Genomic DNA, 56,308 nt, shown 5'->3' on the forward strand with positions numbered 1-56,308 from the left:
TCATCAACCCCAGAGCCAAACCGTAAACCCGGCCCCATCAGCATTCCAGCCAACTTCTCAGAGATTTTCAAGAACGAAGAACTTCGTCGCTAGCAGCGCCGCCGCCCTCGTCAGTGAGGCGGTTTATAGATCCACGCCTTTGGAGCGTCAACAGAAAAAATCGGGACCTCATCAAAAAGGATTCAAATCATTGTTCTTGTTGATGCTTTTCCGCCAACATGCTTCCCGGAGCCATTTCGCGACGCTCCGAGGCCGCCAATGCACCGGCGACAGAGCGACCGTCAGGGATGTTTATGGATCGGGTCCACCCAATAGACCGTTTCCGGTTTCTCGACGGGGTCCACATTGTCGATATTGACAACGACAGCCTCGTTGTCAGAGCGCACCAGAACGCACTGCAGCGGTTCATCGGGATCTGCATTAATCTCCTGATGCGGAACATAAGGCGGCACGAAGATGAAGTCGCCCGGACCTGCCTCGGCAACATATTCGAGTTTGTTGCCCCAGCGCATCCGGGCCTTGCCACTCACGACATAGATCACACTTTCCAACTCACCGTGGTGATGCACGCCCGTCTTTGCATCGGGATGAATGGTCACAGTGCCGGCCCAGATCTTCTGCGCACCCACACGCGCATGGTTGATGGCGGCCTGGCGAAACATACCCGGCGTCTGCGCCGTGTTACTGTCGAGGGAATCCCCCTTGATGACGCGCACACCATTGTGCTTCCAATCGGGTTCGCCGGAATGTTCGTGGTGATGACCATCGGCACCATGATGGTCTTGGTCTGAACGGCTCATGCGATTTCCTCCCAAGCATTCGTTTGCCACTGGCCAGCAATGTGAGCAGCGCGGCATCGCTCCATCCTGATCCAGATGGGCGGCCGGGGCAACCTTCAGAAGAGAATGGCGCGGCCGCGCGCCATTCCTCCGTCAACCGCTACTTTGTGGTCTTGGCAGGTTCAGCCTGTCACTCCGCCGCCTGGCTCTGGGCCATGCCTTTGTTGGGCAACTTGCCCGTCAGGACCTCCTCAGCCGAGGCCTTGTAGTTCTTCACCGAGCTCGTCCATTGGCCCCAGACCGTCGGATCGATCGTGTCGCCATTGTTGCCAAGGTTCTGGAGGCGACGCTGGTCTTCGTCGGTCAGCACCTGCTTCGGCAACGGGCCGAGCTTCCTCACTTCGTCAGCCGTTATTCCCAGCTTTTCGCCGACACGCCTGCCGTAGTCGTCATGAATGAGGAAGAAGTGCCAGACCATACGCTCCTGCACATCCCGCTCACATTGACCAAGGAGGTCACCCATGTTGAAGACGAGATCATCGCGCTCCCAATCCATCATGGTGCAATACCGGCCGCGTGCCTGGATGTAGTCGTTGCGGCGCTCGATGACGCTGCGTGTCAGGCGTCCGTGGATCTCCGGCGGGTTGTTCGGCTGTTCGGCGGCGCTTTCCTGCAACCCGTTGTGGATCGACGGCTCAAAGTTCACATGCGGATTCTGCCCCGGGGCCATCTCGCGCCGGTAGCTCATCTGTCCACCGGACAGATTGGTTGCGACTGTCGCATTCTTCGCCTGGTTAACCGGCAGTTGCAGGTAGTTGGTGCCGACGCGGTAACGCTGGGTGTCCGAGTAGGAGAAGGTGCGGCCGACAAGCATTTTGTCGTCGGAGAAGTCGAGACCGTCGACCAACACGCCGGTACCCATGGCGATCTGCTCATTTTCGTTGAAGAAGTCCTCGACGTTGCGGTTCAGCGTCATGGTGCCGATATGGCGCAGCGGAAAATCCTTTTCCGGCCAGATCTTGGTGTCGTCCAGAGGATCCCATTCGAGTTCCGGATGGTCGTGGTCTTCCATGATCTGCACATACATATCCCACTGCGGATACTCGCCGCGCTCGATCGAGGTAAAAAGGTCCTTCGATGCCGACCCGAAATCCTGCCCCTGAACCTTGGCCGCCTCCTCCGCAGTGAGGCTGGCGATGCCGCAGCGCGGGTGGAAATGGTACTTCACGAGCACCGTGTCGCCCTGTGCATTCACCATCTTGTAGGTGTTGACTCCAAAACCTTCCATGTGACGGTAACTCGCCGGAATGCCGCGCGGCGAGAACAGGTGGGTCAGCATATGCATGGATTCCGGGGTCTGCGACATGAAGTCGAAGATGCGGTTCGGCTCCTGCCGGAAGGTCACCGGGTCAGGCTTCAGGGAATGAATGACATCCGGGAACTTGATGGCATCACGGATAAAGAAGATCGCCAGGTTGTTGCCGACCAAGTCCCAATTTCCGTCTTGGGTATAAAACTTGACGGCAAAACCGCGGGGATCGCGAGCGACTTCAGAGGAGTCGCGACCGCCGATCACGGTCGAGAACCGAATTGCGAGCGGCGTCCTTTTGCCCGCCTGCTGGAACAGCTTGGCGCGAGTATACCTAGAGGCCGGCTCGTCGCCGATCTTGCCGGTCGCCTCGAACTCACCGTAACAGACGAAACCGCGCGCATGCACGACGCGCTCGGGAATGCGTTCGCGGTCGAAGTGGGTGATCTTTTCGAGGAACTGGTAGTTCTCCAACGTAGCCGGGCCGCGGGAACCCACGGTGCGCTGCGACTGGTTGTTGGTGATCGGGTGGCCCTGTCGGTTGGTCAGGATGCGGTCGCTGGTGCTTTCATGCATACCATTGCCGCCATGTGACATGTTCTTGTCGTCCATCGTCTTCCGTCCTCTGTGTGTTCCGGATATGAGGCGCGGTGCGTGCGCGCAAACTACCCCGGCAGTGAACTTTTCGCGGCCTAATAGGTTCCCTCTTCTGTCGTCTGGCGATCATGTGGGGTCCGACGAAGAAGAGCACATTGCCCTGGCCACTGGTCATGGCCATGTACGCATCCCGCCCATGTATGACCGCTTCGACCGTCACTCCAGAGATCGTATGACCGATACCATTGCCGTTTCCACCGCTGCCCGTCGCCATCCTCTTCTCTGGCCGCTGCTCGCTACGCTCATGATCATCGGATGGAGCTCCGGCTTCGTCGGGATCCGGTACGCCAACCAGCAAACGAGCGTTATGCTGCTGCTTTTCTGGCGAACCTTGATCTCGGGCCTGATCCTGCTCCCGTTCGCATTGACGATCGGGCCAAGGATTTCACTGCGGGCAATCCGCGACCAGGCACTGTTCGGCGTCATGGCCGTCTTCATCTATCTCGGCGGGTTCGCACTTGCGATCGAGCAACGGGTGCCGACAGGGCTTGTGGCGCTGATCGCAGACCTTCTGCCACTCGCAATCGTGGCGCTTTCGCAACCGGTGCTGGGCGAGACGCTTTCTGCGAAACAGTGGCTGGGCACATTGATCGCCGTGATCGGCGTCCTGATCGTGTCGTTCGACAGCCTCGCGGTCGGTACCGCTCCGCTTTGGGCTTACGGGTTGACCGTCGTGTCGATGCTGGTTTTCGCCGTGGCTTCGGTTCTGCACAGGAAGCGTCGGGCGACGAGCATGCCGGTGCACCAAGGCTTGTGCATCCATTCGCTGACCGGGTCCGTTCTGTTTGGAATATGTGCGTGGACGCAAGGAACGCTCGCGCCACCGATGACGCGCGAGTTCCTGATCGGCATGATGTGGCTGGTACTGATCGCGACCTTCCTTGCCTATGCCGTTTATTACACGAGCCTGCGGCTGTTCCCGGTGGCGAAGGTCAGTGCCGCGATTTACCTGAGTCCGCCGGTGACAATGCTGTGGGCCTGGATGCTGTTTTCCGAGCCGCTGACGGTGGCGATGTTCGTAGGGCTTGGTGTGACACTGGTCGGCGTCTGGATGACGTCACGCAACTGATCCCGAAGGGCTTGTGTGCGCATTAAAGTGCGAGAGGAGCACAGGACTCCCCTCACCGTTTGGGCTAGGCGCCGAACGCACCATCGATCGTATGCATCGCGCCGGTGACGAAGCCTGCTTCGGGTCCGGCAAGCCAGGCCACCATTCCGGCCACTTCTTCCGGGCGACCGTGGCGCTTGATTGCCATGAAGCTGTGCATCAGATCCTTCATCGGGCCATTTTCGGGATTGGCATCCGTATCGATCGGGCCGGGCTGCACGACATTGATGGTGATTCCGCGCGGCCCGAAGTCGCGCCCGAGCCCTCGCGCCAAGCCTTGCAGCGCCGACTTGCTGACGGCATAGGACGCCATGCCTGGAACCGGCATCCGGTCACCGTTGACGGAGCCGATGACGATGATACGGCCACCTTCCGGCATCTGCTTCGCAGCTTCAACGGAGGCATGATAGGGCGTTTGGATGTTGATCTGGAAAAGCCGGTCGATCGTATCCGGATCCTGCTCAAGTGCGTCACCGAAGATGGCGATCCCCGAATTGACGACGAGGATGTCGAGCGGTCCAACCTCACGTACAAGATTGAGCACCGCGTTGCGATCCGCACTATCAGCGCGGACCGCGGTGCTGCCCGTGTCACGTGCCAGCTGTTCTGCAGCTTCCTGCGATGCGCCGTAGGTGAAGGTTACCTTTGCGCCCTCGGCCGTAAACCTTTTGACAATGGCCGCTCCAATGCCGCGGCTGCCACCGAGCACCAATACCGATTTTCCTTGATAAGATGTCATTGTGCTTTTCCTTGAAAATTAACTTAGCGAACGATACATAAATATCGCCCCATCCATTCGTCAAGGCTTTATGTAATGTCGACTACAAAAAATGTGCGTACGCGTGGCCGCCCCCGCCGTTTCGATCCTGATGAAGCGGTGGCAACGGCAAAGCATCTGTTTCATGCGCGCGGATTTGATGCTCTGGGTGTTGCTGAAATCACGTCGGCTCTCGGGATCAACCCACCGAGCTTCTATGCCGCATTCGGCAGCAAGATGGGCCTCTATAACCGGGTTCTGGACCGGTATGCTCAGACGGATGCCATTCCGCTTGCCGAGATCATGCGGCCGGACCGCCCCGTGGCCGACGTGCTTACAGCCGTTCTCGAAGACGCTGCCCGCCGTTATGCGGCTGACCCGGTAGCGACCGGATGCTTGGTCATCGAAGGCACGCGTTGCGATGACGAGGAGGCACGGGCAGCAGCCTGCGCTTTCCACGATGCTGCCGGTGAAATGATCCGCGCCTATGTCGCCGAACGATACCCTGACGATGCCCAACGCATTGCAGACTTTGTATGCTCAACGACGGCTGGTCTGTCAGCCATGGCGCGCAACGGGCTTGACCTAGAGAGGCTCCTGGTTGTGGCACGACTTGCTGGAAAAACGCTGGCGCAAGAGCTCCCGTCGTAGACGTAGCAGACAGCAATCACAACACGGGCGGGTTCGTGCGGTGATTGAAGCCTGCAGGACCACCGCCGATGTCGTGGAGCAGGATGTCTCCCTGTTGCCGCAAGAGGGCTGCAAGCTCCTGTCAGGAGCCGCTGCGGCATTTCTGTCAGTGAAACGCTAGCCAATATCCTTTGCGCCGAGCTGTCGCAGATGCGAGCCAGAGACGGACAATGACAGCCGTCTTGGAAGCATGGAGACAGATTTGGCTAACCCGACGATCATCAGCTGCGCCGTGACCGGCAATATCACCAGCGTCGATTCAACGCCTTATCTGCCGATCACCCCGGAGCAGATTGCCAGTTCCTGCCTTGAGGCTGTGCGCGCCGGTGCAGCCATTGTTCACATCCACGTTCGGCATCCGGATGGCCGGCCAAGCATGGAATTGAAGCACTATCGCGAGGTGATGGATCGTCTGAGGGCGGCCGATGAGGATGTCATCATCAATCTCACCACCGGCCCCGGAGGTCGTTTTGTGCCGGGCGAGCACGAGCCGAGCGTTGCTGGGCCTGGTACTACCTTGTTGCCACCTGAGCGACGCGTCGAGCATATTGCAGCACTTCGTCCGGAAATCTGCAGCCTCGACTTCAACACGATGTATTCCGGCACCTCAGTGGTCATCAACACGCCCCGCAATCTCGGGATCATGGCCGACATCATCCGCGAAGCAGGCGTCCTACCGGAACTTGAAGTCTTCGATACCGGCGATATCCAGCTTGCAAACCAGTTCATCCATGAGGGCCGTCTCGACGCTCCGGCTCTTTTCCAGATCGTGCTCGGTGTACGATATGGCGCGATCGCGACGCCTGAAACCCTCGCCTACATGAAGTCCCTGCTGCCGGCCGGATCACATTGGGCAGCCTTCGGCATCGGCCGGTGGGAGTTCCCAATGCTGGCGCAGGCCTGGCTTCTGGGCGGGCATGTGCGCGTGGGGCTGGAGGATAACATCTACCTGGAAAAAGGCGTGCTTGCCAAAAGCAATGCCGAGCTTGTCCAGAAGGCCGCGCGGATCATCCGGGAGCTCGGCGGCACAATCGCTACGCCTGGGCAAGCGCGCGAAATCCTGAAGCTGAAGAAGCAGTTGCCTCAGTGAGCGCGGCGCTGCCGGCTGCAATTCCAAACTGAAGGGGAGGATCCTATGTACGACCAGAGTGACCCGAGAGCCAGCCTGGCGCAGCCAGCTGCGCCAAAGCAGTCATCCCACGTCCACGAAAGCTATTTCGGCTCGCAGCTCAGCCTTTATTACGGGACTGAGCCACAGGTCTCAGACGAGAACGGCAAGACATGGATCAGCCGCGGCCAGAACTTCGTGATCGTCTATAGCGAGGCACAGCAGGGCGGCGTTTTCTCCCGCAGTGCCCAATCGGATGAATATGCTCTCATCATTCCCGACGTTGATACCCAGGTCGCGATCACCACGAAGGATGGCACCACGATCGTCCCCGGCTACTCCGTCGCGTTTATCCCGCCCGGTGACACCAGCATCCGCATGCTGACCGACGGCAACATCGTCAGGCTGTTCACACCGAAGTCCGAGGACTTGGCGAGTGCGGCCTCAAATGCGGACGCATTCGCGGAACCGCATCCCAATGTGCCACCGTTTGAGCCGTGGCCGGAGCCGCCAGGCGGATTGAGGCTCAAGTGGTACACGCTGGATGTGCCTGACGATCCATCACGGTTTGGCAGAATCTATCGCTGCACGACCTTCATGATCAACTACCTGACGCCGCGCGTCGGACCGCGCGCACGTGACAAGGTCTCGCCGCATCATCATGACGATTTCGAGCAGTGTTCGCTGGCTCTCAGCGGCGCCTTCACGCACCACCTGCGTTGGCCGTGGACGACGAACATGCACATCTGGCGGGAGGACGAACACCTTTATTGCGGGTCACCTTCGGTCTGCGTGATCCCGCCGCCGTCGATCCATACAACCACGGCTGAATCGGCCGGCGTGAACCAGCTTGTCGACATCTTCGCGCCGCCGCGCATGGATTTCTCATCAAAGCCGGGTTGGGTTCTCAACGAGGGTGACTACCCGATGCCGAAGATCTAGGGCTGCAGATCACGTGCACATGAAAAAGCCCCCGGTCACCTGGGGGCTTTTGCCATTCAAGTTGAAGGCTGCTCTACTCAGGTCGGCTGGACGAGGCCCGCTTCAACGAGGGGACGGATGGACTCGATTTCCTGCTGGATGCTCGCCCGCATCTCATCCGGCGTATTGGCAACCGGCGACAAACCGAGCGACTTCAACTTCTCCTTCGTCGCCGGCATGTCGGTCCACTCCTTAATGGCTCCGTGGATCGCCTCGACGATCTCCGCCGGCATGTCCTTCGGGCCGACCGCGCCGAACCATAGCGTCTGGTTGTAGTCCTTGAACCCCTGCTCCGCGACGGTCGGGACATCAGGCATTTCGCTTGCACGCGTGAGCGAGGTCACGGCGAGACCGCGGATCTTTGCGTCGCGCACATGCGGCAAATAATTCGACGGCGCGTCGAGCGCGTAGTGGATATGGCCGCCCAGCAGATCCGTGAGCAGCGGTGGCGAACCCTTGTAGGGAATGTGGTTGATTTCGACGCCCGCCATCTGGCCGATGATCGCGGCCGCGATGTGGCCCTTCGTGCCTGCGCCGGGGTTGCCGATATTTACCTTGCCCGGATTTTCCTTGGCATAGGCAATGAGTTCCGGAAGCGACTGGGCCGGCGCATTGGCGCTTGCCGTCATCAGGGCGGGACTCTCCGCGACGATGGTGATTGGCGTGAAATCCACCTGGGGATCGTAGGCGAGGTTCTTCTGGACAACCTTGTTTGCAGCAATCGGCGCGCTGCCACTCACCATGATGGTGTAGCCATCGGGCGCGGCGCGCGCCAGCCGACCGCCTGCCAGTGCTCCGGCCGCGCCAGCATGGTTCTCGACGACGAACTGCTGGCCGAACTTTGCGGACAGCACATCCGCCACCAGCCGCGTGATGATGTCGCTTGTGCCACCTGGTGGGTAGGCAGATATCACCACGCCGGATTTACTTGGCCATTTGTCGGCCGCCCAACTTGTGCCGCTGGCTACCAGCAAGGATGCCGTGCCGCCAAGCACCATGAACTCGCGTCTCTTCATGTCTTCCTCCCACTCATGATCGAGCCTGGATCTGACGTTACGGCACCGCACCCAGTTACAAAACAAGGCGCTGCTGACGTTTCGTCCGATGGAACGTCACGGCCGTATGCTTTTCACTCGGCACCTGCCAACCAGCGTTCCTCATCGGCGTGAAAGGCGGCAAGTTCATCCGGACGATCGTCACCCAGAAGATCAGGGTTCACCTTCACCCCGCGAACACTCTGGATATAGGTAAGGAACTTGTAGGACGGCCGCATTGCCGAAAGCCTCTCCCAATCGATCGGAAGCGTTTCGGACGGGTTCACCAGTTTCATGACGTCCCGCTCGAAGAAGACATGGAAGGACAGGAGCTTCCAAACGCCCTCCTCCCTTACCGCGCGGGAAAAGAAGCGGCAGAAGACATGGAAGTCCACCTCAACGTCCCCTAGCTTGGCGCGGTTGAAGATCATCGCGGGGCTTTCCACCGTCGCCCGGCCTCGCATGACCTGGGCAAAGGCCGGAAACACCCAGTGTTTGCTGTTACCGGTGTTGCCCATCCATTTGCGCGTCGCCTCCACATATGCATCCCCGCCATGGCCGTCATACCAACTGGTTCGCACATAGGCATCACGATGGAAACACTGCGCCATCACGTCGAAGCGGCGCTGATCACGTGCGAAACGCTCGCGGCGCACGAGGTCGAAAAGCTCTTCCCGGTCGAGATGTTCCCGCAGGCGAGCGTCGAGTTCCTGTGCCATGTTTCCTCCTGATCTATTGGCTGTTGATGGTGCGAATTGCAGGAAGCAGACGGTTCTCAATCCGCTTCCTGCAGCCCTTCCTCGCGCACCTTGCGGAAACGGGGCGATATGATCGACAGAAGCAGCAGTGCTGCCACGATCAACGTCATGAGGCTGAGCGGGCTTGTGAAGAACACGCTGGCGTCACCATGCGAGATCAAAAGTGCCCGCCGCAGGTATTCCTCCGCCATCGGTCCGAGGATCATCGCCAGGATGAGCGGCGCAGGTTCGGCACCAACCTTGCGGAAAAAATACCCGAGCACACCGAACAGAGCCATCATGTAGACGTCGAAGACGCTGTTGTTGATGCTGTAGACGCCGATCGCCACGAAGACGCAGATCATCGGGAACAGGTAATGATACGGCACCGAGATAAGCTTCGCCCACATGCCGACGAGCGGCAGGTTCAGGAACAGCAGCATCAGGTTGCCAAGCCACATGGAGACCACGAGGCCCCAGAACAGCGACGGCTGCTGTGTCAGTATTTCGGGCCCCGGCTGGACTCCCTGGACAACGAGCGCGCCGATCATCAAGGCCATCGTGGCGGTACCCGGCAGTCCAAGCGTCAGCATGGGGATGAAGCAGGTCTGTGCCGCGGCGTTGTTGGCCGCCTCTGGCGCCGCGACGCCCTCGATTGCACCCTTGCCGAACTCTTCGGGATGTCTCGAAACCTTCTTTTCCAATGCGTAGGCTGAGAATGATGCAAGCAGGACACCCGCTCCCGGCAGAACCCCAAGCAACACCCCAATGCCTGTGCCGCGCAGCACCGGCGCGGTCATGCGTTTCCAGTCCTCGCGGGTGGGAAAAAGGCTGCTGACCTTTGCGACACCGGCCGCGCGGCTACGTTCGTCCTCAAGGTTTGCAAGGACATCGCCCAGACCGAAGATGCCCGTTGCAACCACGACAAAATCCAGGCCATCCAGCAGATGCGGTGTGCCGAAGGTGAAGCGCGCGGCACCGGAGTTAACATCGGTGCCGATCATTCCGAGGAGGACGCCAAATAATGCCATGCCGAAGGCTGTGAGTAATGAGCCGCTCGCAAGCACCATGGAGGTGATGAGGCCAAGCACGATTAGCGAAAAATATTCGGCGGGACCGAATGTGAGCGCAAGGCTCGCGAGCAACGGGGCTGAGACGACGATGAAAAGCGTACCAACCGTGCCGGCAAAGAAGCTCCCCAGGGCCGCTGCCGCCAACGCCCGGCCAGCCTTCCCTTGCTTGGCCATCGCGTGGCCATCCAGCGTCGTCACGACCGACGAAGCCTCGCCCGGTAGGTTCATCAGGATGGCGGTTGTGGATCCGCCATATTGCGAGCCGTAGAAGATGCCGGCAAGCATGATCAGCGCGGTGTCCACCGGCAGCCCGAAGGTGAAGGGCAAGAGCATCGAGATCGTCGCGATCGGCCCCAGTCCAGGCAGGACGCCAACGGCGGTGCCAAGAAGCACCCCGAGGAAGCAATAGACGAAGTTGGTGAACGTCGTAGCGGTCGAGAAGCCCAGCAGAAGTCCGTCAAAAATATCCATTTCGAGAACCACCAAGCCTTATTTGAACAGGGTGCCAAGCACCGGGATCGGCAAGCCAATCAACTGAATGAAAAGCGCCGTACAGAGCGTGGCAAATACGAGGGCGCCGAGCGCCGACTTCCATTCCCGGCGGAACTTGACGCTGGTCGCGGCGCAGAGGACGAGAAGCAGCAGCACTGCTAGGAAGAACCCAAGGGGCTCGATCGCCAGGCCGAAGGCCACTGCAGCGGCCGGTACCATGACCACCGCCTTCCACTTGACGGCTGATAGGAGTTCACCGGGTGACGAGATCGAGCGGACGAGGACGCCAATGCCCGTCAGCACCAAAAGGCCGGATACGCCGACCGGGAAAAAACCCGGACCCATGCGTCCGGCCGTGCCGAGCGGATACTGGATAGAGATCCAGAGCGCGACGATGCCGGTGATGGCGAAGAATAGCCCAAGTATGCTGTCTTGACCGATCTTCATCGGTTGTCCTCCCGAAACTGCAGATCCGTCTCGCCGCGACGGCGAAGGTGATCCGAGATAGTTCGTCCGGCTCCTCCGCCGGGGCCGCCGGCAGCCGCCTTAGGCGGGGTAGCCGAGAATGGCCTTCACCTCGAGATATTCCTCGAAGCCGAACAGGCCGAATTCGCGCCCGTTGCCGGACTGCTTGTAGCCGCCGAAAGGCAGGCTCCGATCGAAACCCGCGCCATTGAGATAAACCCGTCCGGCACGTATGCGGTTGGCGACCTGGCGCGCCCGGTCAGGATCCCTCGACTGCACAAACCCTGCCAAACCGAAAGGCGTATCATTGGCTATCGCGACCGCCTCCTCTTCCGTGTCGTAGTTCAGGATGGACAGGACGGGACCGAAGATCTCTTCGCGGGCAATCGTCATCTCAGGCGTCACATCGCCGAACACCGTCGGACGCACATAATAGCCGAGGTTGAGTTCTGCGGGACGACCCGGACCGCCAGCAACGAGCGTTGCGCCCTCTTTGATCCCAGTTTGAATCAGGTTCTGGACCTTGTCGAACTGCTGCTGGCTGACCAACGGCCCCATCATCGATTTCGGATCCAACGGATCACCGAGCCGAATTGTCTCGACCGCCTTGCGGGCTGCCTCGAAAGCCTGTTCGCGCTTCGAGCGATGAACCAGCATGCGCGTCGGTGATTGGCAATTCTGCCCGGCATTGGTGTAGCAGGCATGCACGCCAGCCTGGACCGACGCCTCAAGATCTGCATCCATGAGGATGATGTTGGCAGACTTTCCGCCAAGCTCCTGCGCCACCCTCTTGACCGTATCGGCTGCCAGCTTGGCAACCCTTACACCTGCGGCTGTCGAACCAGTAAAGGAAACCATGTCGATCTCCGGGTGGCCTGCAATCGCTTCGCCAACCGTCGGTCCGTCGCCATTGACGAGGTTAAAGACGCCAGGCGGAAGCCCCGCATCATCAATGATCTCGGCAAGCAGCATCGAACTCAACGGCGCAATCTCGCTTGGCTTCAGGACCACGGTGCACCCTGCGGCAAGCGCTGGCGCAACTTTCGAGGCAACCTGGTTCAGGGGCCAGTTCCAGGGCGTGATGAAGCCACAAACGCCAATCGGCTCACGGCGCACGATGCCGACGCCCATGCGGTGCTCGAACTCGTAACTCGACAGCACGCGAACCACTTCTTCAAAGTGAAACAGAGCGACGGTCGCCTGTCGTTCGGTGGAGAAGGTAATGGGTGAACCCATTTCCAGCGTCATGAGCCTCGCCAGTTCCGGCAGATGCGCTCGGAACCCGCGGATGATCTTGTCGAGGTACCCCAGCCGCTCATCGACGCTGCTTTCGCTATATGTTGCGAAGGCACGGCGCGCTGCCCTTGCTGCCCGGTCGACATCCTCACGTGTTCCGAGGCTGATGCGCGCGAAGCTTTCCTCGGTCGCGGGATTGGTAACGCCGATCGTTAAAGGCACTGCCGGATCGACCCACTGCCCATCGATGTAAAATTGCAGCTTGTCCATGGTCCGTCCATCAAACATGGTCGCAAAGAATAGAGTGGCTCAAAGCATTGCCGGACAAGAAGCCGCTGGCAACGGCTTGTCGCGGTCGTTTCGCCAGACGACGATGGGCTTGGCGAGCAGCATTGCTCACAGATGCCTGCCTTCATCCACAGGGACGATGAGACCGGTTGAACTGGTCAAATTGACGATACATGCGATCACCGCCCGCGCCACGTCATCCGGCGTTGTCACCCGTTGCAGCGGCAGCTTCTCAGCTGTTCTTTCCAACTGTTCACGCGTGCGGTTTGGCACGAAGTCCGTATCGACGCCCGCCGGAGAAACCGCAAAAACCCGCACTTTCGGCGCCAGCACCTTTGCAAGCGCTATCGTTAGCGAGTCTAGTCCACCCTTGGCTGCGAGGTAGGCGAGGCTGCTGCCCATCCCTGTTCGAGCCGCGATGGAGGAGAGGTTCACGATCGCGGCGTTCTCTCCCTGTTCGAGCAGCGGACGGAAGGCACGGATCACTGCGAACGGTCCGCGAAGGTTCAGCGTAACGGTGCGGTCGAAAATCTCGTCGGTGAGCCCATCGAGATCTCCCGCCGGAACCGGCGTTGTAGCCCCGCCGCAATTGATAAGTGCATCAACGCGGCCGAAACGCTCTTTCACGGTAATGGCTGCCTCGGCAATCGAGGCCGGATCATCGAGCGAGATGCGCAGGGCGACATGACCGCTGCCCGCCAAGCCGCGCACCACATCGTTGGCGGAATCAAGCCGGCTGTTGTAGCCTACGATAACCGTTGCCCCGATCTGGGCGAGACGCGCCGCAGTCGCTCGGCCGATCCCACTGCTTCCTCCGGTCACAACGGCAACCTTCGGGACAGGGAGCACGGGGATATCTATCGCAATCAATGTCTTCTCCGATCGTCTCTCGAGCCCCAGGGTCTCCGTCAGTCCGAGAAATCGTTGATGGTTTTCGCCGCAGCCGATCGGATGAAGCCGTGGTCGCTCGACAACAGCATCGCGCTCGCACCGATCTCCTTGACGAACTCCAAATCGTCCTTGCTTGTCGGCAGCATCAGGAGCGGAACACCAGCGTCGCGGGCTGCGGCCGCCACCGTCCTGCTGATCTCGGCGACCTTGCTCGCGGCGTCCGGATCATTGCCGAACGACGCAGTCAGATCGCCTCGGCCGATGAACAGCGCGTCGACGCCATCGACACGCGCAATGTCAGCGGCATGCTCAACCGCGTCCTGGTCCTCGATCATCACGATACAAGCAATATGGCTGTCCTGCGCTGCCATGTGTTGCGTCCCGCCAACACTGCCCCAGGAACTGGCGCGGGTAAGGCCCGCGAACCCACGCTGACCGCCTAGATAGCGGCAGCTTTGAGCAACCGCCTTTGCCTTCTCAACCGAATTGACATGCGGCACCATGATGCCCATCGCCCCGCAATCAAGTGCAGACAGAATCGCCGATGGGCTGAACTCGGGAATGCGGACAAGAGGCGCGATGTTCGAGGCACGCGCCGCAAGTATCATCAGATCGGTGATCCCCCGGTCGAGCGGCGCATGCTCCTGGTCGATCACCACGAAATCGTAACCAAGCGGGCCGAGCATCTCGACCACCTGAGTGGTTGGCAGCTTGAGGAAGGTGCCAAGCATCCGCTCCCGCGCAAAAAGACGGTCTCGGAACCTGGTAAAACTTGGGCGTTCGTTCGTCATCAGTGTCTCACGTCAACTGGAGGGCCGGCAGAGGTTCGGGCACGGTGGCTGCCATGGTCGGATCGACGACCAGCACAACCTTGCCGATCTGCCGGTTGTCATCGAGAATGGCGTGCGCGTCCCTCACCTGATGGAAATCGACGGCTTGGTGGATATACGTCTTGATGCGGCCATCCTCGATCAGCGGCCAGACCTGAGCGACAAGTTCACGCGCGAGCCGACCCTTGTATTCCGCAGGCCGAGGTCGAAGCGTCGAACCCGTGATCGTGAGCCTACGACGGACCAGTGATCTGATATTGACCTCGGCCGTCTCACCATCATGGCTGGCGATGAAGACCAAGCGGCCATCCGGCTTCAGTAGGTCGAGCTGACGCTGCGTTCTCGGACCCGCCTGCCCGTCCAGGACAACGTCGACTCCCAAACCGTGGGTCTGGTCGCGTATCTCGTCGTCCCAGGCGCCTCGGTAATCGAAAGCTGCCGTTGCTCCAACAGAAAGGCAGATCTCGCGCTTCTGCGGCGTGCCTGCGGTTGCGAACACGGTCGCGCGCCGCAGATGCCGGGCGATCTGAATGCCGGCCATTCCGACGCCGCTCGCGCCCCCCTGGATCAGCAGCGTTTCGCCTTCCGCCAGCCGGGCAAGCCAAATCAGGTTGTTCCAGGCGGTGAAGAAGACTTCGGGAAGCGATGCCCCTTCAATGAAGCTGAGGCCGCGTGGGATCGGCATGCATTGCACCGCCGGCGCAAGGCAGAGCTCGGCATACCCACCGCCGTTCACCAGGGCACAGATGGGAGTGCCGACCTGCAAGGTCTCTACGCCCTCTCCGACTTCCTCGACGATGCCTGCGACGTCGAGACCGGGTATGTCGGAGGCACCCGGCGGCGGCGGGTAAAGTCCACGCCGTTGCTGGACATCCGGCCGATTTACGCCCGACGCAATCACCCGTATCAGTACCTCTCCGGGGCCAGGACGACGCCGTTGCCGATCAACGACCTTAAGAACCTCCGGACCGCCCGGCTTTTCGATCTCAATGACTATCACCAGCTCACATCCGCCCCTGTATCACTCGGCCAAGCCTACCAGACGGGCAGGATTGTCAGCCACCATTGTGCGCACTTCTGCTTCGGTAAAGCCGAGCGCAAGGCAGAGCTTGATCGCCTGCCGCATGCCTTCAACCGGTGACGGATTATCCACCTGCCCAAGGTCAGACCCGATCGACGAATGTTCGACGCCGGCCGCCAGGATATGCTCCTTCAGTTCTTGGGGCGTGTAGACGTTGAAGCGGCTGTCGACATACATGCCAGCTGATTGCTCAACGAGTGCCCCCATGTTCGCCAGGTCGCGGATATCGTCATAGGTAAAATGCAGGCCGTACATCGGATGATTGATCAGCAGGCGCTTCACGCCGCGCTTTTTGGCTTCCTCAAACAGCCGCCAGATCTCCCAGACGTGTAGGTGGCCCGACGAAAGGATGGCATCGAATTCCGCGATCGAGTCGAGGATCTGCTTCACCTCGTCAAGGATGTTGCCATAGGCATCGACCGGGCTGAGCAGGGGCGAACTCTTCAGCGCAACGTTCGACGCGAGCCGCACCTTCCGATGGGCGCTCCTAACGTGGTTGGCAGCCTGGGCCGTCGGCATCCAGATGAGCTTTGCGCCCATCTTCAACTGCGCATCGACCACGAACGGGTTGAAACCGCCTGTCGAATTGTTGAGTACAAGGCCGCTATACATAGATACGCCGCGATCACCCAGCACCCGCTCCATCAGCGGGATGAACGGTGCCACCGAATAATGATGGTCCTTGAACAAGAGGCCGCGCATGCCCGCTGCGGCTGCTTCTTCCGCCGCCTGCAGGTGATCGATTTGTCGTGGCATGGTCGACGGGCCTGAATGCACATGGAGATCAAGCGCGCCGCGCAAGATGCTGGCGGCCAATGCTTCATCAACGCCAGCGATCAGCCTGCGCACCTCCTCCCGATTACGTTTGGTATCGTCTGCCGTCGCCATGAATCGTCCTCCCTGTATCTAAGGCAGCCGTAGACCTTGACTTGGTGCGCCGACAACTTATCGTCGGAAGCGTTTCGCGGGCCGAAATGTCCTGCGGGCGTCTGGGAGGAGGACCCATGACCATTCGAGCCATTGAGCGCGCTATGAACGTGCTCCAAGAATTGAACCAGCAACCGATCAACACGATTGCGCAACTTCACGCGCGCACAAAGCTGCCCAAGCCTACCCTCGTGCGAATCTTACGCACGCTCGAAGAAGCGGGTTACGTGGAAAACGACACCCGCCAGGGCGGATATCAGGTGAGCGCGCTCGTCACGTCCCTTAGTTCGGGTTTCCATAAGGGACCGCTGGTAGTCGAGGCCGGAAGAGCTTGGGCGATCGCCATCACCCGCAAGCACAAATGGCCGGTTGCGATTGGCCTGCCGGAATATCATGACATCGTCGTGCGCTTCAGCACGGTGCCGGACAGCCTGGTGTCGCCGTTCCACAGCACGGTGAACAAGCGTCTTTCCATGCTCAGCCGTGGAATGGGGCTCGCTTACCTCGCCTTCCTCGAGCCCGAGGACCGGGATGTGATGATCGACATCCTGCAGAAGTCGGATGATCCCGAGAATGCGCTCAGCCATCACCGCGAGGAGCTCCTGCGCGTACTAAATCACGTGCGTAAGAACGGTTACGCGACGCGCTCTCCAACCGTCGAACCAAGGAACTCGGACACCATTGCGGTTCCGATCATCGCCAAGAATGGGCGGGTACTGGCGAGCCTGGGTCTCACCTACTTCAAATCCGCTTTTGCCTCCGACCAAGAGGCGCGCGAACGTTACGTCCCGATCCTCAAGTCCGCAGCGGTCGCGATCTCCGAAGACCTGAACCGTTTATCGAGCAGCATGGCGATCGAGGAGACCTCGCCCGAACTGGAGATATGCTAGAGACTATGGTGCGAGCCGCATCGCGTCTCGCACCCGAAGATTCAGGGAGCGATGATCCGCGTCTCCATCGGGAAATGCGAGTTTCCGCCCTCGAATGGCGGGAAAGTCTTGAAGTCTTCACGCATTGCCACCCGAGCCGGGGACTGCAATGCGGCCTGTAGCGCGGCAGGATTATCGAACATCACCCGGTTGCGCTGCATGTGGTTGACCCGCTCCCACGGCAGAAAGCCACACCAGTCGATCCGCGAAAGAACTTCGATCTTGCGTATGCCAGGGAAGGTCCGCATCACCTGCGGGTGGTGAGTGACGTAATGGTGCATCCAGATGTTCAGGTCCTGCGCTGGCCCCTGGTAATGCACCACATAGGAGCACGGGTTACCATTCCTTTCGACGTCAAGCGCCGCGTCGTCTACCGGAAAGTGCCGGACATACATGGCTTGCTGGGTTGCCTTCGCGCCGCGGATGCTTGAGAGCACGCCGGAAGCAGCGAGCTGCTGCAGGTGGCCAGCCGGCGCCATCGCATCTTCCAATTCCGAAAGCTCATCAAAGTGCAGTTGCATGCCGAACACCGGCGACCGCTCATCCTTGTTATACATGTCCTTGGTGACTTCCGGCGTGTACAGATTGGCAGACGTCAGGCCAGGCGTTAGCCGCACGATTTCGGCAACGGTCTCCACGTCTTCCTTGCTGACAGCAAGCTCCGTGTCCCCGGTATTATTGAAGAAGGCAAGATAGGCAAAGCGCATACTAGACCCCTCGTTGTGTCGGATACCCAAGCGCTTGCGGCATCCGATGGGCATGTTTTGCGTCAGTATCCGGCCGCCCAGCGAAAAAGACAAGTTTAGTCTTAAAACTTTCCTTGAGGGTCTCAAGAGGAGTTGCACCCGGGGTCGAGGCGTATAGAAATGGATGGAGAGCCATTCGATATGCCGTGCCGATGGAGCAGACATGCAGGATCATTTTGCTGAAGCACTGACGGCCGAATTCGGCCAGGATGTCTTATTCGGTCACGATATCCCGCGCCGCTTTTACAACGACTGGGCAGGCCTTCCGCCTGTGGCTCCACGGGCGCTTGTGAGGCCGCGGACGACGAAGCAGGTCTCCGCGGTGATGCGTATTTGCAGCGAGTTCAGAGTTCCCGTCACGCCTCAAGGTGGGCTGACCGGACTAAATGGCGGTGCAAGGCCGATCGAAGGCGGCGTCGCGCTTTCGCTCGACCGCATGAACGAGATCGAGGAGATCGACACCGTCATGGCGACGATGACGCTGCAGGCCGGTGTTGTGCTCGGTGTCGCGCAGCGGGCTGCCGAAGACGCAGGACTGTTCTTGGGGCTCGACCTCGGAGCCCGGGACTCCTGCATGATCGGCGGCAATCTATCGACCAACGCCGGCGGCAACCGCGTGATCCGCTTCGGCATGGCACGCGAGCATGTGCTGGGGATCGAAGTCGTGCTCCCGGACGGCACTATCGTTACCTCCCTCAACAAGATGCTGAAGAACAATGCCGGCTACGACCTTAAGCAATTCTTCATTGGCTCCGAAGGCACGCTTGGCATCATAACCCGTGCAGTCTTGCGGCTGCAGGCAAAACCGACAGAGCTTGCCAGCGCCTTTTGCGGCTGCCCGGATTTCGCCTCGCTGCTCTCGCTGCTGAAAAACGCGCGCCAGCGTATGGGCTCTGCCCTGACCTCGTTTGAGGTGATGTGGCCAAGCTTCTACGATTTCATGACCTCAGGCCTGCCGCACCTACGCCGCGCGCTCAACGATCCGCACGGAATCTATGTGCTAATCGAAACGGCTGGCCGGGATGCGGCGGAAAATCGCCTGCTGCTAGAGCAGGTGCTGTCGGAAGCGCTTGAATCTGGCGCTGTGACGGATGCTGTTCTGCCCTCCTCCGAACGGGAGACGCGCGACCTCTGGGCGGTGCGCGACAGCGTTTCCGAATATGGCAAGCTCATGGGTCCGCTCACTGCATTCGACGTAGGCTTGCCGACAAGCAAGGCAGGCAAGGCAGTTGAACAGATCGAAGCGGCAATCAGGGCACGCTGGCCAGATGCGATTGCTTTGAGTTACGGCCATATCGGCGATAGCAACCTGCATATCGTCTGCAACATCCCCTCCGCGGGCGACGAGCAGCCGCACGAGGCGATCACCAAGCTCGTCTTCGGCTTTGTCGCCGAGCACGGCGGCACAATCTCTGCAGAACACGGCATCGGACTTCTGAAGAAGCCTTATCTCAAGCTCTCGCGTTCACCTGAAGAACTTGAGCTGATGGCGCGTATCAAGCGCGCGTTGGATCCAGATAACATTCTAAACACCGGCAAGGTGCTTTCGATCTAGCGGCCCGCCCCCACCCGGGGCGCCGGCACGACTCGGCCTTCTCCAGAGTCATCTCCGGTAGCTTGGCAAAACTTCTTGCTCGTTTGATCAAACATGCTTGCATGTTTTCCCAAAGCGCATATTGTCTCCTCAAGCCTCAAAGAAGGCACCGCATAAAGGGAACTTCGAACTGCACCTGAAGAAGGGCAGTTCACGCCGGTCCGGAACATGGATTCGGCTTTCGTGCACTTGCCGACAGCTGGGAGATCATGATGTCGCTGCTCTTTTCCAAACTAAAACGTCAATTAATGCTCGGCGTGTTCACGGCTGCGATCGCCGCGCCGTTCGCGGGAAGCGCCGCGCATGCCGCCGACTTCAAGTTCGCCGGCCCGCTGGACGCGTACACGCTTGATCCGCACGCGGTCTCCAACACGCTGATCTTCGCGGTCCTGGCCAATGTGTATGAGCCGCTCGTGCGACGCGATGCGGAGCAGAAGCTCGAGCCGGCGCTGGCAACTGACTGGAAGCAGATCAACGACACCACTTGGGAGTTCAACCTCCGCAAGGACGTGAAGTTCTCGAACGGCAATCCTTTCACGGCCGATGACGTCGTGTTTTCGCTGACACGCGGCCAGGCTGGCGGCATCAAGGCCAACCTGAATTCAATTGCGTCTGTTGAAAAGGTCGATGACTTCAAGGTCCGCTTCACGACACGCGCTGTGAACCCGATCCTGCCGAACCAGCTGACGAACTGGTTCATCATGGACAAGGAATGGGCCGAAGCGAATAATGCCGTGCAGCCTGGCGCTGCCAACAACGCAACCGAGACCTTCGCGAACCGTAACGCGATGGGCACCGGCCCTTATGTCATCAAAGAACGCGATCCTGGCGTCAAAACTGTCTTCGCGAGCAATCCAAACTGGTGGGACAAGAAGACGGGCAATATCGACAACGCCACCTTCTTTGTGATCGCCAACCCCTCGACCCGCGTCTCCGCGCTGATCTCCGGCGAAGTCGACATGATCGATGGCGTTCCTCCGCAAGATGCAGACCGTATCGAGAAGGATCCGAAGCTCCATGTAAAGGCAGGGCCAGACCTGCGTACCATCTACATTCAGCCGGATGTTGCGCGTGACAGCCTGATCTTCGGCAGCGAAAAGGCAAAGAATCCATTCAAGGAGCTGAAGGTCCGCCAGGCGATGGAAATCGCTGTGGACAGCGGCGCCATCCAGAAACGCATCATGCGCAACTTTTCTGTCCCCGTTGGCCTACCAATCGGCAAGGAGGTGAACGGCTTTGACGAAACGCTGGGCGCCCCGGTCAAGCCGGATCTCGACAAGGCGAAGGCCTTGATGAAGGAAGCAGGTTACGAAGACGGCTTCTCCGTCACGCTTGACTGCACCAACGACCGCTTCATGAACGACGAGGCGACATGTCTTGCGGTGGCGGCGTCTCTGGCGCGCATCAACATCAAGGTTGAGCCGCGGGCTCAGCCAACGGCGAAATGGGCAACTCAGGTCAACCCGCCGGAATACAATACCAGCCTTGCCATGCTCGGCTATTCGCCGAATACTTATGACGCCCACATCTTCCTGACCTCGATCGCAGCGACGCGGGATCCGAAAAGCGGGCTCGGCGCCTTCAACATCGGTGGCTATTCCAACCCGGAGGTCGACAAGCTTATCGATGACATCGGCAAGGAAACCGACCAGGAGAAGCGCTCCAGCCTGATCAAGGACGCTTTCAGGCTGATCAAAGCCGATGCAGCCTTCATCCCGCTCCACCAGTTGAACATTCTATGGGGCGTGAAAGACAACGTCACGGTCGTCCAGCCGGCTGACCTTGCCTACCCTCTGCGCTATTTCAAGGTGAAGTAATGACGATTGCAGCAGACGTTACCAAGCAGCTCGCAACCCTCGTCTCCTTCCCAACCGTCAGCGCTGTGTCGAACCTGGAGCTCCTCGATTATGTCGAGGAGCAGACGGCCCGGTACGGCGGGCGCGTGCGACGCTTCCCCAGCCCGGAAGGCGACAAGGCCAACCTCCTGGTCTCCATTGGGCCAGAAGCACCCGGCGGCATCATCTTCAGCGGACATACCGATGTGGTACCGACTGAAGGCCAGGCGTGGACGGGTGACCCTTGGGCACTCCGCGAGCAGAACGACAGGCTGATCGGCCGTGGCGCGACCGACATGAAAGGCTTCCTTGCGTGCTGCCTGGCAGCCCTGCCGGGTATCACAGCCAAGAAGCTGACCAAGCCCATCCACCTCGCATTCTCCTATGATGAAGAAGTTGGCTGCACGGGCGTGGGGTCCATGGCGGAATGGGTTGGGCAGAGCGACCTGAAGCCGCGATTGGCGGTTATCGGCGAAGCCACGAGCATGGACATGATCGCTGCCCACAAGGGCGGAATGATCGGCTGGTGCCGGATCAAGGGCAAGCCAGGTCATTCTTCGCAGCCGGATCGTTACGTGAATGCGGTGATGGCTGCCGGCGACATGATCGCCGAGATCAACCGCATCCGCGAAGACATGCGCAACGGTCCGACATTCGAAGGGCTCGATCCACCTTATTCCACTATCCAGGTCAACCTCATCAAGGGCGGCCTGCACGGGAACATCGTTTCGGAGAGCTGCGAGTTCTTCTGGGAGATGCGGCTTGTGCCCGGCGAAAGCGATTACGCCGTGCTGGAGCGGATGAAACGCTTTGCTTCCGAAAAACTAGAGCCGGCAATGAAGGCGGTAGATCCAGAGTGCGGCGTCATATTCGACGTGCAGGCCCGCATCCCTGGCTTGAAGCCGAATGATGATCCGGAGCTTGCGCGGGAACTTTTGGCACTGCTCGGGCGCAAGGAGCCTCGCTACGTCCCTTACGGTACCGAGGCCGGAATCTTCCAGCTCGCTGGCGTTCCCTCGGTTGTGATCGGTCCCGGCGACATCGCCGATGCACATCAGCCGGATGAATCTGTGGCTATTTCCGAACTCGAGAAATGCGTCGCCTTCCTCCACCAGCTTGGTGATACCTGCTGCTGAGGTTCTGAATGCTTAATTACGTCGCATCGCGGATCGTCCAGACCGCCTTCGTCCTGCTGGTGATCAGCTTCATCGCTTTCCTGCTGGTCGCCAATATCGGCGACCCATTGGCGGCGCTGCTGTCTGCCGATGCGACGGTGACAGAACGTGCGGAGCTGGTGGCGAGGCTCGGCCTGGACCAGCCTTTGCTAGCGCGTTTCCTGCACTTCCTGGGCAACCTGCTCCAGGGCGATTTCGGCCTGTCTTACCGAACGCAGGACCCTGTTTCGCAGCTGATCCTCGAGCGCATGCCGGCAACGATCGAACTTGCCTTCGTCAGCCTGCTGATCACTATTGCGGTCGGGGTCCCGGCAGGCATCTATTGCGGGGTTAACCCGAACTCCTACTTCGGCCGCTTCATCATGCTGATCTCAACGGCGGGGATCACGCTGCCGAACTTCGTGGTGGGCCTGCTGCTAATTGCAGTTTTTTCCGTTCAGCTCGGATTGCTGCCGTCCTTCGGGCGCGGTGACGTGGTGCAAATCGGCTTCTGGAGCACCGGCCTCCTGTCCGTCTCCGGCTGGCGGGCGATCCTCCTGCCGGCAGCGACGCTCTCTACCTTCCAGGTCGCCTTCATCATCCGCATGTTGCGCACGCAGTTGATGGAGGTTGGGCAAAGCGAGCATATTCGCTTTGCGCGCGCCCGCGGGCTTTCCGAAGCGCGGATCTGGTATGTCTACGCCATCAAGAACACGCTCCTGCCGGTGATTACCATGCTCGGTTTGCAGCTTGGCAATATCATCGCCTTCTCGGTCGTGACCGAGAACGTCTTCGCCTGGCCGGGCCTCGGCTCGCTCTTCCTGCAGTCGATCCAGGCGGCGGATATTCCCGTCATCGCCATCTACCTGATCTTCGTCGGCGTTGTCTTCATGGTCATCAACCTGGTCGTGGAGCTGCTGTATCCGGTGGTCGATGCCCGCGTTCTAAGGAGGCAGTCATGACGTCTGTCGTCAACACACCGTCAGCTGTGCGGCCACGCCGCAGCCGCCTCTCGAAGCTTTTTCACGCCATATGTCACGCACCGGGTGCAACGCTTTGCGCAATCGTCATTCTCCTGATGTTCGTTTACGCTTTCGTCACGCCTCTCTTTTCCCAGAACCCGTTCGAGTTTGCCGGCATGTCAGTGCTCGACTCGTTCATCCCGCCGATGTGGATGGAGGAAGGCATGAGCGATTTCCCTCTAGGCACGGACGATCAGGGCCGGAACCTACTGACGGCGATGGCCTACGGTATGCGCACCTCGATCTTCGTCGGCATCTTGTCGGTGGTGATCGGCCTCGTGCTGGGCGGCGGACTCGGTCTCATTGCCGGCTTCGTTGGCGGCAAGGTGGATGCGTTCATCATGCGTGTGGCAGATGTCCAGCTTGCCTATCCGGCACTCCTCCTCGCCATGATCATCGACGGCGCAGCACGCGCGGCTCTCGGTGCCCAGCGCAGCGTCACGACCGCCATCACCATTGTGGTTCTATCAATCGGCATCGCCTTTTGGGTGCAGTATGCGCGCACGATCCGATCTTCTGTCATGATCGAGCGGGACCAGGATTATGTGTCTGCGGCACGCATTACTGGCCGCAGCAATCTCTCCATCATCGTACTGCACATCCTGCCGAACGTGATGGCGCCGGTACTGGTCATCGCCACGATCAACCTCGGCATCGCGATCATCACCGAAGCGACGTTGAGCTTCCTCGGTATCGGGATTCCCGTTACAACGCCTTCGCTCGGCACCTTGATCCGCAACGGAAACAACTTCCTGCAGTCCGGCGAATGGTGGATTTCGGTCTGGCCGTGCCTCGTGCTCGTCCTGTTTGTCGTTTCGGTCAACATCCTCGGAGACCATCTGCGCGACGTATACAATCCGCGCCTCAGGGGCCGCTCATGACAACACCTTTGCTTGACGTTCGCGATCTGACCGTCACCATCAATCGTGACGGCCGCCCGATCACAGCCCTCGACAAGGTCTCGTTCTCCGTTAACCCGGGTGAAGTGCTGGGCGTGGTTGGAGAATCCGGCGCCGGCAAGTCGATCACTGGAGCGGCGATCATCGATCTTCTCGTTCCCCCGTTGAAGCGCACCGGTGGCACGATCAGTCTGAACGGCGACCGGCTAGACCAGCTTTCGCCAAAAGAAATGCGGCGCGTGCGCGGCGGCAAGATCGGCTTCATCTTCCAGGACCCGATGACAAGCCTTAATCCGGTCATAACCATCGGCCGGCAGCTCTGTGACGCGATCGAGACGCACCTGAGGCTCGGCGGAAACGAAACCAAACGCCGTGCCCTCGACTGGATCGCCCGCGTTGGCTTGCCGAACCCCGACGTCCAGTTCAAGCGTTACCCGCACCAGCTTTCCGGCGGAATGAGGCAACGCATCGTCATCGCGCTGGCGCTTTGCGCCAACCCCTCGCTTGTGATTGCCGACGAACCGACAACGGCATTGGACGTATCGGTCCAGGCGCATATCCTGCAGTTGATGCGCGACCTGCATCGGGAGAGCGAGGTCAGCATGATGCTGATTACGCATGATTTGGGAGTCATCGCGAAGATGGCGGACCGGGTCGCTGTGCTCTACGCGGGGCGCGTTGCGGAGATCAGCCCGGTCGCTGAACTGTTTGCCAATCCAAGTCATCCTTATACGCGCGGGCTCATCCGCGCGACGCCTATGCCGACAGCTGATGGTGGCGTGCAACTGGACCAGATCCCTGGAGCGATGCCGGGGCTGGGTGCCGTTCCACCCGGCTGCGCCTTCAACCCCAGATGTTCCCGCGCGCAGTCTGACTGCCGATCGGTCGTGCCGCCGCTCGTGACGCAGGAAAGCTCTGCTTTCTCCTGTTTTCATCCTTTGGAAAGGGACGTGGCATGACCAGCCAGACCCCATTCCTAGTTCTTGACCATGTCAGTAAGGTCTACCGCCGCAACCAGAGCCTGATCGAACGGATCCGGAAGATGGAAGAGGGCGGCACCAAGGCCGTGAGCGATGTCAGCCTGGTGATTTCCGAGGGCGAAACCGTCGGTCTGGTTGGAGAAAGCGGCTGCGGAAAATCGACGCTGGCCCGGCTCGTCTCGGGGCTGATGGCGCCGACGCAAGGCGACATCGTCTTTCGCAAGGACCCGGCAGGAAAGACGCCGCGTCTGCAGATGATCTTCCAGGATCCATACTCGTCCCTTAACGGCCGCTGGACGATCGAAGACATCATCGCCGAGCCGATCAAGGTCCACAGGCTGCGCCGTGGCAGGGCAGCAATTCGCGCCCGGGTTGACGAACTACTGGTGCAAGTGGGTCTCTCTCCGACGGATGCGGAAAAGTATCCGCAGGAGTTTTCAGGTGGGCAACGCCAGCGTATCAGCATTGCGCGCGCACTGGCCGGCGAACCGCAGTTCTTGATCCTCGATGAACCGACATCCGCGCTGGACGTCTCGGTTCAGGCCCAGATCTTGAACCTGTTGCGCGACCTGCAAAAGAACCTCGGCCTGACGAGCCTGTTCATCACGCATAACCTCTCGGTCGTGCGGATCATGGCCGATCGCATCGGCGTCATGTATCTCGGCGAACTTGTCGAGGAGGCATCGGCCGAACAGCTTTTTCGCAAGCCGAAACACCCCTACACGCGACTTCTGATCGACGCTGCCCCGAACATGGATACGAGCGATCGGTCCTTGCACCCGATCGCCGGCGAACTACCCAATCCGGCCTTCCCGCCGGCCGGCTGTCGCTTCCATACGCGCTGTCCGTTCGCACAAGATGTGTGCCGCACGGCAGCACCGCCTCGAAAAGCTACGCTAGAGGGCGGCATGTTCCGCTGCCATTTCGATCTCGACCTGTCGAAGGAAGTTAAGACCCCGCCGCTTGCGAAAGTAAAGACAGCCTGATCCTGCCGTCATAATCCGCCGACTCTATCAAGCATAATAAAACGGCCGAAGGAGGTTTCAGCCCCTCCGGCAGTGATCGATGTCCGCGGTGAGCAGGGAACGAACCCGGTTACAACTGATTGAAGAAGGACGACAGGCGTGTCATCGCCTCGTCGATCCGCTCGATGCTTTCCGAGCCGAAGCAGACGCGGAGATGGCCTTCGCCGAGGTTGCCGTAGAAGCTGCCAGCCTCGACGACCACCCCGGTTTTTTCAAGAATGAGGTCTGCCGCTTCTTGCGACTTCAAGCCGGTGCCACTGATGTCAGGGAACGCATAGATCGTGCCCTCAGGCCGCGCGCAGGTGACGCCCGGCATCTGGTTGAGGCGCGACACCACAAGATCGCGCTTCTTCAGGTCATCGTTGACCATGTACTCGAGCGCCGAGGCAGGCCCGGTGACCGCAGCAAGCGCACCATGCTGGATGAAGGTATTGACGTGCGTGACCTCCGTCGCGGTCACCTTCAGCAGACCGGGGATCAGGCTCGCGTCCGCGGCAATGTAGCCAAGGCGCCACCCATCCATCGCGTAGGCCTTGGTGAAGGCGTACATGCTGACCGTGCGCTCTTTCATGCCCGGCAGCGACGCGATGCTGACATGTTCTGCACCATCGAAAAGAATGTGCTCATACACCTCGTCGGAGAGCACGACGAGATCATGCTTGATCGCGAGATCTGCAACAATCTGCAGTTCGTCGCGTGAATAGACACGACCCGTCGGGTTGACTGGGTTCACGAGCACAATCATACGCGTTGCAGGCGTGATGCGAGCCTCGATCAAGTCCTTGCGGATCTGGAAGCCGCTTTCCTTGTCGAGCGGCGCAATCACGGCCTTGCCGCCCGCCATCTCGATCTTGCCCAGATGCTGGGGGTAGTATGGTTCAAGAAGGATCGCCTCATCACCGTCGTCGATGAGCGCCATGAAAGCGGCGAACGACGCCTGCGTCAGGCCGTTGGTGACGATGATCTCGCCCGCCGTGACGTCCATGCCATTATAGTCACGGAGCTTGGCAGCTAGAGCTTCGCGCAGTTGCGGCAGGCCCTGCAGATCGCTGTAATGCACTTCGCCGCGGCGAAGCGCTGCAATGGTCGCTTCTTTGATATGGTCCGGTGTGTCGTGGAATGGCCGGCCCAGCTCAAGATGGATGAGGTCACGCCCCTCCCCCGCCATGGCGGCGGCCTTGGCATACATGCCGAAGCTCTTTTTCGATGTCTGGGTGATGCGGCGTGCTAAACGGACCATAAGGGTTCCTCATCTGTTTTTTATTGCTGCGACTGCATCTTGAGCATTTGATCAGTATTGCGCATCGCGTATGATTGGGTTGGCGAAAAGCCAGGAGAATTCAATGCTTCGTGATATGGATGCTCAATTCAGCCTCGACAGTGTTTCCAATCTGGAGACCGTTTTCGAACAACGGCAGGCGGCGGCGGATGCTGCGCTTGCTCGTTTTGCTGTTCACCGGAAGCTCCCCTATGGTGATGGCCCCGGACGGACCCTCAACATCTTCCCCGCCGAGGGCGCCGATGATCCTGCGCCGGTTCAATTCTTCATCCACGGCGGATTCTGGCGTTCGCTCGACGCGGATCTCTTCAGCTTCCTGGCACGAGGCTTCGTGCCGTTCGGCGCGATGCTGGTTGTGATCGATTACCCGCTGATGCCGCAAACCCGGCTGTCTGAACTGGTGGAGGCTTGCCGCCAAGCGCTGGTCTGGACGCACGCCAACTGTGCAAACTACGGCGGCGACCCGTCCCGCATCTTCATTTCCGGCAACTCGGCCGGCGGCCATCTTGTCGCCGAACTCGCCGATCGTCCGCTGTTGCTCCGGTCGGGCCTTGCCGAAGACGCCATCAAGGGTGTCACTGCAGTCAGCGGAATATACGACATCGAGCCGGTCACCCGATCTTTCCAGGATGACTTCCTGAGCCTGACGCCCGAAGAAGTCTCTGCCTTCAGCCCGCTGCGCCGCCCATATGATCTGGCAGCACCGATGATCGTCACCTTGGGCGGCGACGAAACGGAGGAGTTCCACCGTCAGTCCGAATTGTTCGCTCGCCACTGCCATCAGGAGAAATACCCGGTTTCGCTAGAGATAGCGCCTCGAACCAATCACATAACCGTACTCACCGAGGCACTGGCAGAGCCGGAAAACGAACTCAATCGATCGGTCCGCCGTCAGATGGGACTTCTCGCTTGAGGGAACTGGCGCGGCGGCAATTACCGCCGCGCCCGGAAGAGTTTCACTTGTCGAGTTCTGCGATCGCGTCCGCGACGCGCATCTTGTCCCACGTCTCGACGGTGGTCAGCTTGCCATCCGCAACGCCCCAGATGAGGTAAGGGCCGGTCACGTCGCCGTTCGCGTCGAACGAGATCGGGCCGGTTGCACCTTCGTAGCGGATCGGCTTGCCGGCCTTGATCAGTTCCTTGGCCTTCTTGAAACCTTCCGGACCCGGATAGATCACTTCGCCATCGCCCTGCGTGATCTCGCGGATGTTGTCGCGGATCGCAGTGCCATCCGGCTTGCCAGCCTTTTCCATGGCGAGCAGCGCGACGGCTGCGGCGTCATACATCGTGTGCAGGCCTGGGCCGTTCGGAGCCTGGCCGAACTTCGCCTCCCAAGCCTTGTTGAAGGCTTCAACCGAAGGACCTTCGGTCTGGGCGTTGTCGATACCAACCGCATTGGTCAGGAACTTCGCACCAACCGACTTAACAAATTCGTCGGCACGTAGCGCGTTGCTGAGCAGCAGGTTCTGCGTGCCACCGAAGGAGATCCATTCGCGCAGCGCCGTTGCACCGTCAGCCGGGAATGCAATGAGGAAGAGTGAGTCCGGATCACCCTGCATGGCGGAGTTGACTTCGGCGCGGTAGGAAGCCTGTTCCTGGTTGTACGCCGTCATGCTGGTGACGGTGCCGCCGAGCTTCTCAAACGAGGCCTTGAACGAACGTGCAAGGGAAACGCCATAGTCAGAGTTAACGTAGATCACGGCGATCTTCTTGTAATCCTTGGCCTTCGCGATGTTGGCCATTACCACGCCCTGCGGACGGTCGGTAGGCAGCGTGCGGAACCAATAGCCGTCGGTGCCGCCTTCCTGGGCAAGCTGGGTGAAGCTCGGAGCCGACGAGCAGCAGGAGATTTGCACGACCTTGCCCGGCACCGTCACCGAGGTCAGGATCGGCATCGTCACACCCGACTGGATGGCACCGAGAACGATCGGCGCCTTCTCGATTTCAACCAACGTCTTGGCTGCGTCGACGCCAACGTTCGGCGAACCCTGGTCGTCGCGAAGAACGTATTTGGCGGTACAGCCAGCAACACCGCCGGCTTCGTTGAACTGGTCAACGGCGAGCTGGCCGGCGTCGCCGATGGCCTTGCCGATGGCGGCGATCGAGCCGGTGATCGACAGCACGGCGCCGACGGGGATTTCGCAGGAAGCGGTTTGGGCAGCGGCCGGCATGGCGCCTGCCATCAGGCCGAGACCGAAGACACTCGATAGAAGCATTTTCTTCATGGTTGCTGTTCCCTTGCTTTTATGAAGCGGTTGATGATGCTGGCTATTCTTCTTGAAGGTTGGGGGTCGGCGTAGGGCAGTTGTCTCTGAGGGAAAGACGGGCTGCGTCTGCGGGCCGACCGGTGGCACGTGTCAGGACACGTGCCGGGAGACGGACTGGGCTTCCCCAATCAGACCGCGCGGACGGAAGAGCAGTGTCAGCACGATCAGCAGGCCGATGATGATGACCTGGATCGCGCCCCCCTGGCTCTGGTACTCCACCGGCAGCAGTCGGCTGATTGCAAAGCCGCTCATGGTCCATAGCGCCCAGACACCGACGGCTCCGACAATCGCGCCGCGGTTGTTGCCGCTGCCGCCGACAATCAGCATCGCCCAGATCTGGAAGGTCAGGATCGGCAGGAAGTCCATCGGGCTGACATAACCGATAAAGCCGACGTAAAGACCACCAGCGAGTCCCATCAGGGTAGAGCCGAGGACGAAGGCTTGCAGGCGGACCATTGCCGGGTTCTTGCCGAGCGACGCCGCGGCTGTTTCATCTTCGCGGATTGCCTTCAGCAGCCGGCCCCATGGAGAATGCAGTGCTGCCTGAAGCCCGAAGTAAACAACGGCGGCAACGGTGGCGACGAGGCCAAGGTAGAAGAGGTTATAGGCGCCCGGAGATCCGAAGGTTGCAAACAGCGGTCGCGGGATGCCGGTGAGACCCTGCGCGCCGCCTGTCAGGGTGTCGAAGTTGAGCGCCACCAGCTGAATGCTGATCGCGATGCCGAAGGTCGAGATCGCCAGATATTCCTCGCGCAGTCTCAATGTCGCGAGACCGACGACAAGAGCCGCCAGTGTTGACAGGATCATGCCGCCGATGACGCCGACGGGGAACGGCAGCCCAAAGCCGCCGATGAGTTCAGCACGGTCGGGCCCGGTGAGCACTGCCGTACCGTAGGCGCCGATCGCGAAGAAGCCTACAACACCGGCGTTGAAGAGGCCGGTGAAGCCCCATTGCAGGTTCAATCCCATCACGACGATCGAATAGGTCAGCGCGACGATGAGAAAGAAAACCAGGTAAGCGATGTAACCGCTCATTTCGCACCTCCGCGCATTCCGCCAAACAGACCGCTCGGCCGAACATAAAGAACCCCCAGCAGGATGATGAAAGGAACCGCCATCTTGTAACCAGCCGGGATGAAGAGAACCGAGAACGACTCCGCCAGGCCGACAATCAGTCCGCCGACGACGGCACCGAAGACGTTGCCGACGCCACCAAGGATCGCGGCGGCAAACAACGGCAGGAGCAGTTGGAAGCCGATTTCCGGACGAAGCTGAACAGTCATGCCGTAGAGAACACCGGCAACGGCGGCGAGAGCGGCGCCAATGATCCAGGTCCAGCGCACCACCGTGCGGGTGTCGATACCGTTGATCCGGACCAGGTCAGGGTTCTCCGCCAAAGCACGCATGGAGAGACCAAGCCGCGTCCTCTGCAGGAAGAAATGCAGCGCGATCACGATTACCAGCGTCAGGCCGAGCGTGAAGAGGTGGTCCGGCATGACGCGCAGCCCGGGCATCAGCCGAACGGCAATCTGCAACTCATCCGAATAATATTCAGCGCTGCCGCCGAAGATCAGCAGGATCACCATGCGCACCAGCAGGGACACACCGAACGAGGAGAACACCACGGTCATGTGGTTGGTGTGGCTGCGGAGCGGCCGGAACACGAGGTAGTCTACCACCAACGCCAGCGCTGCGGTCAGGGCCGCGGCAACAAGCGTCGCCAGGATCAGCGGGAGACCGAAGGAGAAGGGCCCGATCGGGCCGGCGAAGACCCCGGTGATGGCGAGGACGCCGAGCGCCATGTAGGCGCCCCAGGTGATCAGTTCCGCATGCGCGAAATTGGCGAAGCGGAGAATGCCCATGGTGAGCGTGAGACCGATTGCGCCAAGCGCGATGATCGATCCGGTAAGGATACCGTCTGCGAGAGCCTGCAGCATTAACGTTTACGCCCCCCAGCGCCGAGATAGATGGTGGCGACCTGGCTGTCGCCTGCAAGTTCGGATGATGGTCCGTCGATACGGTTGCGACCTTCGGCCAGCACATAGGTGCGATCGGAGATGGCGAGCGCCGCCTTGACGTTTTGCTCGACCATCAGAATGGCAACTCCGGTGGAAACGAGAGACTTCAGGCGCTCGAACACTTCGCTCACCATCAGCGGAGAAAGGCCAGCGCTCGGTTCGTCGAGCATCAACAGTCGAGGCTCGGTCAGCAGCGCGCGCGCCACAGCGAGCGTCTGCCTTTGTCCGCCAGACAGCACCTTGGCCTTGTGGCTACGGTACTTCTGGAGCACCGGAAAATTTTCGTAGGCCATGGCGACGCGGCGCGCACCTTCCGCCTTGGAAAGCGTTGAAGCCCCAAGCTTCAGGTTCTCGTCGATCGTCAGCGTTGTGAAGACATTCGCCGTCTGTGGCACGTAGGCGATCGAAGCGGTCGCCAACTTGTGGGTCAGCAGGTTCGTGACGTTCGACCCGGCAACGCTGACCGTACCGGACGAGATTGGCACGAGCCCGGCGATTGCCTTCACGAGCGTGGATTTACCCGCGCCGTTCGGACCAATGATGGTCACCATTTCGGCTCCCGATACAGAGACGGAAACACCGTGAAGGATGGGGAGATCCGGGCGATAGCCTGCGGTGATGTCAGAGACTTGTAGAAGCGCGGTCGTCATGCGGCTGCACCTCCCAGATAGGCTTCGACAACCGACTTGTCGGCGCGGACGTCTTCTGGCAGGCCCTCGGCGATGACCTTGCCTGCCGCCATGACCACGACCTTGTCACACAAGGACATGATGAAATCCATGTTGTGTTCGATGACCAGAAAGGTCATGCCCCTCTGATTGAGCTCGACGATGCGATCCACGATCGTGTCGAGAAGCGCGGGATTGACGCCAGCGCCAGGCTCGTCGAGCAGGATGATCGCCGGATCCGCCATCAGCGCGCGGGCGAGCTCCACAAGCTTCTGCTGGCCGCCAGAAATGGCCCCCGCAAGCTGCCGCTCAACCTTGGTCAGACCGCAGAATTCGATGATGGCACGCGCCTTCTCAAGGTTCTTCTTCTCTTCCCTGGCAACAGCGCCGGGGCGCAGCCACGTATTCCAGAAGCGTTCGCCAAGCTGGGCTGGCGGAACGAGCATAACGTTCTCAAGTACGGTCATGCCGCCGAACGGGCGCGGGATCTGGAATGTGCGCGCAAGGCCTTTTGAGAATACCTTGTGAGGCGGAAGGCCGTCGATCCGTTGGTCGTCCAGACGGATCTCGCCACTGTCAACACCAAGCTCACCGGCGACAGCGTTGAACAGCGTCGTCTTGCCCGCGCCATTGGGGCCGATAAGGCCGGTTATCTTGCCCGGTTCGGCGCTGAAGCTTACACCATCTACCGCGCGCACAGCGTTGAAGCTTCGCACTGCATTTCGGATGTCGAGGCGACCGGATCTCCTCTTGCCGCCAGGCGACAAGGCGTCAATGCTCATACTGTTCCTCTTTTATGTTCCTTGACTGCAGACACTAAAGCTGATCTTTTGATCAAACAAGATGCATGGAGAAAAAAATGTCGGATAAAACGCGGTGGACGATCAGCTCCGGTTCTAGGTTCGAGGAAATGGCCGGATACTCCCGGGCCGTCGTGGAGGACCCGTGGGTGTTCGTGTCAGGCACCGCCGGATATGATTTTGCAGGCGGCGGCACGATCTCGAGAGATCCTGCCGAGCAGACCCGCCAATGTCTGAAGACGATCGCAGCGACGCTTGAGAAGGCTGGCTCGTCACTTTCGGATATCGTGCGCGTTCGCGTCTATGTCGCCAGCCGCGAAGATGTGATGGCGGTCTCCAAGGTGCTTGGCGAGACCTTCTCCGACCCGCGCCCCACCAACACGACCATCGTCTGCGGCTTTGCCATGGAAGAAATGAAGGTCGAGCTTGAGGTGACGGCGCTCAAGCAGAAGTCCGCCTGATTTAGCGGGCTGCTTGCGCTGAGGCACAACGTGCCTCAGCTACCATTGAGCACCTTCAGTAGGTCCGTCCTGACGGACCCAATATGAAGTTTAAGAAGTTCCGCTGCCTCATCGGAACGGCGGGCCTTGATCAGGCGGATCATCTCAGCATGTTCTGACATCGCCTTTTCCATGGCCGCCTGGCTTGATAGCTGGAGGCGGGTATAACGGTCGCTGGTCTGCAGCAGGGACGCGACAATCTGCTGGCTCTTCGGCATCGTTGCGCGATGGTAAATCGCCATATGCAGTTCGGCATTCAGGCGGCCGTAATTGTCCCTTTGCCCCGTTGCAATTGCCTTGACGTAATTGTCTTGGCGCACATCAAGCGCGGAAAGATCAGCTTCATCGAGAAGCGGAGCAGACGCCAGCAGCAGACGCGGCTCGAGAATCATGCGGAGATCGAAGACGTCATCGATATCCTCGCGCGAAATCTCCGAGACCACCGCTCCCCGCTGCGGCAGGATCTTGACCAACCCCTCGGCCTCGAGTTGCAAAAGCACTTCACGCACCGGGATGCGGCTCACGCCATAAGCCTCTGCAAGCGCATCCTGCCTCAGCTGCGACCCGCTGGCGTATTGCCCGGACAGGATGGCTTGGCGGATCTCATCCAGAAGCGCCCCGGACAACGTCTTGTGCTTCAGTTTCGTCACCATCTTCCAACTTCCAAAGCGCCAGAAACCGCTTGACTCCCAAAATGTATAAAATCTACATTATACGTCTACTGCCGCAATGACAACGCTTAAGCTTGAGGACGAGAGATGAAAGCAAGTATCTTTTCAGGAGTTGTTCCGGCGCTGATGACGCCCTGCACTGCCGATCGGAAGCCGGACTTCGACGCGCTCGTCACCAAGGCCAAGGAACTCATCGCAGCCGGCATGTCGGCCGTCGTTTATTGCGGCTCAATGGGGGACTGGCCGCTCCTGACTGATGCGCAGCGCATGGAGGGCGTAGAGCGGCTGGGCCAGGCCGGCATCCCCGTCATCGTGGGCACCGGCGCCATCAACTCGGCCTCCGCAGTGGCACTCGCAGCACACGCCCAAAAAGTTGGCGCACAAGGCTTGATGGTCATTCCCCGCGTTCTGTCGCGCGGCTCCGTCATTTCGGCACAAAAGGCCCATTTCAAAGCGATCCTTTCCGCAGCGCCCGATCTGCCCGCCGTCATCTACAACAGTCCGTATTACGGCTTTGCCACCCGCGCTGACCTTTTCTTTGCGCTTCGGGCGGAGCACCCGAACCTCGTAGGTTTCAAGGAATTCGGCGGACCGGCAGACATGCGTTATGCGGCCGAACACATCACCAGCCGGGACGATGACGTCAGCCTGATGATCGGCGTCGATACCGCAGTCTATCACGGCTATGTCAATTGCGGGGCTACCGGTGCCATCACCGGCATCGGCAACGTGCTGCCAAAGGAAGTGCTGCACCTCTGCAACCTGGCGAAGGGCGCTGCCGGCGGCGATGCCGATGCACGGCTGCGGGCAAAGGAGTTAGAAGAAGCACTCGGTGTGCTGTCCTCCTTCGATGAAGGTCCGGATCTAGTTCTCTACTTCAAGCACATGATGGTGCTGAAGGGTAACCCGGAATACGCCCTCAACTTTGTCGAGACGGATGTCCTGAGCGACAGTCAGCGCGGCTATGTCGAAGCGCAGTTGAAGCTCTTCGATACCTGGTATGCCGACTGGAGCAAGTTGCCCGGAGCGGTGCAGAAATATAAGGCTTGACGCACCGCTAAAGCTCTCGCGGCGCGGCGCCTGCAGGTCACTGCCGCGCCCACCTCACGAGACGAGCATGTGGGCAAACAGCCCGACAACCAGGCCCGACACAAACAGCGCTCCACCCACCACATATAATGGCGATTCCGGAGCGCTGCGTTGACCGGGATCGACTGCGCCTGAAGTCTCAGCCTCCTTGGCCGCAACCAAGGGAGCCTTCAGTTCCTCCGCGGGGAGATCGGGAGTAACAGGCTTCGCCGGTTTCGGCCTATTTACCTTGATCTGATGAACCGAGCTCTCGTCGAACTTCACCGTGAAGTTGATGCTGCGCGCATTCTGCAAAGTGTCAGCCACCTGCCGTGCCGCAGCCACCTCATCATTTGCCTCCACAAGCGAGGTCTGCGTCACAAGATAATAAGGCATCTGCTCTCCGTCCCTGACGGCGCATAATGCCGTTGCGGCTTCGCTTGTCTAGAGTCGACGACAGAAGATAACCAGAGATTTGCGGCCTCACGCGCTCTTTGCCAACCTGGACTTAATTTTGGACAAACGGACCCGTCCTGGTCCCTTACATCACAAGACAACCTCCCCCACCCTCTCACAAAGTTCCATTTGATCAAAAGATCTCGCTCAGCTATGTCTGGGATTGACGTATCGCGTGTTGGCGCGTGAAGGATATTTCGATGCAAGCTCACCGACAGAAGACGCTTTGGACCCTGACTGCCAATCCGGCACCGGCTCTTGAAACCGCTTCCATTCCGAGAACGGCGGATGTCGTCATCATCGGCGCCGGCTTTACCGGACTTACCGCCGCACGTGAAATCGCCAAGAGCGGCAAGACTGCGGTGGTGCTTGAGGCGAGTTATATCGGCGCGGGTGCGACGGGCGTGAACGCCGGTTTCGTCGTTCCGAATTTCGCAAAGGCGGATCCGGCAACAGTCTACCAGAAGCTGCCCCGCGGCAAGGCGGATGCGCTTCTGAGGCTGGTTGGCGAGGGGGCGGACACCGTGTTCTCCACCATCCGCGAAGAGCAGATATCCTGCGACGCCAACCAAGTCGGCTGGCTGCAGCCGGCCTATGGCACGGCAACGGCCGATCTCCTGCGCAAACGTACGGCGGACTGGCAGGCCCTCGGTCGCCCTGTCAGGTTTCTATCGCCCCAGGAAGTCGAGCAGCAAACCAGCTTGTCGATCTACTCCGGAGGGCTTCTGGATGAGTCGGGCGGCACCATCCATCCGTTGAACTATGCGATGGGCCTCGCCGAGGCGGTGAAGCGCCACGGCGGTGTGATCCGCGAAGGCGCCGAGGTGCGAGATGTTCGTCAAACCAGTGGCGGCTGGACAGTCATCTTCACCGGCGGCGTCATCCAGGCTGGTGCGGTCCTTCTTTGCACCAACGCATTTACGACCGGTGCCGCGGGTCGGCTCGGTCGCACGACTGTGCCCCTGCGCGTTTACCAGGTCGCAACGCGTCCGCTGCCGCGCGAGACGGTCGAGCGCATCTCGCCAAACCACCGCCCCGTCGGTGACACACGCTCCAACCTGTTCACCTATCGCCTGGACCGCGACAACCGGCTGATCAGCGGCGGCATGGCCGTTATTCCAGTCGGTGCCTTCGAGCGGATTGGAAAGGCGGTGGTAGATCGCCTGGTATCCGAACTGAGGCTGGAACAGCATCCGGGCGTGGAAATCGTCTGGACCGGCGTGGCAGCCATGACGCCGGACTTCCTGCCGCGCCTCCACGAGTTTGGTCGTGGCTTCTTCGGCGGCATCGGCTGCAACGGCCGGGGCATCGCGATGACGGCGCAGCTCGGTCGTGTCCTGGCGCGCGCCGCACTCGGCGAGCCGCTCGAAACACTTCCCGTTCCCACAGTTAAAGCCCGACCGCTACCCTTCCACGCCTTCACGCCGATCGTCGCATCCGCCGCGCTCGCGCATGCACGCTTCAAGGACCGGATGATGAAGTAAGCGTCGGCCAGCCTTTTCGTCAGGCCGGAGCAGCTTCCCGCACATCATCCAGAAGGAAATGCACCACCACATGCTTGGTCACCGGCAGCTTGACCGGATCTGCGGTTTCGCCCTGTGATCCATCGTCTGCCGGATGCCACTGATGATAAAGTGGATTGTTGACGATCATGGTGATTGCCTTGCCGGCAAACCTGCCTCCAAGCCTAAAACGCGTATCAGCCAAGGGCCAGATCCGCTCGTAATCCTGCTGGAGCAACCGTACCCTGAGCGCCTGTCGCCGCGTTACCGGGTTGGCTGAACCACTCGCTTCGGGAGCGTGAGGAACATCGATCGTCACCTCTTCAGCATGATCCAGTAAGAAGTTGTACTCCTCCGGCCACATCCGTCTCATGAAATGCTCCTCCCAAGCTGGTTCAATAGCCGGTTTCAATGTAGCGGGTTCAACGCCGGGTGCAACTTACTTCGGCACCGGCACGCGCGGGTCGAGCAATGCGCAGGTCACATAGCTGCACTGCACAATAAATGTTTTCCTTCTGGTCAAAAAAGGAGCACAAGGCCCTCAGCAGATGCACATCAGCGGTTTCCTCCCAGTGCCGCTATCTGCTGTTCCCCTCTGGAGGTTCTTTAACCTTCACACTTTATGGGCTCCGGGCAACCGTGAGCCCTTTTTTTTGCCTTCCCGCCCGTCATCGGGCTCTAGTACGGCCACGGCGCCTGAGTGAACAGGCCGCCATCCACCCAGATCGTCTGTCCGGTGATGAAGGACGCAGCGGGTGTTGCCAGAAACAGAACAGGTCCTGCGATATCTTCTGGCGTGCCGACGCGACGGAGCGGCGTAATCGCACTCCAGGTCTGCGGATAGTCGGGCGCTTCCTCCAGAGTGCGTTCGGTAACGATCGCGCCCGGCGCGATGCAATTGACGGTGATGCCGTAGGGACCAAGTTCGGCGGCGGAGACCTTTGTGAGCTGCTCGATCCCGCCTTTGGACGCGGTGTAGTCAACAAGCTTCGGAAACGCCAGCTTGTTGCATCCAGACCCGATATTGACGATCGTCCCTTTCTTGTTATCCGCGATCATCAATCGGGCCGCCACTTGTATGTTGAGGAAACAGCCCTTGAGATTGGTGCTGATGACGCGGTCCCAGGACGCTTCATCGAGTTCCAGCAGCGAAGACCATGTCTGCACACCGGCGTTGTTTACAAGCACATCGGGAGCGGCGCCGAACCAGGACGTTACCTTTTCGAAGAAGGCGTTAACTTCCTTGGCCAAGCCGACATCACATTCAAGCCCAAGCGCGTGACCACCTTCATCTTCCACCTCGTGAACAACATCGGCTGCAGCGGTGCCGGTGGCGACATAACTGAACGCCACTGAATATCCCGATGATGCAAATGCCTTGACGAGGCAGCGACCTATTCCTGTACTCCCGCCCGTGACCACTGCGAGCCTGTTCATCTGCCCTCCTCCTTTCGAAATCAATATTGTCTCACAAAGATCCGGCCTTGCGACGTTCGCGCGAGCCGGAAACGGTCTGGTCGAGAAGCGAGAAGGCGTAGCTGAGGTGTCCCTCGAACAGCAGCGACTGCTCGTCGGTCATCACCCTCAGTTCCGGCATCCCGCCGAGCCGAACCGAATGACTTTCGGCCAACCCCTCGCGCAGGCCTTCCTCAAGCAGATCGTAATATCGAACGCCGGGACCGGTGATCACCACCGGCATGTGTCCATGAAGGCTGAGCAAGCGCGACAGGCCGTTGCCGATCGCGACGCCGGCCTGCCGGAAAGCGAACTTGGCGTTGCGGTTGGCTTGTCGAGCATGCCCCGCGATCTTGTCAATCTCGTTGAGCGGCACGAACTTCGCCGGCACCGTGTCGATCGGCACCTCGAAGGCCGTCCGCAGAATTGCATAGAACCCCGCATAGGCCTCGACACAGCCTCTTGAGCCACAACGGCAGACGGCGCCATTCGGCACGTGCAGCATGTGACCAAAGTTCGGAGCGCTGACCTCCCGGCCACCGGTCGCGCCCGCGCGGCCAATGCCGAGCCCGATGCTATGGCCAAGCGACAGCGCCGCAACCGCAGCCTCGGCGCTCGCTGACGTCCGCGTCTCGCGCTCCAGCAGTGCACTCGCGACAAGCAGGGTCTCGTTATTGAGGCTGACCTTTGCCGACCAATCCTTTGCCAGAGCTTGCGCGAAATCGATCGCATCAGATCCATAGACAGGCGACCAGGTTAGCACCGGCTCCGTGCGATGCACGAGTCCCTTGCTGCTGATCGAAACAAGCATGACGTTGTCGGCACTGATGCGGGAACGCTGCAGAACCCTGTTAATCGCTGTCGACAAGGAGGCAACAAAGGCGCTCGGCCCACCCTGCTCCCGCGGCTCGCTGAAGCGGTCCAGCAAAGTGCCGGCGTAATCTACCAGCGAGTACTGCACGGCGTCAGACGAGATGCTGATGGTGATGACATAACCGCAACTGCGCCGCGGACTGAACAACACCCTCGGGCGCCCGCGGCCACTTGGGGGCTGCTGTTCGATCTTCTCGATAATGCCGCCGGCTTCGAGCTCATTGGTGATGGCGGAGATGGTCCCGGATGCGAGGCCTGTCGCGTCCGCGATCTCGGTATGGGCAATCGGACCGCGGCGACGGAGTGCCGATAGCACCAGCGCGCTGTTCTGCTGACGAACCAACTCAGTGCTAGACTTCGCCAGCATCCTGCCTGCTGTGCCTCCGATTCACCATCTCGATAAGGCACCGGATTGTGCCCCACAAGCCCTGATTGACAGCGTTATAAATCTCTGACATTTATTTTCTCGACTGTCGAGAAAAAGCTTCTCACAGCTAACTTGGCGCGGGGGAGAGCGCGGAGGCTGAGGCCCCATCGCCGTCAATCGGGAGGACATTATGAGATCATTTGTGAAGCTGATGGCCGGCGCGGCCATGCTTGTTTCCATGCATACCGCATCGATGGCAGCCGACACGGTCGTCGGTGTGTCCTGGTCAAACTTCCAGGAAGAGCGCTGGAAGACGGACGAAGCTGCGATCAAGAAGGCCCTTGAAGCCGCCGGCGCAAAGTACATTTCGGCTGACGCCCAGTCGTCCGCTGCCAAGCAGCTGACTGACGTTGAATCGCTTATCTCGCAGGGCGCAAACGCGCTGATCATCCTGGCGCAGGATTCCAGCGCCATCGGTCCGGCTGTTGAGAAGGCGGCTGCGGAAGGCATCCCGGTGGTCGGTTACGACCGCTTGATCGAAAATCCGGCCGCCTTCTATATCACCTTCGACAACAAGGAAGTGGGCCGTCTGCAGGCGCAGGGTGTCTACAAGGTCAAGCCGGAAGGCAACTACGTCTTCATCAAGGGCTCGTCATCGGACCCCAATGCCGACTTCCTGTTCTCGGGCCAGATGGAAGTCCTGAAAGAAGCCATCGACTCCGGCAAGATCAAGAATGTCGGCGAAGCCTACACCGACGGCTGGAAGCCTGAGAACGCTCAGAAGAACATGGAGCAGTTCCTCACCAAGAACAACAACAAGATCGACGCGGTCGTGGCATCCAACGACGGTACGGCTGGTGGTGCGATTGCGGCCCTCGACGCCCAGGGCCTGGCTGGTTCGGTTCCGGTTTCCGGACAGGACGCCGACAAGGCAGCGCTCAACCGCGTGGCACTCGGCACGCAGACGGTTTCCGTCTGGAAGGACAGCCGCGAGCTTGGCAAGAACGCTGCCGAAATTGCGCTCGCGCTCGCCGGCGGCAAGAAGATGACCGAGATCGATGGGGTCGAAACCTTCGACGGTGGTCCGAACAAGGTCCAGATGCAGTCGGTCTTCCTGAAGCCGCTTGCAATCACGAAGGACAACCTCAACCTCGTGATCGACGCCGGCTGGATCAGCAAGGCTGAGGCCTGCCAGGGCGTCAAGGCCGGCTCTGTCGCCGCCTGCGACTAAGCGCCAGCCTAACCCACCAGCGTCGCTGCTCCCGCAGCGGCGCTGGTTTTGGCTTCCGATGACGATATCTGCAGCGCTGCTGCGGCGTTACCGAGGTGGTTCATAAGCGAACCGGATGCCTCGACACATGGTAGGGAACGGCAACTCATGGCCGATACGATACAATCTACGACCAGTTCCGATGCATCCGCCGGACAGCCAACCGGCAGTGTGATCCGCCGCTTTTTCCGCGCGACCGAGATCGACACCCGTATGCTCGGCATGGTCGGCGCACTGCTGATCATCTGGGTCGGCTTTCACGTCCTGACAGGTGGTCTGTTTCTGACCCCACGCAACCTGTGGAACCTCTCCGTGCAGACAGCATCGGTCGCGGTCATGGCGACGGGCATGGTGCTCGTCATTGTCACCCGCAACATTGATCTGTCGGTCGGGTCGATCCTTGGCTTCACCGGCATGGTGATGGGGGTGATGCAGGCGCGTTTCCTACCCGAGATCTTAGGCTTCAACCATCCGGCGATCTGGATCCTCGCGCTTCTCACGGGGTTGGTCATCGGTGGCTTGATCGGCACGCTACACGGCGTGATCATTGCATTCCTTGGCGTGCCTTCCTTCATCGTCACCCTCGGCGGCCTGCTTGTATGGCGTGGCGCGACCTGGTTCGTCACGAGCGGCCAGACAGTTGCACCAATGGACCCAAATTTCAGGCTGATGGGTGGCGGCACGGAAGGATCGATCGGCGCGACCTGGAGCTGGATCGTTGGCCTTCTGGCATGCGTCGCCATCGTGGTGGCCATTGTGAATGCTCGGCGCCAACGCAAACGCTTCCATTTCCCGCGTCGGCCGGTCTGGGCTGAATACGTTCTGGCTAGCCTGGGCTGCGCCGTCGTTCTGGGCGCCGTTGCAGTGGCCAACCAGTATTACTGGCCGGTCAATATCGCCCGCCGTTATGCCGAAGCCAACAACATCGAATGGCCGGAAGGCGGCCTGCTGATCTCGCAGGGCATTGCAGTGCCCGTCCTCATGGCCATCGCCGTCGGCGTCGTCATGACCTTCATCGCCACGCGCCTTCGTTTTGGCCGCTATGTCTTCGCGATTGGCGGCAACCCTGAAGCAGCGGAACTTGCCGGCATCAAGACACGCTGGGTGACGGTGAAGATATTCGCGCTCATGGGTGTGCTCTGCGCCATTGCTGCAGCCATCTCGACCGCACGCCTCAATGCGGCCACCAACGCGCAAGGCGAGCTCGACGAACTCTACACCATCGCGGCAGCCGTTATCGGCGGGACCTCGCTTTCCGGTGGCATGGGTTCGATCGCTGGTGCCATGCTCGGCGCGCTTGTCATGCAGTCGCTCCAGTCAGGCATGGTCCTGCTCGGCATCGACACGCCCTTCCAGCGTATCGTGGTCGGAGCGGTGCTCGTCACCGCCGTCTGGCTCGACACCGTCTATCGCGCCCGGTCCAAGTGACCGGCGGAATTACAGGAGTTTCATCGTGACGGACCACACCACTCCGCTCGTGGAAATGAAGAACATTTCCATCTCCTTCGGCGGGCTACACGCTGTGGAGAGCGCCTCCGTCGATCTTTATCCCGGCGAAGTTGTGGCCCTTCTCGGCCACAACGGCGCGGGCAAGTCGACACTGATCAAGATCCTTTCCGGCGCCTACAAGCGCGACGAGGGCGAAATACTGATTAATGGCGAGCCAGCCGACATCCGCAACCCGCGTGACGCGAAGAAGTATGGCATCGAGACAATCTACCAGACGCTTGCCGTTGCCGATAACGTCGACGCCGCTGCCAATCTCTACCTCGGCCGCGAGTTGCAGACGAAGTGGGGCACGCTGGACGATGTCGCCATGGAGGCCAATACTCGCGAGGTGATGGGGCGCTTGAACCCCAACTTCAAACGCTTCAAGGAACCGGTAAAGGCATTGTCCGGCGGCCAGCGGCAGTCGGTGGCAATTGCACGAGCGATCCTCTTCGATGCGCGCATCCTCATCATGGACGAACCGACGGCCGCACTCGGACCGCAGGAAACCGCACAGGTCGGCGATCTCATCAAGCAGTTGAAGCGCGAAGGCATCGGCATCTTCCTGATCAGCCACGACATCCACGATGTGTTCGATCTCGCTGACCGGGTCTTCGTGATGAAGAATGGCAAGGTTGTCGGTCATGCACGCACGCAAGATGTCACCAAGGACGAGGTGCTCGGCATGATCATCCTCGGCAAGGTACCCCCTGGCGCAACCGCAGGTCCGGGCGCGATGGCGGTTGCCTGAGGCCGACGCACTGGAACTTCCCTCGAAGTCTCGCCATTGAGGTCTACAATGGCAGCTGAATATCCGAATACGCCTGATGGTCGGTATTTCATTGTTCGCGGACGTCTCTGGCGCCGAAGCAATCCGGCGCTCACCGAGAAGGAGCGTGAGCACCTCGTGAAAGAACTGATGTCCGCGCGCCGCGCGGTTCGCGATGCGAAACACGATGAGCACGCTATGGCACAAGCTCGCAAGGACGTCGACAAGGCGAAAGTCGCGTTAGGTGAACGCGGGCCAGTCTGGTGGAGTGACGGCGTCCCAGATCTCAACCGGCATCTGGTGAAGAACACGCCCTATGCGGCCTGGTTTAACGGTTTGCTCAAAAGCAGCGACACCCCGCAGAACCACGAGGCGAAGGGCAAACCCTCGTAACATGAAGACCCGTCAGCCGCTCATCCTGGCGGCCCAAATAGAAGACGGCGACCTTGAGCCGTTCGAGGTGTTACGGCGGGCACATTTTCCGGCGGAACGGAATTTCCTGCGCGCGCACCTGACAATGTTTCATCGACTGCCGGGCGAGCATCTGGAGCGGATCATCGGAGCACTACAGAACGTTGCCTCAGACGCTTCGCCGATCTCAGCCGAGGTAGCAGGGACCAGCCATCTTGGCCAAGGCGTGGCCTTCACGATCGAGAGCGCCGACCTATACAAGGTCCACGCGGAACTGAGATCGATTTTCCTGCCCTGGCTCGGCGGACAGGACCTGCAGAAGTGGCGACCGCACATCACGATCCAGAACAAGGTCGCCCGGCAATCGGCGGATGCGCTTTACCGCACATTGTCTGAAGGCTTCGAGCCAAGCCAGATCACCATCATCGGCCTCGATCTCTGGCACTATATGAATGGCCCGTGGAAGCACGAAGCCACCATTATGTTCTAGCGTTTGTTTTCCTGGATCAGCAGTTCCAGAGCGCGGACCGCAATTGGATAACCCGTCGCTCCCAATCCGGCCATCACCGTTGTTGCGGTCATTGAAACGTAGGACCGATGATAGATCGGCTCGCGACGGTGCACATTGCTGATGTGGAATTCGATGATCGGTCCCCTGAACATCTTCAGCGCATCGAGAAGCGCCAGCGACGTGAAGGTAAACGCGGCCGGATTGATGATGATGCCGGCCCCCTCGTCGATCGCCTCATGCACCCAGTCGATCAGCTTTTCTTCGCTGTTCGTCTGCCGGAACTCCACGGGCCTCTTGCCCGCCGCCTCACGGCACCAAGCCTCGACTTCAGCGAGCGTCGTGGTGCCGTAAATTTCAGGTTCACGCTTTCCGAGCCGGTTCAGGTTCGGGCCGTTCAGGATGTAGATTGGTTTCATGAGGTTATCCCTGGTAGCCGAGCAGGCGCGGCAGCCACAGCACAAAGTCGGGCATGAAGGTGATGATGATCAGGGACACCACCATCCACAGGATGAATGGCATCGCATCGCGGATGATGTCCCTGACCGGCGCACCCGAGATATTGGTCATGATGAAAAGAAGCAGTCCATACGGCGGCGTCACCAAGCCGAGCATGATGTTCACCACGACCACCACACCGAAATGCACCATGTCGATTCCAAGCGCCTGAGCCGTCGGAATGAAGACCGGCACGATGATCAGCAGGATTGCCGTCCCCTCTAGTACGCAGCCGAGAAGCAGCAGCAACACGTTCACGAGAATGAGGAAGCTCGTCGGGCTAAGGTCCCAACTGGTCAACATTACCTTGATCGTCTCGGGAATATTCTCGATCGTCACGACGTAGTTGAACACCAGCGAACCGGCGATCAGCAGACCGATTGAGGCCGACGACTTGGCGCTGAGCAACGTCGAGTCGTAGAAGGCTCCCCAGGAAATGCTGCGGTAGATAACAAGCGAGATGACCAGGGCATAAGCGGCCGCAAGCGCTGCCGCTTCCGTCGGCGTGGTGATGCCGGTGTAGATGCATCCGAGCAGCACGACGGGCATCATCAAGGCTGGGAATGCGCGCAAGGTGATGCGCGGAATCTCGCGAAGTGCCACCGGTTCTTCAACCGGAAAGTTCTTGCGGTGCGCGGTGATCGCCACCTGCACCATCTGCAGCGCCGCCATCAGGAGCCCCGGCACCATACCCGCAATGAAAAGGTAGCCGATCGAGGCGTCTGAAACGAGCGCATAGATCACCATCGGGATCGACGGCGGGATGATTGGGCCGACAACGGAGGTCACGGCGGTTAGCGCTGCAGCGTAGCTCGGCGTGTAACGACCATTCTTCGTCATCATTGCCTGCATCATGCGGCCGCTACCGGCAGCGTCAGCGACCGCCGATCCGGACATGCCTGCAAAGACGATGCTCTGCACGATGTTGACATGCGCAAGCCCGCCACGGAAGCGGCCGACGAGCACGTTGCAGAAGGCGAGCAGCCGCTCGGTCATTGAGCCGATATTCATGAACTCTGCGGCGAGGATAAAAAGTGGCACCGACAGGATCACGTAGTTGGAATACATTCCGTTCAGGAACTGCTCGGCGACGGTGCCCATGTCTGCACCTGCAAGATACAGGTAGAGAATGGAGCCCGCCATCATGGACAGCCCGATCGGCAGCCCTAGAAACGCCAGTGCCGTGATGATGATGAGGGCGATCGAAAAGGGGCTGGTCAGGTTCATACGCCGGAGCCTGCTTTTGTTGGATCGAAAGCTTCCGGTGCCTTGCCTCGAACAGCAAGGACAGCGAGCCACATGTAGCGCACGATCATCGCGATCGCGAAGACGACATAAATCGAGTAGAGGTAGTCGAAGCGGATCTTCAGGTAGGCAGTGCTTTCGACCTTCATGAAGGTCACGTAGTCGATGACCCCGGGCAGGGAGACCCCGAACAGCGCCACAAGCGCGCCCGCGCAGATCAATTGCATTACCCGGCGCGCATTGTTGCTGGCGCTTGCCCAGAAGAAGTCAAAGCGGATCTCTTCGACCTCGCGGATGACGAAGGCCGATCCGAAAAGAACGATCCAGATCCAGAGGACAACGCTGAGCTCATTGGTCCAGCCGATCGACAGGTTCAGCATGTAGCGGAACACGATCTGCAAAACAAAGACCAGAAACATCGCGAGCAACATCAGCGCGAGAACGTTCTCCGCTCTCCGCCTTAGCCAGGCGCCCGTTTTTGAAAGCCTGTGCTTCATCGCCACCCCTCCCCCATGGTTTCCAATGAACAGGCCGGGCGGTTACCGCACCGGCCTGTTCTGCAGCATTCAAAGCTCTCCTTTAAACACGATCAGATGGCCGCGACCTTTTCCAGGATCCCCTGCGGCCAAGACTTTGCCAGATCCGAAGCCAGGTACTTCTCCTGAGCGAACTTGCGGAAGGCGTCGACATCCGGCCCGTAGATGTCGAGGCCGGCTGCCTTGAACTCCTCGACCAGCGTCTTTTCCTGTGCCAGGTGCTGGTCTTCGCTCCACTTCATCGCCTTGTCGGCAGCGGCCTGGGTTTCCTTCTGCTGTTCGGGGCTCATGTCCTTCCAGATCTTGCTGGAGATCGTCAGAAGGTCGTAACCGATGAGGTGTGACGTCAGGACGATCTGCGACATGACTTCGTAGAACTTCATGTTCTTGACGTTTGGCAGCGGGTTGTCCTGCCCGTCTATGGCTCCGGTCTGCAGGCCGGTATAAACTTCGGCATAGGCCATCGGCGTCGGGTTGGCGCCGATCGCGCTTCCCAGGAACTGCCAGGCATCGCCGCCCGGCATGCGCAGCTTGATACCTGCCATGTCGGCAGGAGTGGTGATTTTCTTGTTCGGCTTCAAGCCGACCTGACGCGCGCCAAAATAGGTCGGGCCAAGGATCGTCACGCCGAGCTTCTCATCGGCCATCTTCTTGAATTCGGCACCCGTCTCGCTCTGGAAGAACTTCGTGACGTGCTGCGCATCGCGGAACAGGTAGGCCGAGGTTAGAACGGACCACTCCGGAATCTGGTTGGAGATATCCTGCGGTGCGATGTTGCCCATCTGCAGGTTGCCACGCTGGATGGCCACGAGTTCGGTGCCCTGCTTGAAGAGGTTACCGCCGTAATAGGGCTCCAGCTTGAATGAGCCGCTGATGTCCTCGGCCAACATTTTCGTCATCTGTGCGCGGATGTCCTGCTCCGAGAACACTGCGGAGAATTTCAGCACAGGCTTATCCTGCGCCAGGGCCGGCAGCGAGAACGCAGCCGTCGTTGCAAGCGTGGCACCAAGTAGGCCACGACGGGTGATATTGGTCGTCATCGGGTTCTTCCTCCTCCTAGCCGGCGCTTTGAGCACTCGGCATCCTCCAATAAGCTTCCTCAAGCTCGACTTAGTGTACGAAATAGTCCGTTTATGTCAACGTCGGACCTTTTCTTCATCCTAGTAACGACAAGAAAAATGGTCAACGGCGATTTACCCCATGGATTTTGTTTCATATGATATTATCCGTTACATTGGAGGCATTGATTGGTGAGTGAAGTGTCCGCGACCGTCGCAGAAGCGGCGTTGAGCTTAATACGGCAGGACATCATTTCCGGTGCACTGCCTCCAGGTTCCAAGATCAAGCTGGAGCAGGCACGCGCGCGTTATTCCGCTAGCGTATCGACGCTGCGGGAAATCTTGAACAGACTGGTCGCCGACGGCCTCGTTGTTGCAGAAGGACAGCGGGGCTTCGAAGTAAGCCCGGTCTCACAGAAGAACCTGATCGAACTTGGCGACCTGCGCCTTCTCCTTGAGGGTCACGCCATTTCGCTCTCGTTCGAAGCTGGCGACTTGGACTGGGAGGCCCGAGTGGTCGCCGCCCATCACAAGCTCTCGGCCATCGAGCGCCAGCTTCTCGAGGGTGACGGAACACGGACGGTAGACTGGGTGCGCTACGACTGGGAGTTCCACCAAGCCTTGGTCTCCGCCTGCCAATCGCAGACACTCATAGCGACCCTGTCGTCCGTCTTCGACCGCTTTCTTCGTTACCATCTCCTGGCCGAAAGCTTTCGGGGAAAACCAGTGGTGGATGACCACCGGCTTCTGTTCGAACTCGCTATGAAACGAGATGTTGCCGGGGCGCAGAACATGCTGGCCCGCCACATCCGCAACGGGACCGAACACGTCATCAAGAGCGGACGCATCCGCTAGACGAATACCGCTTTAGACTCAGCCTACTCCCTTGGCAGGCCACCGGGGCGCATTTGCTTCTTCAGAGCCGCGATACGGAAGATCGCGTTCGGTGCGCCGTAGCCGTGATAGCCGCGGCGTTCGACGATTTCGAAGAAGAAGCCTTCACCGAAGGTGCTGCTGTAGAGCTGGAAATACTCGCCGTGCTCATCCTGATCGTAAAGGATGTTTTCCGCTTTGAGCCGCTCCGTCAGCTCAGGATCTAGCCCGAACCGCGCTTCAACGTCGCCATAATAGTTAGACGAGATCGGCAGCGGCCGGAAACCGTTCTGGCGCAGCGCGGCAGCGGTCGCGAAAATGTCCTTGGTCTCGAACGCGAGATGCTGCACGCCCGAACCGAAGGTTTCAGCAATGAAACGCCCGGCAAGCGTGCGGCGGTTCTCGGCGCCGTTCAATGTCAGGCGCAGATCGCCGCTATCGTTCTCGACCACCTGGCTTCGCACCACGCCCGAGGGGTCGATGATGTCGACCATGGGCGTCTTATGCGCTTCAAAAATCGAGGTGTAGAACAACAGCCAGGTGAGCATCTCGTCGTAAGAAACGGTCTGGGCGATATGGTCGACCCGCTCCAGGTTTGCAGGGACGAGGACCGCGGCTTCGTCCTCGAGGGGAATGAAATCGATCTCGGAGAAGCGACCAAGGTCGCTTCTCGTATCGATCAGGTAGATCAGCCCGCCGCCGACACCATGGATGGCGGGGATATCGACCTCCCCCTCCCCGACCGGCTGCCTGAAGGGCTCTGCACCGAGCGCCACCGCACGAGCCAGCGCATCCTGGGCGTTCTCGACCTCCAGCGCCATGGCATAGGCGGATGTGCCGTGAACGGCGAAGGATGTGTTGGCGAATCCCTTCTCTTCGGTGTTCACCAACAGGCGGATGTCGCCTTGGCTGTACAGTGCCACTTTCTTGCTGCGATGGATCTTGGTCTTCCGGAAACCCAGTGTCTTGAGGATCGCGATGAGGTTGGCCGCGTCTGTCTCGTCTGCCGTGAACTCGACGAAACCAACGCCCTTCACCTTGGCGCGGTCCGGCATCGGTGGAACGTTGAGCCTTTTGGAATTGGGCAGACGGCGCACCTGGTCCCCGAGATAGATCAGGGAGCGGTGACCATCCGCCGCGATCGACCGGGTCGAACCGCCGCGGAACTGGTCGTTGAAGATCTCAAGCGAGAAATAGCCATCATAGCCAGTTTCTGCGATTGCGGCTGTAAAGGCCGTCACCGGCAGATCCCCCTCGCCGGGCATGTTGCGGAAGTGCCGGGACCAATACAGGAGATCCATGTCGATGAGCGGCGCATCCGCCAGTTGAACGATGAAGATCTTGTCTTTCGGGACTGATCGGATCGAGTTGATGTCGATCTTGCGCGACAGCGTGTGAAAGCTGTCGAGGATCAGGCCGATATTCGGATGGTCGGCGCGACGCACGATCTCCCAGGCATCACGGTGATCGTTGATGTGGCGTCCCCAGGCCAGAGCCTCGTAGCCGACACGCAGGCCACGCTTCGCCGCCCGTTCCCCAAGCTCGCGAAAATCATCCGCGGCGCGATCTATGCCGCCAAGCGAGACGGGCGAAACATTGGAGCAGACGAGTACAAGGTCGGTGCCCAGTTCCTGCATCACATCGAACTTGCGTTCGGCGCGATCAAAGGTCCGTTGCCGGTGCGAGGGCGGCATGCCCTCGAAATCCCGGAACGGCTGGAAGAGCGTGATCTCAAGCCCGAAGTCGCGCACCATCTTGCCGACGTCACGCGGGCTGCCGTCGAAGGCGAGAAAGTCATTCTCGAAGATTTCGACCCCGTCAAAGCCCGCCTTGGCTATCGCTTCCAGCTTCTCCGGCAATTCACCGCTGATGGATACGGTGGCAATGGAGGTCTTCATGGTGCTTGCCTACCTTCAGCTCGTCAGCTTCTTGAAATGGTCCAGCATGCGTTGTTCATCCGGCTCGCGCCCCGTGAAAAGCCGAAAGGCTCCCACAGCCTGGAACACGGCCATGCCGCCGCCGTTCAACACGCGACACCCGATGCGGGACGCTTCCTTCAGAAGCTCGGTTTCCAACGGGAAATAGACGATCTCCGCGACCCAATGCGCCGGCTGCAGAAGATGGGCGGGCAGAGGAAGGCCAGGATAGTTCTCCATTCCCGTAGGCGTGGCGTGGATGAGACCGCAGGTATCCTCCATCGCCTCCTCGGCCTGAGCGCAGGTGACAACCTGAGCCTGCGGGAAGAGGGCCGTCATTTTTTCAGCCAGCTGCTCGGCCCGCTCCATTTCGCGATCGATCACCATGAGCTTTTGCAGCCCCAGGGACAGGATCGCGTAGGCTGTTGCCACACCGGCACCGCCTGCACCCAACTGAACAGCCGAGCGGAGATCCGCACCGGGCAGGCCGCGCTTGAAGCTCTGGGCGAAACCCCACCAATCGGTATTGTGTCCGATGCGCTTGCCCTGTTTGAAGACAACAGTATTCACCGCGCCAAGCGAACGCGCGTCGTCCGAGAGTTCGTCCAGGAATGGGATCACCGCCTGCTTGCATGGATGGGTGATGTTAACCCCGGCCAGTCCTCTGGCTTCGGATTCTGCCAACAGCTTCGGCAACTGGTCGACCGAAACCTGAAGTTCGTTCAGGTCGATCAGCTGATACTCGTAGCCAAGGCCTTGAGACGCGCCTTCGCGCATGTGCATGGCGGGCGTGAGAGACGCCTGGATGCCTGAACCGATCAGGCCGGCCTTTAGATTTCGTAGAAACGTATCCATCCACATCGAGCGGCGACATCCGGGACATTGCCCAGGCTCGCTGCTTCTCCTCCATGATCGTGGCAGCGGCCGATGAGGTAATGAACGAACTGGTTCGTGTCAATATTGTCAGCGGCGCCCGTTGAATTCCCTGTTTCACCTGAACTATGAACGCTAATGCATCCGGCGCAACTGCGCTGCCATTCGCGTTCTTGGAAAGTGTCCATCATGCCGGCACCGAAAGCCGAAAGCCGAAGAAACGACCCCGACAAGACGAAGGAGGATATTCTCCGCGTTGCAACGGAAGAGTTCTCCGCGCTGGGACTGGCCGGCGGCCGGGTTGATGCGATTGCGGAGCGCACGAAAACTTCCAAGCGGATGATCTATTACTATTTCGGCAGCAAGGAAGGACTTTACCTCGCCGTCCTCGAAAAGGCCTACCGCAAGATCCGCTCCCTTGAGGCAGACCTCGAGCTTTCGGGAATGGCACCGGAAGAGGCCCTGAGGACGCTGATCGCCAGCACCTTTGACCACGATGAAGCCAATCCCGATTTCGTCCGTCTCGTCAGCATTGAGAACATTCATCAGGCGGCACATATGAAGCGGTCGACGGAGATCCGCGACCTCAACATCTCGATCATCGAGACCTTGGCAAACATCCTGAAGCGCGGCAGCAGTGAAGGCCTGTTTCGCGAAGACGTCGATCCCATTGACGTCCATATGATGATCAGTGCCTTCTGTTTCTTCCGCGTTTCGAACCGCTATACGTTCGGCACGATCTTCAGGCGCGACCTTTCGGCACCGGAGCATTACGAGCGGCACAAGACGATGATCTGCGACGCGGTGCTCGCTTATCTGCGTCGCTGATCCGAAGTACGCCGTTTCGCACCTTAAGGCGCCGCTTTCTTCTCGCGCCGACGCTCGCGCGATCTGGCCGCACGCCGCGCGTCACGAAGTTCCTCCAGCGTTGGCTGCCACCAGCCACGTTCACGCTCCTCAGCGGCGGGCGCTGCGCGCGCGGGCCATGTGTGGACCAGTTCTTCAAGCGTGGCGAGGCGCCAGCCTGCCCAGATGTGTTCCGCGCCCGCGTTAGGGTGGCGCTCGGCGATCTCTTCCGGGTCTACCAGTTCGCCTGTTACTTCCGTGATGACTATGATGCCGTAAGCCGCAGTCGCCACCGGTCTTTCCAGTGGCGGCAGGTGGTTACTCGGCAGAGGAATCCGGCGGCGGCGCCGCTCCAGCGACTTCTGTTTCGATCTTGCCTCCTCTTCCGTACCCTTGCGCGCCTGCGCACGTTTCCGCCGCTCTTCCGGTTCGTTTCGCTTGGCCGCCGCTTCTATCGCTTCCCATCGGCGCTGAAGGTCGTCATAGAATGCGAAAGGCACCTCCCAGCACTTGTCCTCGCCATTCCAGCGTGCAAACGGGATCTGCCTGAGCTCCTCGACCACGGTTCTGGAGAACGGCGTCCTGATCCGAAAACCACGGTCAGATACCGAGAGATAAGAACTGAGGATCGGTTCGAACTCGTAGGCGTCGCGTCCACGCTCGTCATCGAAAGGCGCCTTGCGACTCGCTTCTGCTGCAAGCCAGCGGTCAATCCGACGCCGTGCTGTCTTTCCCGGAACCGTCCAAGCCTGCAGCGCGTCGCTCCAGCGGGCGCGGGGAAACGTCTCACGAAACCGCGCAACACTCATCCGGTCCAATGGAAACGACACCGTTTCCACCGCATGCGGGTGTTCTTTTTCGACATCCTCTTCATCAGCCATGGTCGTCAAACGAACGGCCATCGATGCAGTTTCCATCAGCCGAGGCTCGTTTGCAGGAAATGAAGCGCCCTCTCCGCCCCTGCCGGCGCAATCGTGTGTCCGACAGCTGGCATGATTTCCAGATCAACCGCAAAGCCAGCGCGCTTGAGCTGTCCTGCCGCCATCGACGACGCCATTGAAGGGATCGTGCGGTCATCCTTCCCATGAACAAGCAACACCTTTGTCTGCTTGCTCTGGTGTGAGATAGGCATCGGCGCGAGAAGGCCCGCAAAGGAAACCAGCGCGCCAACCTGCCATCGCCCGGTTGCGACAGCATCGAGCGCGACAATCGCACCCTGGGACACGCCGACAAAGGCGACGCGGTCGTGGCGATCGTTAAAGTCATGCCTCTTGATGATCTCAGCCACGGTTCGGTCAAAGCCATCACGAGCGCAGCGTATGTTGTCGGCTGCCATCGGATTGGCATCTACGCGAAACCACTGGTGCCCGTAAGGATGACTGAATGGCGCATCCGGTGCCTCGAACCTCGCTCCCGCAAGCCTCTCACGCCAGTCTGTTGCCAGCGGCATCAGCTGTGCGCCCGACGCTCCTATTCCGTGGAAGAAAATGATGAGGCTGCTTGAGGCTGACATATCGGTCCTGCATGGTGGCTAAATATAAGCCGAGGGCGCTCGACCCACCACGGGGAGCGCCCTCAAACCCCACGCACGAGATCAACGCGCGGGGGAGAGGTCGCGCGAATGTCATGCTCTTGTGGGGCGGCTTGATTTAGATGGTGCTTATGGGAGCTGATCACAAGACCGGGTGAGACGATCCCTCGATGTCCGGGAGACCCATCGCTGCATAAAAGCCAAGCGTGCGCACGAAGATGTTCCACTCTGCCGCACGTAGCGCGCCGCCGGAGGCGTTGCGGTGGCCCCGAGAGGCCGAGATCAATGGGGATCAGCCCCATCATCTCGCCAAGCACGTGTCGACCCTGCAGCTCGGCTGCGAACTCCGTCGAATAGGCATTCTCGCCCTTGCCGACAATCCGGACCTGCGAGAACGGCCCGCTCCGTTGCAGCGCCTTCATCACAATCACACCCGCGGACAGGCCATCTGCATCATGATCGCAGGCAACAAGCGGTTTTTCCCCGACGGTCGCCATAACGTCGGGGAAAATCGCGGGCGGCTGCACGCCACAAAGCTTCTTTGCGTCATCCACGGCACATGAATGCGCAATAACGCCGTTTAATTCCTTCGACGTCAGTTTGTCAGGCGCGTGCCTGTTTTGGCGGCCTTGCGGGCGATGTCGCCGAAGCTTTTCACCAGCGCCGTCATATCGTTGGGCTGGTAATAATAATCCGCGCTCGTGGCACAGGAGCTCAGCAACGACTGCCCTTTGGATGGCGCCATGAAGGCAATCGTATAGACCTTGATGCCGTCGTTCTTCGCCTGATTGCAAAGATTGCGCACCTTGGTGTCGATGCTTGAGTTCCACTTGTTGCTGTTGCCGGTCATCTCACCGTCCGTCATGAGAACGATGAAACGCTCGAAGCTGGTATTGTTCTTCTTGGAATGCTCGGTCACCTCTTTGGTGTTTGCCTTTTTCAAGGCGTTGAAGGCGTTGGTCATGGCACCCGTTGCGTCAGTACCGCCGGCAGGAACATCGGGAAGATTGGCGACATAGGACGCCGCTGATGCAGTTCCCCACTTTACCGTCTGTTCGGGTTTCGTGGTGTCGTTGTAAGAAACCGCGCCGATGCGGATCAACTCGCTCTGCGGATCGACGGCCTTCAACTCGCTGAACATGCCTGCCGCAGCGGCCTTCAGCGACGCCATCTTGCTCAGGTAGTTATTCACGGTGCGGGTGCAGGTCTTGTAAAAGAACAAGGTGCTGCAGTCATAGGACTCCTGCCTCGTTGGCTGCGCAGGGTTGATGGTGCTCGTCAACTCCTTCATCGAGCCCGACTCATCGAGAGCGAGATACATAGACAAGGCATTGCCTTCCCGTCCGCTCTGGCTGTCGCCCGTCACGCTGATCTGCAACGTCTTGAAGCCGAGCGCTCGGCTCAACCCGTTCAGAGACAGCGGGTAGGTCATCGTCATCCTGACGTTGAAGGTCTGGCCGTTCCCCGAACTGTTCGTCGTAGTGGCACCTACCGTTAGGCCGTTGAGCAAGGCCGCTTCCCTTGCCGCCTTTTCTTCCGGCGTTTCATTGGGCGGCGCGGTGACCTGGTCAGCATGGGAGGTGAAATACCGTTTGGCGAAAGCCTGAGCTTCCGCATCCGTCATGTCCTTGTCACTCATGGCAGAGGCGGTGGCGAGCGCTGCCGCATCCACGAGCGCCTGGAGTTCGGTCTTTTTCTCCAGCGCATTTGTGAAATCGATGGCCACGCCGGCCGTGCCCAAGAGCACCGGCATCAGCAGAGCGGTGGTAATGGCAAAATTACCCGCGCGGTCTCTCACGAGCCGCGTCAATTCTGGCAGGATCATCCTGGCCCCCTAACACATGTTCAAATCATTCGAACAGCATGGGGGTAACACGACGGGTTGTAGGGATTCCTAATGCCGATGATCGTATTTTAACGAATGCAGATCTTCTT

General features: G+C 59.8%; 57 protein-coding genes. 24 read left to right on the plus strand and 33 right to left on the minus strand.

The window, feature by feature from the left end:
• Positions 1-281: 281 nt before the first annotated feature.
• The gene (locus M0654_RS04420) at positions 282-800 is read right to left on the minus strand and encodes a cupin domain-containing protein (protein ID WP_248682007.1); all 519 of its coding nucleotides are present in this window, start codon (positions 798-800) and stop codon (positions 282-284) included.
• 169 nt (positions 801-969) lie between these two features.
• On the minus strand, positions 970-2,700 hold the full coding sequence (locus M0654_RS04425) for a catalase (protein WP_282571529.1): 1,731 nt from the start codon (positions 2,698-2,700) through the stop codon (positions 970-972).
• 217 nt (positions 2,701-2,917) lie between these two features.
• Here M0654_RS04425 and M0654_RS04430 point away from each other — a divergent pair, with 217 nt between their 5' ends.
• Positions 2,918-3,814: a DMT family transporter gene (locus M0654_RS04430; RefSeq protein WP_118852130.1), complete on the plus strand. Its 897-nt coding sequence runs from the start codon at positions 2,918-2,920 to the stop codon at positions 3,812-3,814.
• Between the two features lie 64 nt (positions 3,815-3,878).
• On the opposite strand, the gene bdcA is transcribed toward M0654_RS04430, so the two are convergent.
• Positions 3,879-4,592, minus strand: a complete 714-nt coding sequence (gene bdcA, locus M0654_RS04435; RefSeq protein WP_118852131.1) for an SDR family oxidoreductase — start codon at positions 4,590-4,592, stop codon at positions 3,879-3,881.
• Between the two features lie 75 nt (positions 4,593-4,667).
• Here bdcA and M0654_RS04440 point away from each other — a divergent pair, with 75 nt between their 5' ends.
• The 3 genes from M0654_RS04440 (at position 4,668) to M0654_RS04450 (ending at position 7,350) form a co-directional block, all read left to right on the plus strand.
• Positions 4,668-5,261, plus strand: a complete 594-nt coding sequence (locus M0654_RS04440) for a TetR/AcrR family transcriptional regulator (protein ID WP_248682008.1) — start codon at positions 4,668-4,670, stop codon at positions 5,259-5,261.
• Positions 5,262-5,502: 241 nt separating this feature from the next.
• A complete protein-coding gene (locus M0654_RS04445; RefSeq protein WP_248682009.1) occupies positions 5,503-6,390 on the plus strand; it encodes a BKACE family enzyme in 888 nt (295 codons plus the stop codon).
• A 45-nt stretch (positions 6,391-6,435) separates the two neighbouring features.
• Positions 6,436-7,350, plus strand: coding sequence for a hypothetical protein (locus tag M0654_RS04450; protein WP_248682010.1), 915 nt, complete (start codon positions 6,436-6,438; stop codon positions 7,348-7,350).
• Between the two features lie 77 nt (positions 7,351-7,427).
• Here the strand turns inward: M0654_RS04450 and M0654_RS04455 are convergent, their stop codons facing one another.
• From M0654_RS04455 to M0654_RS04495, 9 genes are all read right to left on the minus strand, one after another.
• Positions 7,428-8,405: a Bug family tripartite tricarboxylate transporter substrate binding protein gene (locus M0654_RS04455; protein WP_248682011.1), complete on the minus strand. Its 978-nt coding sequence runs from the start codon at positions 8,403-8,405 to the stop codon at positions 7,428-7,430.
• Between the two features lie 113 nt (positions 8,406-8,518).
• A complete protein-coding gene (locus tag M0654_RS04460) occupies positions 8,519-9,142 on the minus strand; it encodes a nuclear transport factor 2 family protein (RefSeq protein WP_248682012.1) in 624 nt (207 codons plus the stop codon).
• Positions 9,143-9,198: 56 nt separating this feature from the next.
• On the minus strand, positions 9,199-10,704 hold the full coding sequence (locus tag M0654_RS04465) for a tripartite tricarboxylate transporter permease (RefSeq protein ID WP_248682013.1): 1,506 nt from the start codon (positions 10,702-10,704) through the stop codon (positions 9,199-9,201).
• Between the two features lie 18 nt (positions 10,705-10,722).
• Positions 10,723-11,172, minus strand: a complete 450-nt coding sequence (locus M0654_RS04470; RefSeq protein WP_118852138.1) for a tripartite tricarboxylate transporter TctB family protein — start codon at positions 11,170-11,172, stop codon at positions 10,723-10,725.
• Positions 11,173-11,271: 99 nt separating this feature from the next.
• A complete protein-coding gene (locus M0654_RS04475; protein WP_248682014.1) occupies positions 11,272-12,696 on the minus strand; it encodes an aldehyde dehydrogenase family protein in 1,425 nt (474 codons plus the stop codon).
• A 126-nt stretch (positions 12,697-12,822) separates the two neighbouring features.
• Positions 12,823-13,584: an SDR family NAD(P)-dependent oxidoreductase gene (locus tag M0654_RS04480; protein WP_248682015.1), complete on the minus strand. Its 762-nt coding sequence runs from the start codon at positions 13,582-13,584 to the stop codon at positions 12,823-12,825.
• A gap of 38 nt (positions 13,585-13,622) precedes the next feature.
• A complete protein-coding gene (locus tag M0654_RS04485) occupies positions 13,623-14,396 on the minus strand; it encodes an HpcH/HpaI aldolase family protein (protein WP_248682016.1) in 774 nt (257 codons plus the stop codon).
• 7 nt (positions 14,397-14,403) lie between these two features.
• Positions 14,404-15,435, minus strand: a complete 1,032-nt coding sequence (locus tag M0654_RS04490; protein WP_248682017.1) for an NAD(P)H-quinone oxidoreductase — start codon at positions 15,433-15,435, stop codon at positions 14,404-14,406.
• Positions 15,436-15,456: 21 nt separating this feature from the next.
• On the minus strand, positions 15,457-16,404 hold the full coding sequence (locus M0654_RS04495; protein WP_248682018.1) for a DUF6282 family protein: 948 nt from the start codon (positions 16,402-16,404) through the stop codon (positions 15,457-15,459).
• Between the two features lie 116 nt (positions 16,405-16,520).
• On the opposite strand from M0654_RS04495, the gene M0654_RS04500 reads away from it, so the two are divergent.
• Positions 16,521-17,333, plus strand: coding sequence for a helix-turn-helix domain-containing protein (locus tag M0654_RS04500; protein ID WP_118852143.1), 813 nt, complete (start codon positions 16,521-16,523; stop codon positions 17,331-17,333).
• A 41-nt stretch (positions 17,334-17,374) separates the two neighbouring features.
• Here M0654_RS04500 and M0654_RS04505 read toward each other — a convergent pair whose 3' ends face one another.
• Positions 17,375-18,079 carry a hypothetical protein gene (locus M0654_RS04505; RefSeq protein WP_118852144.1) on the minus strand — a complete coding sequence of 235 codons (705 nt, stop codon included), beginning with the start codon at positions 18,077-18,079 and terminating at the stop codon, positions 17,375-17,377.
• A gap of 202 nt (positions 18,080-18,281) precedes the next feature.
• Here M0654_RS04505 and M0654_RS04510 point away from each other — a divergent pair, with 202 nt between their 5' ends.
• The 7 genes from M0654_RS04510 (at position 18,282) to M0654_RS04540 (ending at position 26,588) form a co-directional block, all read left to right on the plus strand.
• Entirely contained in the window at positions 18,282-19,673 is a 1,392-nt protein-coding gene (locus M0654_RS04510; RefSeq protein WP_248682019.1) for an FAD-binding oxidoreductase, read from the plus strand.
• Between the two features lie 251 nt (positions 19,674-19,924).
• Positions 19,925-21,529 (plus strand): ABC transporter substrate-binding protein, encoded by a 1,605-nt coding sequence (locus M0654_RS04515; protein ID WP_248682020.1) that lies wholly within the window; start codon positions 19,925-19,927, stop codon positions 21,527-21,529.
• Positions 21,529-22,683 (plus strand): acetylornithine deacetylase, encoded by a 1,155-nt coding sequence (gene argE / locus M0654_RS04520; RefSeq protein ID WP_248682021.1) that lies wholly within the window; start codon positions 21,529-21,531, stop codon positions 22,681-22,683. The genes M0654_RS04515 and argE overlap by 1 nt, the downstream gene beginning before the upstream one ends.
• An 8-nt stretch (positions 22,684-22,691) precedes the next feature.
• Positions 22,692-23,663 carry an ABC transporter permease gene (locus M0654_RS04525; protein ID WP_248682022.1) on the plus strand — a complete coding sequence of 324 codons (972 nt, stop codon included), beginning with the start codon at positions 22,692-22,694 and terminating at the stop codon, positions 23,661-23,663.
• A complete protein-coding gene (locus tag M0654_RS04530) occupies positions 23,660-24,604 on the plus strand; it encodes an ABC transporter permease (RefSeq protein WP_248682023.1) in 945 nt (314 codons plus the stop codon). Before M0654_RS04525 ends, M0654_RS04530 begins: the two co-directional genes overlap by 4 nt.
• Positions 24,601-25,581: an ABC transporter ATP-binding protein gene (locus tag M0654_RS04535; protein ID WP_118852150.1), complete on the plus strand. Its 981-nt coding sequence runs from the start codon at positions 24,601-24,603 to the stop codon at positions 25,579-25,581. Before M0654_RS04530 ends, M0654_RS04535 begins: the two co-directional genes overlap by 4 nt.
• Positions 25,578-26,588 (plus strand): ABC transporter ATP-binding protein, encoded by a 1,011-nt coding sequence (locus M0654_RS04540; RefSeq protein ID WP_248682024.1) that lies wholly within the window; start codon positions 25,578-25,580, stop codon positions 26,586-26,588. Before M0654_RS04535 ends, M0654_RS04540 begins: the two co-directional genes overlap by 4 nt.
• A 109-nt stretch (positions 26,589-26,697) precedes the next feature.
• On the opposite strand, the gene M0654_RS04545 is transcribed toward M0654_RS04540, so the two are convergent.
• Positions 26,698-27,867, minus strand: a complete 1,170-nt coding sequence (locus M0654_RS04545; RefSeq protein WP_248682025.1) for a pyridoxal phosphate-dependent aminotransferase — start codon at positions 27,865-27,867, stop codon at positions 26,698-26,700.
• 103 nt (positions 27,868-27,970) lie between these two features.
• Between M0654_RS04545 and M0654_RS04550 the strand changes: the two genes are divergently transcribed.
• The gene (locus M0654_RS04550) at positions 27,971-28,819 is read left to right on the plus strand and encodes an alpha/beta hydrolase (protein WP_118852153.1); all 849 of its coding nucleotides are present in this window, start codon (positions 27,971-27,973) and stop codon (positions 28,817-28,819) included.
• Between the two features lie 43 nt (positions 28,820-28,862).
• On the opposite strand, the gene M0654_RS04555 is transcribed toward M0654_RS04550, so the two are convergent.
• The 5 genes from M0654_RS04555 to M0654_RS04575 form a co-directional block, all read right to left on the minus strand.
• Positions 28,863-30,131 (minus strand): ABC transporter substrate-binding protein, encoded by a 1,269-nt coding sequence (locus M0654_RS04555; protein ID WP_118852154.1) that lies wholly within the window; start codon positions 30,129-30,131, stop codon positions 28,863-28,865.
• Between the two features lie 132 nt (positions 30,132-30,263).
• The gene (locus M0654_RS04560; RefSeq protein WP_118852155.1) at positions 30,264-31,208 is read right to left on the minus strand and encodes a branched-chain amino acid ABC transporter permease; all 945 of its coding nucleotides are present in this window, start codon (positions 31,206-31,208) and stop codon (positions 30,264-30,266) included.
• Positions 31,205-32,110: a branched-chain amino acid ABC transporter permease gene (locus tag M0654_RS04565; protein WP_248682026.1), complete on the minus strand. Its 906-nt coding sequence runs from the start codon at positions 32,108-32,110 to the stop codon at positions 31,205-31,207. The genes M0654_RS04560 and M0654_RS04565 overlap by 4 nt, the downstream gene beginning before the upstream one ends.
• Positions 32,110-32,841 (minus strand): ABC transporter ATP-binding protein, encoded by a 732-nt coding sequence (locus tag M0654_RS04570; protein WP_248682027.1) that lies wholly within the window; start codon positions 32,839-32,841, stop codon positions 32,110-32,112. The genes M0654_RS04565 and M0654_RS04570 overlap by 1 nt, the downstream gene beginning before the upstream one ends.
• Positions 32,838-33,641: an ABC transporter ATP-binding protein gene (locus M0654_RS04575; protein WP_248682028.1), complete on the minus strand. Its 804-nt coding sequence runs from the start codon at positions 33,639-33,641 to the stop codon at positions 32,838-32,840. The genes M0654_RS04570 and M0654_RS04575 overlap by 4 nt, the downstream gene beginning before the upstream one ends.
• A 77-nt stretch (positions 33,642-33,718) precedes the next feature.
• Here M0654_RS04575 and M0654_RS04580 point away from each other — a divergent pair, with 77 nt between their 5' ends.
• Complete coding sequence (locus M0654_RS04580; RefSeq protein ID WP_248682029.1) at positions 33,719-34,120, plus strand: RidA family protein; 402 nt, start codon at positions 33,719-33,721, stop codon at positions 34,118-34,120.
• 35 nt (positions 34,121-34,155) lie between these two features.
• On the opposite strand, the gene M0654_RS04585 is transcribed toward M0654_RS04580, so the two are convergent.
• The gene (locus M0654_RS04585) at positions 34,156-34,812 is read right to left on the minus strand and encodes a GntR family transcriptional regulator (protein WP_118852160.1); all 657 of its coding nucleotides are present in this window, start codon (positions 34,810-34,812) and stop codon (positions 34,156-34,158) included.
• 105 nt (positions 34,813-34,917) lie between these two features.
• On the opposite strand from M0654_RS04585, the gene M0654_RS04590 reads away from it, so the two are divergent.
• Positions 34,918-35,880: a dihydrodipicolinate synthase family protein gene (locus M0654_RS04590; RefSeq protein ID WP_248682030.1), complete on the plus strand. Its 963-nt coding sequence runs from the start codon at positions 34,918-34,920 to the stop codon at positions 35,878-35,880.
• Positions 35,881-35,934: 54 nt separating this feature from the next.
• Here the strand turns inward: M0654_RS04590 and M0654_RS04595 are convergent, their stop codons facing one another.
• Positions 35,935-36,294 carry a hypothetical protein gene (locus tag M0654_RS04595; protein ID WP_118852162.1) on the minus strand — a complete coding sequence of 120 codons (360 nt, stop codon included), beginning with the start codon at positions 36,292-36,294 and terminating at the stop codon, positions 35,935-35,937.
• A gap of 260 nt (positions 36,295-36,554) precedes the next feature.
• Here M0654_RS04595 and M0654_RS04600 point away from each other — a divergent pair, with 260 nt between their 5' ends.
• The gene (locus M0654_RS04600) at positions 36,555-37,838 is read left to right on the plus strand and encodes an NAD(P)/FAD-dependent oxidoreductase (RefSeq protein ID WP_248682031.1); all 1,284 of its coding nucleotides are present in this window, start codon (positions 36,555-36,557) and stop codon (positions 37,836-37,838) included.
• Between the two features lie 19 nt (positions 37,839-37,857).
• On the opposite strand, the gene M0654_RS04605 is transcribed toward M0654_RS04600, so the two are convergent.
• The 3 genes from M0654_RS04605 to M0654_RS04615 all read right to left on the minus strand — a co-directional run bounded on the left by M0654_RS04605 (position 37,858) and on the right by M0654_RS04615 (position 40,551).
• Positions 37,858-38,220, minus strand: coding sequence for a hypothetical protein (locus M0654_RS04605; protein ID WP_248682094.1), 363 nt, complete (start codon positions 38,218-38,220; stop codon positions 37,858-37,860).
• A gap of 314 nt (positions 38,221-38,534) precedes the next feature.
• Positions 38,535-39,293 (minus strand): SDR family NAD(P)-dependent oxidoreductase, encoded by a 759-nt coding sequence (locus M0654_RS04610; RefSeq protein ID WP_248682032.1) that lies wholly within the window; start codon positions 39,291-39,293, stop codon positions 38,535-38,537.
• 31 nt (positions 39,294-39,324) lie between these two features.
• Positions 39,325-40,551: an ROK family transcriptional regulator gene (locus tag M0654_RS04615; protein ID WP_248682033.1), complete on the minus strand. Its 1,227-nt coding sequence runs from the start codon at positions 40,549-40,551 to the stop codon at positions 39,325-39,327.
• A 190-nt stretch (positions 40,552-40,741) separates the two neighbouring features.
• Here M0654_RS04615 and xylF point away from each other — a divergent pair, with 190 nt between their 5' ends.
• The 5 genes from xylF to M0654_RS04640 all read left to right on the plus strand — a co-directional run bounded on the left by xylF (position 40,742) and on the right by M0654_RS04640 (position 44,979).
• Positions 40,742-41,782, plus strand: coding sequence for a D-xylose ABC transporter substrate-binding protein (gene xylF, locus M0654_RS04620; protein ID WP_248682034.1), 1,041 nt, complete (start codon positions 40,742-40,744; stop codon positions 41,780-41,782).
• 147 nt (positions 41,783-41,929) lie between these two features.
• Complete coding sequence (locus M0654_RS04625; protein WP_248682035.1) at positions 41,930-43,249, plus strand: sugar ABC transporter permease; 1,320 nt, start codon at positions 41,930-41,932, stop codon at positions 43,247-43,249.
• Positions 43,250-43,274: 25 nt separating this feature from the next.
• On the plus strand, positions 43,275-44,060 hold the full coding sequence (locus M0654_RS04630; RefSeq protein ID WP_118852169.1) for an ATP-binding cassette domain-containing protein: 786 nt from the start codon (positions 43,275-43,277) through the stop codon (positions 44,058-44,060).
• Positions 44,061-44,108: 48 nt separating this feature from the next.
• Positions 44,109-44,471 carry a hypothetical protein gene (locus M0654_RS04635; protein WP_248682036.1) on the plus strand — a complete coding sequence of 121 codons (363 nt, stop codon included), beginning with the start codon at positions 44,109-44,111 and terminating at the stop codon, positions 44,469-44,471.
• A 1-nt stretch (position 44,472) separates the two neighbouring features.
• Complete coding sequence (locus tag M0654_RS04640) at positions 44,473-44,979, plus strand: 2'-5' RNA ligase family protein (RefSeq protein ID WP_248682037.1); 507 nt, start codon at positions 44,473-44,475, stop codon at positions 44,977-44,979.
• Here M0654_RS04640 and M0654_RS04645 read toward each other — a convergent pair.
• From M0654_RS04645 to dctP, 4 genes are all read right to left on the minus strand, one after another.
• Positions 44,976-45,416: a type II 3-dehydroquinate dehydratase gene (locus M0654_RS04645; RefSeq protein WP_248682038.1), complete on the minus strand. Its 441-nt coding sequence runs from the start codon at positions 45,414-45,416 to the stop codon at positions 44,976-44,978. The two genes, M0654_RS04640 and M0654_RS04645, sit on opposite strands and share 4 nt — an antisense overlap.
• Before the next feature lie 4 nt (positions 45,417-45,420).
• On the minus strand, positions 45,421-46,722 hold the full coding sequence (locus M0654_RS04650) for a TRAP transporter large permease (protein WP_248682039.1): 1,302 nt from the start codon (positions 46,720-46,722) through the stop codon (positions 45,421-45,423).
• On the minus strand, positions 46,719-47,237 hold the full coding sequence (locus M0654_RS04655) for a TRAP transporter small permease (RefSeq protein WP_248682040.1): 519 nt from the start codon (positions 47,235-47,237) through the stop codon (positions 46,719-46,721). The genes M0654_RS04650 and M0654_RS04655 overlap by 4 nt, the downstream gene beginning before the upstream one ends.
• Positions 47,238-47,329: 92 nt before the next feature.
• On the minus strand, positions 47,330-48,316 hold the full coding sequence (dctP, locus tag M0654_RS04660; protein WP_248682041.1) for a TRAP transporter substrate-binding protein DctP: 987 nt from the start codon (positions 48,314-48,316) through the stop codon (positions 47,330-47,332).
• 210 nt (positions 48,317-48,526) lie between these two features.
• Between dctP and M0654_RS04665 the strand changes: the two genes are divergently transcribed.
• A complete protein-coding gene (locus M0654_RS04665) occupies positions 48,527-49,189 on the plus strand; it encodes a GntR family transcriptional regulator (RefSeq protein ID WP_248682042.1) in 663 nt (220 codons plus the stop codon).
• A gap of 23 nt (positions 49,190-49,212) precedes the next feature.
• Here M0654_RS04665 and M0654_RS04670 read toward each other — a convergent pair whose 3' ends face one another.
• On the minus strand, positions 49,213-51,105 hold the full coding sequence (locus tag M0654_RS04670; protein ID WP_248682043.1) for a bifunctional sugar phosphate isomerase/epimerase/4-hydroxyphenylpyruvate dioxygenase family protein: 1,893 nt from the start codon (positions 51,103-51,105) through the stop codon (positions 49,213-49,215).
• A 15-nt stretch (positions 51,106-51,120) separates the two neighbouring features.
• Positions 51,121-51,978, minus strand: a complete 858-nt coding sequence (locus M0654_RS04675; RefSeq protein ID WP_248682044.1) for a shikimate dehydrogenase — start codon at positions 51,976-51,978, stop codon at positions 51,121-51,123.
• 207 nt (positions 51,979-52,185) lie between these two features.
• On the opposite strand from M0654_RS04675, the gene M0654_RS04680 reads away from it, so the two are divergent.
• Complete coding sequence (locus M0654_RS04680; protein ID WP_248682045.1) at positions 52,186-52,824, plus strand: TetR family transcriptional regulator; 639 nt, start codon at positions 52,186-52,188, stop codon at positions 52,822-52,824.
• 23 nt (positions 52,825-52,847) lie between these two features.
• Here M0654_RS04680 and M0654_RS04685 read toward each other — a convergent pair whose 3' ends face one another.
• Entirely contained in the window at positions 52,848-53,723 is an 876-nt protein-coding gene (locus M0654_RS04685; protein WP_248682095.1) for a hypothetical protein, read from the minus strand.
• 35 nt (positions 53,724-53,758) lie between these two features.
• Positions 53,759-54,355: an alpha/beta hydrolase gene (locus M0654_RS04690; RefSeq protein ID WP_248682046.1), complete on the minus strand. Its 597-nt coding sequence runs from the start codon at positions 54,353-54,355 to the stop codon at positions 53,759-53,761.
• 224 nt (positions 54,356-54,579) lie between these two features.
• Between M0654_RS04690 and M0654_RS04695 the strand changes: the two genes are divergently transcribed.
• Positions 54,580-54,936 (plus strand): hypothetical protein, encoded by a 357-nt coding sequence (locus M0654_RS04695; RefSeq protein ID WP_248682047.1) that lies wholly within the window; start codon positions 54,580-54,582, stop codon positions 54,934-54,936.
• A gap of 32 nt (positions 54,937-54,968) precedes the next feature.
• On the opposite strand, the gene M0654_RS04700 is transcribed toward M0654_RS04695, so the two are convergent.
• Positions 54,969-56,198: a vWA domain-containing protein gene (locus tag M0654_RS04700; protein ID WP_248682048.1), complete on the minus strand. Its 1,230-nt coding sequence runs from the start codon at positions 56,196-56,198 to the stop codon at positions 54,969-54,971.
• Positions 56,199-56,308: the final 110 nt, after the last annotated feature.

Origin of the sequence: Neorhizobium turbinariae, assembly GCF_023223505.1 — a bacterium.
Taxonomy (GTDB): Bacteria; Pseudomonadota; Alphaproteobacteria; order Rhizobiales; family Rhizobiaceae; genus Neorhizobium; species Neorhizobium turbinariae.

Coding starts and splice junctions, on each gene's coding strand:
- M0654_RS04670 (WP_248682043.1), bottom strand. CDS start 51,105: ATGAAGACCTCCATTGCCACCGTATCCATCAGCGGTGAATTGCCGGAG.
- M0654_RS04500 (WP_118852143.1), top strand. CDS start 16,521: ATGACCATTCGAGCCATTGAGCGCGCTATGAACGTGCTCCAAGAATTG.
- M0654_RS04585 (WP_118852160.1), bottom strand. CDS start 34,812: ATGGTGACGAAACTGAAGCACAAGACGTTGTCCGGGGCGCTTCTGGAT.
- M0654_RS04645 (WP_248682038.1), bottom strand. CDS start 45,416: ATGAAACCAATCTACATCCTGAACGGCCCGAACCTGAACCGGCTCGGA.
- M0654_RS04685 (WP_248682095.1), bottom strand. CDS start 53,723: ATGGCTGATGAAGAGGATGTCGAAAAAGAACACCCGCATGCGGTGGAA.
- M0654_RS04590 (WP_248682030.1), top strand. CDS start 34,918: ATGAAAGCAAGTATCTTTTCAGGAGTTGTTCCGGCGCTGATGACGCCC.
- M0654_RS04450 (WP_248682010.1), top strand. CDS start 6,436: ATGTACGACCAGAGTGACCCGAGAGCCAGCCTGGCGCAGCCAGCTGCG.
- M0654_RS04570 (WP_248682027.1), bottom strand. CDS start 32,841: ATGACGACCGCGCTTCTACAAGTCTCTGACATCACCGCAGGCTATCGC.
- M0654_RS04545 (WP_248682025.1), bottom strand. CDS start 27,867: ATGGTCCGTTTAGCACGCCGCATCACCCAGACATCGAAAAAGAGCTTC.
- M0654_RS04505 (WP_118852144.1), bottom strand. CDS start 18,079: ATGCGCTTTGCCTATCTTGCCTTCTTCAATAATACCGGGGACACGGAG.
- M0654_RS04615 (WP_248682033.1), bottom strand. CDS start 40,551: ATGCTGGCGAAGTCTAGCACTGAGTTGGTTCGTCAGCAGAACAGCGCG.
- M0654_RS04600 (WP_248682031.1), top strand. CDS start 36,555: ATGCAAGCTCACCGACAGAAGACGCTTTGGACCCTGACTGCCAATCCG.
- M0654_RS04460 (WP_248682012.1), bottom strand. CDS start 9,142: ATGGCACAGGAACTCGACGCTCGCCTGCGGGAACATCTCGACCGGGAA.
- M0654_RS04515 (WP_248682020.1), top strand. CDS start 19,925: ATGTCGCTGCTCTTTTCCAAACTAAAACGTCAATTAATGCTCGGCGTG.
- M0654_RS04555 (WP_118852154.1), bottom strand. CDS start 30,131: ATGAAGAAAATGCTTCTATCGAGTGTCTTCGGTCTCGGCCTGATGGCA.
- M0654_RS04680 (WP_248682045.1), top strand. CDS start 52,186: ATGCCGGCACCGAAAGCCGAAAGCCGAAGAAACGACCCCGACAAGACG.
- M0654_RS04640 (WP_248682037.1), top strand. CDS start 44,473: ATGAAGACCCGTCAGCCGCTCATCCTGGCGGCCCAAATAGAAGACGGC.
- M0654_RS04465 (WP_248682013.1), bottom strand. CDS start 10,704: ATGGATATTTTTGACGGACTTCTGCTGGGCTTCTCGACCGCTACGACG.
- M0654_RS04595 (WP_118852162.1), bottom strand. CDS start 36,294: ATGCCTTATTATCTTGTGACGCAGACCTCGCTTGTGGAGGCAAATGAT.
- M0654_RS04575 (WP_248682028.1), bottom strand. CDS start 33,641: ATGAGCATTGACGCCTTGTCGCCTGGCGGCAAGAGGAGATCCGGTCGC.
- M0654_RS04560 (WP_118852155.1), bottom strand. CDS start 31,208: ATGAGCGGTTACATCGCTTACCTGGTTTTCTTTCTCATCGTCGCGCTG.
- M0654_RS04635 (WP_248682036.1), top strand. CDS start 44,109: ATGGCAGCTGAATATCCGAATACGCCTGATGGTCGGTATTTCATTGTT.
- M0654_RS04475 (WP_248682014.1), bottom strand. CDS start 12,696: ATGGACAAGCTGCAATTTTACATCGATGGGCAGTGGGTCGATCCGGCA.
- M0654_RS04420 (WP_248682007.1), bottom strand. CDS start 800: ATGAGCCGTTCAGACCAAGACCATCATGGTGCCGATGGTCATCACCAC.
- M0654_RS04650 (WP_248682039.1), bottom strand. CDS start 46,722: ATGAACCTGACCAGCCCCTTTTCGATCGCCCTCATCATCATCACGGCA.
- M0654_RS04565 (WP_248682026.1), bottom strand. CDS start 32,110: ATGCTGCAGGCTCTCGCAGACGGTATCCTTACCGGATCGATCATCGCG.
- M0654_RS04540 (WP_248682024.1), top strand. CDS start 25,578: ATGACCAGCCAGACCCCATTCCTAGTTCTTGACCATGTCAGTAAGGTC.
- M0654_RS04510 (WP_248682019.1), top strand. CDS start 18,282: ATGCAGGATCATTTTGCTGAAGCACTGACGGCCGAATTCGGCCAGGAT.
- M0654_RS04525 (WP_248682022.1), top strand. CDS start 22,692: ATGCTTAATTACGTCGCATCGCGGATCGTCCAGACCGCCTTCGTCCTG.
- M0654_RS04485 (WP_248682016.1), bottom strand. CDS start 14,396: ATGACGAACGAACGCCCAAGTTTTACCAGGTTCCGAGACCGTCTTTTT.
- M0654_RS04455 (WP_248682011.1), bottom strand. CDS start 8,405: ATGAAGAGACGCGAGTTCATGGTGCTTGGCGGCACGGCATCCTTGCTG.
- M0654_RS04625 (WP_248682035.1), top strand. CDS start 41,930: ATGGCCGATACGATACAATCTACGACCAGTTCCGATGCATCCGCCGGA.
- M0654_RS04550 (WP_118852153.1), top strand. CDS start 27,971: ATGCTTCGTGATATGGATGCTCAATTCAGCCTCGACAGTGTTTCCAAT.
- dctP (WP_248682041.1), bottom strand. CDS start 48,316: ATGACGACCAATATCACCCGTCGTGGCCTACTTGGTGCCACGCTTGCA.
- M0654_RS04425 (WP_282571529.1), bottom strand. CDS start 2,700: ATGGACGACAAGAACATGTCACATGGCGGCAATGGTATGCATGAAAGC.
- M0654_RS04610 (WP_248682032.1), bottom strand. CDS start 39,293: ATGAACAGGCTCGCAGTGGTCACGGGCGGGAGTACAGGAATAGGTCGC.
- M0654_RS04495 (WP_248682018.1), bottom strand. CDS start 16,404: ATGGCGACGGCAGACGATACCAAACGTAATCGGGAGGAGGTGCGCAGG.
- M0654_RS04690 (WP_248682046.1), bottom strand. CDS start 54,355: ATGTCAGCCTCAAGCAGCCTCATCATTTTCTTCCACGGAATAGGAGCG.
- bdcA (WP_118852131.1), bottom strand. CDS start 4,592: ATGACATCTTATCAAGGAAAATCGGTATTGGTGCTCGGTGGCAGCCGC.
- M0654_RS04580 (WP_248682029.1), top strand. CDS start 33,719: ATGTCGGATAAAACGCGGTGGACGATCAGCTCCGGTTCTAGGTTCGAG.
- argE (WP_248682021.1), top strand. CDS start 21,529: ATGACGATTGCAGCAGACGTTACCAAGCAGCTCGCAACCCTCGTCTCC.
- M0654_RS04675 (WP_248682044.1), bottom strand. CDS start 51,978: ATGGATACGTTTCTACGAAATCTAAAGGCCGGCCTGATCGGTTCAGGC.
- M0654_RS04655 (WP_248682040.1), bottom strand. CDS start 47,237: ATGAAGCACAGGCTTTCAAAAACGGGCGCCTGGCTAAGGCGGAGAGCG.
- M0654_RS04530 (WP_248682023.1), top strand. CDS start 23,660: ATGACGTCTGTCGTCAACACACCGTCAGCTGTGCGGCCACGCCGCAGC.
- xylF (WP_248682034.1), top strand. CDS start 40,742: ATGAGATCATTTGTGAAGCTGATGGCCGGCGCGGCCATGCTTGTTTCC.
- M0654_RS04440 (WP_248682008.1), top strand. CDS start 4,668: ATGTCGACTACAAAAAATGTGCGTACGCGTGGCCGCCCCCGCCGTTTC.
- M0654_RS04700 (WP_248682048.1), bottom strand. CDS start 56,198: ATGATCCTGCCAGAATTGACGCGGCTCGTGAGAGACCGCGCGGGTAAT.
- M0654_RS04430 (WP_118852130.1), top strand. CDS start 2,918: ATGACCGATACCATTGCCGTTTCCACCGCTGCCCGTCGCCATCCTCTT.
- M0654_RS04605 (WP_248682094.1), bottom strand. CDS start 38,220: ATGTGGCCGGAGGAGTACAACTTCTTACTGGATCATGCTGAAGAGGTG.
- M0654_RS04470 (WP_118852138.1), bottom strand. CDS start 11,172: ATGAAGATCGGTCAAGACAGCATACTTGGGCTATTCTTCGCCATCACC.
- M0654_RS04535 (WP_118852150.1), top strand. CDS start 24,601: ATGACAACACCTTTGCTTGACGTTCGCGATCTGACCGTCACCATCAAT.